At 65.1% G+C, this 55106-nt stretch carries 57 protein-coding genes (2 of these 57 running past the window's edge); 12 read left to right on the forward strand and 45 right to left on the reverse strand.

Annotated elements, in window-relative coordinates; all coding sequences use genetic code 11:
* Positions 1 to 793 carry the 3' portion of a phenylacetate--CoA ligase family protein gene (locus tag CHB88_RS00280; RefSeq protein ID WP_089397298.1) on the forward strand. 470 nt of this gene lie to the left of the window's left edge, so only the last 793 of its 1263 coding nucleotides appear in the window; the start codon falls outside the window, past its left edge; its stop codon occupies positions 791 to 793.
* A gap of 67 nt (positions 794 to 860) precedes the next feature.
* On the forward strand, positions 861 to 1259 hold the full coding sequence (locus CHB88_RS00285; RefSeq protein ID WP_089397299.1) for a VOC family protein: 399 nt from the start codon (positions 861 to 863) through the stop codon (positions 1257 to 1259).
* 84 nt (positions 1260 to 1343) lie between these two features.
* Here the strand turns inward: CHB88_RS00285 and CHB88_RS00290 are convergent, their stop codons facing one another.
* Positions 1344 to 1889: an isochorismatase family protein gene (locus tag CHB88_RS00290; protein ID WP_089397300.1), complete on the reverse strand. Its 546-nt coding sequence runs from the start codon at positions 1887 to 1889 to the stop codon at positions 1344 to 1346.
* Positions 1886 to 2554, reverse strand: a complete 669-nt coding sequence (locus tag CHB88_RS00295) for a TetR/AcrR family transcriptional regulator (protein WP_089397301.1) — start codon at positions 2552 to 2554, stop codon at positions 1886 to 1888. The genes CHB88_RS00290 and CHB88_RS00295 overlap by 4 nt, the downstream gene beginning before the upstream one ends.
* A gap of 111 nt (positions 2555 to 2665) precedes the next feature.
* Here CHB88_RS00295 and CHB88_RS00300 point away from each other — a divergent pair, with 111 nt between their 5' ends.
* Positions 2666 to 4228, forward strand: coding sequence for a 4-hydroxyphenylacetate 3-hydroxylase family protein (locus tag CHB88_RS00300; RefSeq protein WP_089397302.1), 1563 nt, complete (start codon positions 2666 to 2668; stop codon positions 4226 to 4228).
* Between the two features lie 61 nt (positions 4229 to 4289).
* Here the strand turns inward: CHB88_RS00300 and CHB88_RS00305 are convergent, their stop codons facing one another.
* A complete protein-coding gene (locus CHB88_RS00305) occupies positions 4290 to 4553 on the reverse strand; it encodes a hypothetical protein (RefSeq protein WP_089397303.1) in 264 nt (87 codons plus the stop codon).
* A 239-nt stretch (positions 4554 to 4792) separates the two neighbouring features.
* Between CHB88_RS00305 and CHB88_RS00310 the strand changes: the two genes are divergently transcribed.
* Positions 4793 to 5476, forward strand: coding sequence for a hypothetical protein (locus CHB88_RS00310; protein WP_089397304.1), 684 nt, complete (start codon positions 4793 to 4795; stop codon positions 5474 to 5476).
* A gap of 147 nt (positions 5477 to 5623) precedes the next feature.
* Here CHB88_RS00310 and CHB88_RS00315 read toward each other — a convergent pair whose 3' ends face one another.
* From CHB88_RS00315 to CHB88_RS00430, 24 genes are all read right to left on the reverse strand, one after another.
* Positions 5624 to 5926 (reverse strand): DUF1330 domain-containing protein, encoded by a 303-nt coding sequence (locus CHB88_RS00315; protein ID WP_089397305.1) that lies wholly within the window; start codon positions 5924 to 5926, stop codon positions 5624 to 5626.
* Between the two features lie 11 nt (positions 5927 to 5937).
* Positions 5938 to 6906, reverse strand: coding sequence for an NAD(P)H-dependent flavin oxidoreductase (locus CHB88_RS00320; protein ID WP_089397306.1), 969 nt, complete (start codon positions 6904 to 6906; stop codon positions 5938 to 5940).
* Positions 6907 to 7021: 115 nt separating this feature from the next.
* The gene (locus CHB88_RS00325) at positions 7022 to 7927 is read right to left on the reverse strand and encodes an MBL fold metallo-hydrolase (RefSeq protein WP_089397307.1); all 906 of its coding nucleotides are present in this window, start codon (positions 7925 to 7927) and stop codon (positions 7022 to 7024) included.
* A complete protein-coding gene (locus CHB88_RS00330; protein WP_089397308.1) occupies positions 7924 to 8367 on the reverse strand; it encodes a hypothetical protein in 444 nt (147 codons plus the stop codon). The genes CHB88_RS00325 and CHB88_RS00330 overlap by 4 nt, the downstream gene beginning before the upstream one ends.
* Positions 8368 to 8395: 28 nt before the next feature.
* Positions 8396 to 9037, reverse strand: coding sequence for a 2-hydroxychromene-2-carboxylate isomerase (locus tag CHB88_RS00335; protein ID WP_089397309.1), 642 nt, complete (start codon positions 9035 to 9037; stop codon positions 8396 to 8398).
* 44 nt (positions 9038 to 9081) lie between these two features.
* Positions 9082 to 9282: a DUF1289 domain-containing protein gene (locus CHB88_RS00340; protein ID WP_089397310.1), complete on the reverse strand. Its 201-nt coding sequence runs from the start codon at positions 9280 to 9282 to the stop codon at positions 9082 to 9084.
* A complete protein-coding gene (locus tag CHB88_RS00345) occupies positions 9279 to 9803 on the reverse strand; it encodes a YbaK/EbsC family protein (protein ID WP_245844617.1) in 525 nt (174 codons plus the stop codon). Before CHB88_RS00345 ends, CHB88_RS00340 begins: the two co-directional genes overlap by 4 nt.
* 18 nt (positions 9804 to 9821) lie before the next feature.
* Positions 9822 to 10430, reverse strand: a complete 609-nt coding sequence (locus tag CHB88_RS00350) for a uracil-DNA glycosylase family protein (protein ID WP_089397311.1) — start codon at positions 10428 to 10430, stop codon at positions 9822 to 9824.
* A gap of 14 nt (positions 10431 to 10444) precedes the next feature.
* Entirely contained in the window at positions 10445 to 11353 is a 909-nt protein-coding gene (locus tag CHB88_RS00355; RefSeq protein WP_089397312.1) for a hydroxymethylglutaryl-CoA lyase, read from the reverse strand.
* Positions 11354 to 11383: 30 nt separating this feature from the next.
* The gene (locus CHB88_RS00360) at positions 11384 to 13402 is read right to left on the reverse strand and encodes an acetyl/propionyl/methylcrotonyl-CoA carboxylase subunit alpha (RefSeq protein WP_089397313.1); all 2019 of its coding nucleotides are present in this window, start codon (positions 13400 to 13402) and stop codon (positions 11384 to 11386) included.
* 100 nt (positions 13403 to 13502) lie between these two features.
* Positions 13503 to 13862, reverse strand: a complete 360-nt coding sequence (locus CHB88_RS00365; RefSeq protein WP_089397314.1) for an endonuclease domain-containing protein — start codon at positions 13860 to 13862, stop codon at positions 13503 to 13505.
* A 304-nt stretch (positions 13863 to 14166) separates the two neighbouring features.
* Positions 14167 to 15198, reverse strand: a complete 1032-nt coding sequence (bioB, locus tag CHB88_RS00370; protein WP_089397315.1) for a biotin synthase BioB — start codon at positions 15196 to 15198, stop codon at positions 14167 to 14169.
* Positions 15199 to 15215: 17 nt separating this feature from the next.
* Positions 15216 to 15932 carry a dethiobiotin synthase gene (bioD, locus tag CHB88_RS00375; RefSeq protein ID WP_089397316.1) on the reverse strand — a complete coding sequence of 239 codons (717 nt, stop codon included), beginning with the start codon at positions 15930 to 15932 and terminating at the stop codon, positions 15216 to 15218.
* Positions 15933 to 17117, reverse strand: coding sequence for an 8-amino-7-oxononanoate synthase (bioF, locus tag CHB88_RS00380; protein WP_089397317.1), 1185 nt, complete (start codon positions 17115 to 17117; stop codon positions 15933 to 15935). It abuts the gene before it with no gap.
* A gap of 2 nt (positions 17118 to 17119) precedes the next feature.
* Positions 17120 to 18454 (reverse strand): adenosylmethionine--8-amino-7-oxononanoate transaminase, encoded by a 1335-nt coding sequence (gene bioA, locus CHB88_RS00385; protein WP_089397318.1) that lies wholly within the window; start codon positions 18452 to 18454, stop codon positions 17120 to 17122.
* Positions 18455 to 18731: 277 nt separating this feature from the next.
* Positions 18732 to 19514 carry an enoyl-CoA hydratase/isomerase family protein gene (locus CHB88_RS00390; protein WP_089397319.1) on the reverse strand — a complete coding sequence of 261 codons (783 nt, stop codon included), beginning with the start codon at positions 19512 to 19514 and terminating at the stop codon, positions 18732 to 18734.
* 19 nt (positions 19515 to 19533) lie between these two features.
* Positions 19534 to 21141 (reverse strand): carboxyl transferase domain-containing protein, encoded by a 1608-nt coding sequence (locus CHB88_RS00395; protein ID WP_089397320.1) that lies wholly within the window; start codon positions 21139 to 21141, stop codon positions 19534 to 19536.
* 2 nt (positions 21142 to 21143) lie between these two features.
* A complete protein-coding gene (locus CHB88_RS00400) occupies positions 21144 to 21545 on the reverse strand; it encodes a YchJ family protein (protein ID WP_089397321.1) in 402 nt (133 codons plus the stop codon).
* A 10-nt stretch (positions 21546 to 21555) separates the two neighbouring features.
* Positions 21556 to 22692 carry an acyl-CoA dehydrogenase family protein gene (locus tag CHB88_RS00405; protein WP_089397322.1) on the reverse strand — a complete coding sequence of 379 codons (1137 nt, stop codon included), beginning with the start codon at positions 22690 to 22692 and terminating at the stop codon, positions 21556 to 21558.
* A 22-nt stretch (positions 22693 to 22714) separates the two neighbouring features.
* Positions 22715 to 23383 carry an SDR family oxidoreductase gene (locus tag CHB88_RS00410; protein ID WP_089397323.1) on the reverse strand — a complete coding sequence of 223 codons (669 nt, stop codon included), beginning with the start codon at positions 23381 to 23383 and terminating at the stop codon, positions 22715 to 22717.
* 21 nt (positions 23384 to 23404) lie between these two features.
* On the reverse strand, positions 23405 to 24583 hold the full coding sequence (locus tag CHB88_RS00415) for an acetyl-CoA C-acetyltransferase (protein ID WP_089397324.1): 1179 nt from the start codon (positions 24581 to 24583) through the stop codon (positions 23405 to 23407).
* Positions 24584 to 24597: 14 nt separating this feature from the next.
* Complete coding sequence (gene aceK, locus CHB88_RS00420; protein WP_089397836.1) at positions 24598 to 26385, reverse strand: bifunctional isocitrate dehydrogenase kinase/phosphatase; 1788 nt, start codon at positions 26383 to 26385, stop codon at positions 24598 to 24600.
* 107 nt (positions 26386 to 26492) lie between these two features.
* Positions 26493 to 27677 (reverse strand): isovaleryl-CoA dehydrogenase, encoded by a 1185-nt coding sequence (locus CHB88_RS00425; RefSeq protein ID WP_089397325.1) that lies wholly within the window; start codon positions 27675 to 27677, stop codon positions 26493 to 26495.
* A 146-nt stretch (positions 27678 to 27823) separates the two neighbouring features.
* Positions 27824 to 28294, reverse strand: a complete 471-nt coding sequence (locus CHB88_RS00430; protein WP_089397326.1) for a MerR family transcriptional regulator — start codon at positions 28292 to 28294, stop codon at positions 27824 to 27826.
* A 152-nt stretch (positions 28295 to 28446) separates the two neighbouring features.
* Between CHB88_RS00430 and CHB88_RS00435 the strand changes: the two genes are divergently transcribed.
* Both CHB88_RS00435 and CHB88_RS00440 read left to right on the forward strand, forming a co-directional pair.
* Positions 28447 to 29511, forward strand: coding sequence for an MBL fold metallo-hydrolase (locus CHB88_RS00435; RefSeq protein ID WP_089397327.1), 1065 nt, complete (start codon positions 28447 to 28449; stop codon positions 29509 to 29511).
* 320 nt (positions 29512 to 29831) lie between these two features.
* Positions 29832 to 30239 (forward strand): hypothetical protein, encoded by a 408-nt coding sequence (locus tag CHB88_RS00440; RefSeq protein WP_089397328.1) that lies wholly within the window; start codon positions 29832 to 29834, stop codon positions 30237 to 30239.
* Positions 30240 to 30248: 9 nt separating this feature from the next.
* On the opposite strand, the gene CHB88_RS00445 is transcribed toward CHB88_RS00440, so the two are convergent.
* From CHB88_RS00445 to CHB88_RS00455, 3 genes are all read right to left on the reverse strand, one after another.
* Positions 30249 to 31046, reverse strand: coding sequence for a helical backbone metal receptor (locus tag CHB88_RS00445; protein WP_089397329.1), 798 nt, complete (start codon positions 31044 to 31046; stop codon positions 30249 to 30251).
* Positions 31043 to 31828 (reverse strand): SDR family oxidoreductase, encoded by a 786-nt coding sequence (locus CHB88_RS00450; RefSeq protein WP_089397330.1) that lies wholly within the window; start codon positions 31826 to 31828, stop codon positions 31043 to 31045. The genes CHB88_RS00445 and CHB88_RS00450 overlap by 4 nt, the downstream gene beginning before the upstream one ends.
* Positions 31829 to 32049: 221 nt before the next feature.
* Positions 32050 to 32535, reverse strand: a complete 486-nt coding sequence (locus CHB88_RS00455; RefSeq protein WP_089397331.1) for a GNAT family N-acetyltransferase — start codon at positions 32533 to 32535, stop codon at positions 32050 to 32052.
* A 325-nt stretch (positions 32536 to 32860) separates the two neighbouring features.
* Between CHB88_RS00455 and CHB88_RS00460 the strand changes: the two genes are divergently transcribed.
* The 3 genes from CHB88_RS00460 (at position 32861) to CHB88_RS00470 (ending at position 35365) form a co-directional block, all read left to right on the forward strand.
* Positions 32861 to 33607 carry a class II aldolase/adducin family protein gene (locus CHB88_RS00460; protein ID WP_089397332.1) on the forward strand — a complete coding sequence of 249 codons (747 nt, stop codon included), beginning with the start codon at positions 32861 to 32863 and terminating at the stop codon, positions 33605 to 33607.
* Positions 33608 to 34031: 424 nt separating this feature from the next.
* Complete coding sequence (locus CHB88_RS25965) at positions 34032 to 34289, forward strand: anti-sigma factor domain-containing protein (RefSeq protein WP_089397333.1); 258 nt, start codon at positions 34032 to 34034, stop codon at positions 34287 to 34289.
* Between the two features lie 71 nt (positions 34290 to 34360).
* Positions 34361 to 35365 carry a catalase family peroxidase gene (locus CHB88_RS00470; protein WP_089397334.1) on the forward strand — a complete coding sequence of 335 codons (1005 nt, stop codon included), beginning with the start codon at positions 34361 to 34363 and terminating at the stop codon, positions 35363 to 35365.
* Positions 35366 to 35775: 410 nt separating this feature from the next.
* Here the strand turns inward: CHB88_RS00470 and CHB88_RS00475 are convergent, their stop codons facing one another.
* The 5 genes from CHB88_RS00475 to CHB88_RS00495 form a co-directional block, all read right to left on the reverse strand.
* Positions 35776 to 36483, reverse strand: coding sequence for a thiol:disulfide interchange protein DsbA/DsbL (locus tag CHB88_RS00475; protein ID WP_089397335.1), 708 nt, complete (start codon positions 36481 to 36483; stop codon positions 35776 to 35778).
* Between the two features lie 85 nt (positions 36484 to 36568).
* Positions 36569 to 37282, reverse strand: a complete 714-nt coding sequence (locus CHB88_RS00480; protein WP_089397336.1) for an SPOR domain-containing protein — start codon at positions 37280 to 37282, stop codon at positions 36569 to 36571.
* A 10-nt stretch (positions 37283 to 37292) separates the two neighbouring features.
* Positions 37293 to 39026 (reverse strand): arginine--tRNA ligase, encoded by a 1734-nt coding sequence (argS, locus tag CHB88_RS00485; protein WP_089397337.1) that lies wholly within the window; start codon positions 39024 to 39026, stop codon positions 37293 to 37295.
* 125 nt (positions 39027 to 39151) lie between these two features.
* A complete protein-coding gene (locus tag CHB88_RS00490) occupies positions 39152 to 39556 on the reverse strand; it encodes a gamma-glutamylcyclotransferase family protein (protein ID WP_089397338.1) in 405 nt (134 codons plus the stop codon).
* A gap of 36 nt (positions 39557 to 39592) precedes the next feature.
* Complete coding sequence (locus CHB88_RS00495; RefSeq protein ID WP_176442272.1) at positions 39593 to 41869, reverse strand: S8 family peptidase; 2277 nt, start codon at positions 41867 to 41869, stop codon at positions 39593 to 39595.
* A gap of 585 nt (positions 41870 to 42454) precedes the next feature.
* Between CHB88_RS00495 and CHB88_RS00510 the strand changes: the two genes are divergently transcribed.
* Positions 42455 to 44506 carry a N,N-dimethylformamidase beta subunit family domain-containing protein gene (locus CHB88_RS00510; protein ID WP_176442266.1) on the forward strand — a complete coding sequence of 684 codons (2052 nt, stop codon included), beginning with the start codon at positions 42455 to 42457 and terminating at the stop codon, positions 44504 to 44506.
* Positions 44507 to 44624: 118 nt separating this feature from the next.
* On the opposite strand, the gene CHB88_RS00515 is transcribed toward CHB88_RS00510, so the two are convergent.
* From CHB88_RS00515 to CHB88_RS00525, 3 genes are all read right to left on the reverse strand, one after another.
* The gene (locus CHB88_RS00515; protein ID WP_089397343.1) at positions 44625 to 45611 is read right to left on the reverse strand and encodes a Bug family tripartite tricarboxylate transporter substrate binding protein; all 987 of its coding nucleotides are present in this window, start codon (positions 45609 to 45611) and stop codon (positions 44625 to 44627) included.
* 344 nt (positions 45612 to 45955) lie between these two features.
* Positions 45956 to 46480, reverse strand: a complete 525-nt coding sequence (locus tag CHB88_RS00520; RefSeq protein WP_089397344.1) for a c-type cytochrome — start codon at positions 46478 to 46480, stop codon at positions 45956 to 45958.
* Between the two features lie 150 nt (positions 46481 to 46630).
* A complete protein-coding gene (locus CHB88_RS00525; RefSeq protein WP_176442273.1) occupies positions 46631 to 47074 on the reverse strand; it encodes a cupin domain-containing protein in 444 nt (147 codons plus the stop codon).
* 129 nt (positions 47075 to 47203) lie between these two features.
* On the opposite strand from CHB88_RS00525, the gene CHB88_RS00530 reads away from it, so the two are divergent.
* Positions 47204 to 47758, forward strand: coding sequence for a TetR/AcrR family transcriptional regulator (locus CHB88_RS00530; RefSeq protein ID WP_176442274.1), 555 nt, complete (start codon positions 47204 to 47206; stop codon positions 47756 to 47758).
* Positions 47759 to 47800: 42 nt separating this feature from the next.
* Here CHB88_RS00530 and CHB88_RS00535 read toward each other — a convergent pair whose 3' ends face one another.
* A complete protein-coding gene (locus CHB88_RS00535) occupies positions 47801 to 48784 on the reverse strand; it encodes a MerR family transcriptional regulator (RefSeq protein WP_089397347.1) in 984 nt (327 codons plus the stop codon).
* A gap of 140 nt (positions 48785 to 48924) precedes the next feature.
* Between CHB88_RS00535 and folE2 the strand changes: the two genes are divergently transcribed.
* Positions 48925 to 49725: a GTP cyclohydrolase FolE2 gene (gene folE2 / locus CHB88_RS00540; protein ID WP_089397348.1), complete on the forward strand. Its 801-nt coding sequence runs from the start codon at positions 48925 to 48927 to the stop codon at positions 49723 to 49725.
* A 146-nt stretch (positions 49726 to 49871) separates the two neighbouring features.
* Here folE2 and CHB88_RS00545 read toward each other — a convergent pair whose 3' ends face one another.
* From CHB88_RS00545 to CHB88_RS00570, 6 genes are all read right to left on the reverse strand, one after another.
* Positions 49872 to 50603 (reverse strand): oxygen-binding di-iron domain-containing protein, encoded by a 732-nt coding sequence (locus tag CHB88_RS00545; RefSeq protein WP_089397349.1) that lies wholly within the window; start codon positions 50601 to 50603, stop codon positions 49872 to 49874.
* A gap of 3 nt (positions 50604 to 50606) precedes the next feature.
* Complete coding sequence (locus CHB88_RS00550; RefSeq protein ID WP_089397350.1) at positions 50607 to 51212, reverse strand: TetR/AcrR family transcriptional regulator; 606 nt, start codon at positions 51210 to 51212, stop codon at positions 50607 to 50609.
* Positions 51213 to 51524: 312 nt separating this feature from the next.
* Positions 51525 to 52238, reverse strand: coding sequence for a class II aldolase/adducin family protein (locus CHB88_RS00555; protein WP_089397351.1), 714 nt, complete (start codon positions 52236 to 52238; stop codon positions 51525 to 51527).
* A gap of 47 nt (positions 52239 to 52285) precedes the next feature.
* Positions 52286 to 53023: a GntR family transcriptional regulator gene (locus CHB88_RS00560; RefSeq protein ID WP_089397352.1), complete on the reverse strand. Its 738-nt coding sequence runs from the start codon at positions 53021 to 53023 to the stop codon at positions 52286 to 52288.
* A gap of 77 nt (positions 53024 to 53100) precedes the next feature.
* Positions 53101 to 54123, reverse strand: coding sequence for a Bug family tripartite tricarboxylate transporter substrate binding protein (locus tag CHB88_RS24985; RefSeq protein ID WP_176442275.1), 1023 nt, complete (start codon positions 54121 to 54123; stop codon positions 53101 to 53103).
* Between the two features lie 797 nt (positions 54124 to 54920).
* Positions 54921 to 55106: the 3' end of a response regulator gene (locus CHB88_RS00570; RefSeq protein ID WP_089397354.1), read on the reverse strand. Its footprint extends 213 nt past the window's final position; only the last 186 of its 399 coding nucleotides appear in the window; its start codon lies off the right edge, out of view; it ends in the stop codon at positions 54921 to 54923.

The raw sequence follows: 55106 nt of genomic DNA on the forward strand, positions 1-55106 counted from the left end.
CGGCATCGGCCAGACCGAGATGCAAGTGCAGGCGATGGCGGCGCTCAAACCGGATGCCTACGTCGGTACGCCGTCCTTCCTCAAGATCATCATCGAGAAGGCACAGGAAATGGGCGCCGACATCCGCAGCCTGCAACGGGCGCTGGTCGGCGCCGAAGCCCTGCCGCCGTCGCTGCGCGCCTGGCTGCAGGACAACGGCGTGCGGCGGGTGCTGCAGATGTACGGCTCGGCCGACATCGGCAACATCGCCTACGAAACCGAAAGCGACGGCGCGGTCAATCCCGGCATGGTCATGGACGAGGACCTGATCCTGGAAATCGTGCGCCCCGGCACCGGCGACCCGGTGCCGGAAGGCGAGGTGGGCGAGGTGGTGGTCACCTCCTTCAATCCTGATTACCCGCTGATCCGCTTCGGCACCGGCGACCTGTCTGCGGTCCTGCCGGGGCGCTCGCCCTGCGGCCGCACCAATGTGCGCATCCGCGGCTGGATGGGCCGGGCCGACCAGACGACCAAGGTGCGCGGCATGTTCGTGCATCCATCCCAGGTGGCGGAAGTGGTGCGGCGCCACCCGGAGATCGCGAAGGCGCGGCTGGTGGTGTCGGGCGAGATGGCCAACGATGTGATGACGCTGCATTGCGAACTGGCGTCGCCCTCCTCTGAGGCGGGAATGGAAGCGGCGCTGGTGGACACCATGCGCGACGTCACCAAGCTGCGCGGCGAGGTGCGCTTCGTCGGCAAGGGGGAGTTGCCCAACGACGGCAAGGTGATCGAGGATGCGCGCAGCTACAAGTAGCGATGCCCTAAGAACACAACAGTCCTTCGGCTCGCGTTACATCTGGCAATCAGCACGGGAGCGAAACATGAATCCAGTCATCCATTTCGAAATGCCCTACGAGGACCGCGAGCGCATGGCCGCCTTCTACCGTTCCGCCTTCGGCTGGCAGACGCAGATGCTAGGGCCGGAAATGGGCAATTACGTGCTGGCCACGACGACCGAGACCGAGACCGGCGACCGCGGACCGACGCAGCCGGGCGCCATCAATGGCGGCTTCTACGGCAAGCATCCGGACTGGCCGGCCCAGCATCCGTCGGTAGTGATCGGAGTGGATGACATCCGGGCGGCGATGGAGAAGGTTTCGGCGAGCGGCGGGCAGGTGCTGGGCGAGCCGATGGAAATTCCCGGCGTCGGACACTATGTGTCATTCATGGATCCGGAGGGAAACCGGGTCAGCATGCTGCAGCCGCTTCCTCGCGGCTAGCAGCCGGCAAGGAGCACGAGGCAGCTCCCGTCAAGCGCCTCTTTTGCGCTTTCCTGAAGCGCCCGTTCCGCACGGGCCGCTTGCCTACTTGATCAACGCCATCAGCTCCCGGAAGCGTGGATGGCGGCTGTCCTGCAGCCATTCGAACACCACCATCTCGCTGGTCAGAATTTCCGCGCCGGCTGCACGCGCCCGGTCGAGGGCAACCGCCTTGTTGGCCGGATCGCGCGAGCCGACGGCATCGGCGATCAGGCGCGCCGGGCGCCTGCGCGCCAGCAGGCCGAGCACCGTCTGCAGCACGCAGACATGGGCTTCGCAGCCGACAACGATGAACTGGTCGCGGTCGCCGGGAAGCGCCTCCAGGAAAGCCGGCTCGGCGCAGGCGTCGAAGCTGTCCTTCTCCACCACCTGGTTGCACAGCGCATGCAGGTCTGCCACGTTGGGGCCCAGCTTGGCCGGCGTCTGCGCCGTACCGATCACCGGCACGCCGAGCGCGCGCGCCGCCTGGGCCAGGATATGCGCGCGCTGGATCACCTGCTCGCCGGCATGAATGGCCGGCATCAGCCGCTGCTGCAGGTCGATGACGATCAGCGCCGACCGGGAAGCGTCGCACAACGCGGTGGGATTCATGGCGTCTCCTGCTGGATGAGTTTCTTCACGTAAGCCGCGAACAGCTTGCGGCCGTCCTGGCCGAACATGCGGATGCGGCCGGTATGGGTCAGCAGCAGCAGGCCGACGCAATGGCCGAACAGCGCGGTGGTTTCGCGCAGGGCGTCGGCCGGCCCGGCACCGAGTTCCGCCAGCCCCCGCTCCACGCTGGAGAGGGCATCGCGCAGGCGCTGGTTGAGGCGGTCGTTGAGTTCCGGTGTCAGGCCGAGCGGCCGCATTTCCTGGAAATAGTAGAAGCCGAGATCCAGCTCGCGCGGATTTTCCAGGTAGAAGTCGTAGAAGGCGAGCGCATGGCGCTCGACGCGGCGGCGCGGCGAACTGCTGTCGTTGCCGCCGTGATGCACGGCTTCGTTGAGGCGGTCGAGCGACTGCAGCAGCAGCTCGCCGTAGATGTCTTCCTTGCTCGGGTAATGGTTGTAGAGGGCGCTGGCGGCATAGCCTGCTTCGGCGGCGATGGCGCGCATGTTGGCGCCGAGCAGCCCTTCCTTTTCGAACACCCGGCGCGCCGCATCCAGGATCATCTGGCGCTTGAGCTCGTTGACGGCGCGCAGCCGGGTCCCGCGCGGATGCGCCGCCGCGGCGTCTCCTTCGACGCGGTTTTCTGCGAGTGCGACTGTTTTCTTCATGCGCCGACTTTAGCATGGCGCCGCGGGTTTGCGCGGCCTCGAATGAACGTTTGACATTTCAATGAACGGCGTTCATATTTTTGCGAACATTATCCAAACAAGGAGACCGCCATGTTCATGTCGTCCGCCGAGTACCGCGAATCCCTCCGCCGCTTCAAGCCGCGCGTCTATCTCGATGGCCGGCGGGTGGAGTCGGTGGCCGACGAACCCGGCTTCGCGCCCGGCATCAATGCCCTCGGCGTGACCTACGACTATGCGCTGAAGGAGCAATACGCGCCCCTGATGCGGGCGGTGCAGCAGACCTCCGGCAAGGAAGTCAACCGCATGCTGCACATTTGCACCGAGAACGGCGACCTGCTCAACAAGCTGGAAGCGGTTCGCCTGCTGTGCCAGGAAACCGGCTGCGCCCAGCGCTATCTCGCCACCGACGCCCTCAACGCCATCTTCCAGGTGGCGCACCGCATCGACGCCGACAAGGGCACCGGCTACCGCCAGCACATCGTCAACTATATTCACGAGGTGCAGGACCGCGACCTGTCGCTCGGCATCGCCATGACCGATGCCAAGGGCGACCGCAGCAAGCGTCCGCACGAGCAGGCCAATCCCGATGCCTACCTGCACATCGTCGAGCGCAGCGCGAAGGGCATCGTCATCTCCGGCACCAAGGCCATCGTCACCGGCGCGCCCTACATGCATGAGTTCCTCGTCATGCCCTGCCGAAACATGAGCGAGCAGGATGCCGATTTCGCCGTCTGCTGCGCCGTGCCCTGCGACGCGCCGGGCCTGACCATCATCGCCCGCCCGGCGGGACGGCCGGGCGAGAAGGCGGCGCTGTTCTCCAACAAGTTCGGCCAGTCCACCGGCGTGCTGGTGTTCGACAGGGTGTTCGTGCCGTGGGAGCGGGTGTTCTATGCCGGCGAATGGGAGCACTCCAGCTTCATGACCTATCAGTACGCCACCCATCACCGCCAGACCTGCATCGCCGCCCGCGCCGGCTTCGGCGACCTGCTGATCGGCGCCGGCGCCCTGATGTGCGAAGCCAACGGCTTCGACCCGGCGAAGGAAACCCATTTGCGCGAGCAGATGGTGGAGCTGATCAAGATCACCGAAGGCTTCTATGCCTGCGGCGTGGCGGCCTCGGTCTACGCGGCCAAGGACGAGGCTTCCGGCGTGTTCGTGCCGGACGCGGTCTTCGCCAACATCGGCAAGCTGCTGCTGGCCACCCAGATCTATGACATGCACCGCATCGCCCACTACGTGTCCGGCGGCCTGATCGTCACCCTGCCCGGCCCGGATGAGGACCACAACCCGGCCACCGAGGCGGTGCTGGCCGACGTGCTGCGCGCCAATCCGGACGTGCCCTACGAAAAGCGGATACAGACCGCCCGCTTCATCGAGGACCTGACCGCCTCCTACCAGGGCGGCTGGTATTCGGTGATCAGCCTGCACGGCGGCGGCTCCCCGGCGGCGATGAAGCAGGAGATCTACCGGAACTATCCGGTGGGGAACAAGGTGGAACTGGTGGAGCGGCTGATGGAACGCGGCGTGGTGGACGACCCGCGCCGGCCGATCACGAGCAACCGCCAGCCGGGCAAGTGCTGCTCGACCGGTTGCACGGCGCCGGGGCAGCCGATGATGGTGGAGTTGCCGGTTTCGAGGAAAAAACCGGATTGAAGGAGAGAATGGATGGGGGCGGGCCTTCGGCGGCCGAGCGCCCTGCCTTTATCCGTCGGCGTCAATCCCGCTTGATGTTCTTGTCCGGCGAGACGGTGGGCGGATTGTTCACCACCTCGTCCACCCCATGCATGCCGCGCATGTCGGTATCCACCTGCCCGTTCTTCAGGTCCTCGTAGGCCTGCTTGATGTCATCCCGCTTCGGGCCCGGCTGCGACGCCTGGCTGTCCTCCGATTCGTCGCGCTCGTGCGGCATGCGCGGCGTGGATTCGTCGCGGGCGGGGCGGCTGGTCCTGACCTCGAGTTGCTTCGATGCAGTGCTCATGGCTGTCCTTGGTATCGGGTTGGCAATACCGGTTCGAACCCGCTGAGCGGCAAAGATTCCCTCAACTGAGCAGCACGGCAACTTGCCCATGCCTTCAAGCATGGCGTTTCATCCCTTTCCGGTTGCTGCCTCGTCAGCAGTGGCGCGCTCGCAGTATTGACCATTCCGGAACCCTGCTTTGACTGGCGAATTTCCTTGCAGCCGGCAAGTTTCCGGAAATACAGTTTAGTGACCCGCGTGTGTCGATCATTTTCCTGCCGCGCTCCATCAACGCGGTGTGGCCGCGGCTCTCTCTTACGGTCACAAGCATGCTGATTCCATCATCTTTTTACGGACGCTACAAAGCGGTTTTAACCCGAAGTCGCGCAAGCCTGCGTCACCTCGCGCGCGGCGGGCAATGGAATGAAGCCATCGGCGCTGAGCACGCAGTGGATACCGCAAACTGTCCGGGCCTGATCGTCCTGCATGGCCCAAGCCGGCTGCTTGGCGACAGCTCGCATTTTCATTGCTATGTTCATCTGCAGCAGATCCTCGATGCCCTATCGGATGGAGGGCTGCCTGCCGCAGTCCAGCCGGAAATCTTCCATCGATCCCTGCAGACTGCCTGGGGCGTTCTGGGCCTTCTTTCTCAGCCCAATGTGATGTGGCTTCATCCAAAAGAGCGGCATGAACCCTTCCTGAAAGCGTGCCTCCAGTATTGGGACGTTTTGCTTCAGGAAGGAGAGCGGTATTCGAATGGCTCGACTACCGGGCAGGGTTTGTGGGCCATGCACACCAACCTCAAGTATGTTCTGGCGAACAGCGGATTCAGCATCGAGCTGCTGAACGCGCCTTTACCTGCCGGCGGACTGGCGGATTTGTTGAGAAGGGGCGGCTTCGACTTCAGCGGTGCCAGTTATGAACCGGCACCCGATCGAAGTTGAAACCTGGGCGCAATACCTTGCGCCTCTTGATTGTCGATCTGCACGGGCGGGACGGCGAATCAAGGCCTCGGTTGACGGGTCTGATGTTCATCGCTTTCATCGGCATCGGTTTTCCCCCTGGATGGCGCCAAAAATAACGTGAACCGCTCAGGCCCCCTCGACGATGAACAACCGGCCGATGGAATTGGCCTGGCGTATCTCCCGCGCCCTGGTGTACTCCACCGAGTCGTACCAGGTGCGGGCCTGTTCCAGCGAAGGAAACTCCACGATCACGGTGCGCCAGCCGTCGTTGTGGCTGTCGTCGCCGCCTTCGAGCTGCACCCGCTGCCCGCCGCGCGCGATGAATTGCCCGCCGTACTGGGCGACGGCCGGAGTCGACAGCGCCCGGTAGCCTTCATAGTCGACCGGGTTGGTGACCTGGATTTCGGCCACCACGTAAGCTTTCTTCATACCGTGCTCCTTCACGTCCGGCCGCAGATACGGGCGCGGGCCGCCTCGTATTCCTGCTTCAGGCGGTCCACCACCTCGGCGACGCTCGACACGTCGTCCATCAGGCCGACACCCTGGCCGGCGCCCCAGATGTCGCGCCAGGCCTTGGCCTTGCTGCCGCCGCCGGAAGCGAAGTTCATGGTCGACTTGTCGGCGGTCGGCAGGTTGTCCGGGTCGAGGCCGGCGGCGACGATGGACTTCTTCAGGTAGTTGCCGTGCACGCCGGTGAACAGATTGGTATAGACCACGTCGGCGGCCGAGGATTCGAGGATGGCCTGGCGATAAGCTTCGTCGACATTCGATTCCCTGGTGGCCAGCCAGCGCGAGCCGATGTAGGCAAAGTCGGCGCCCATGGCCTGCGCCGCGAGGATGGCATCGCCGGTGGCGATGGAGCCGGACAGGGCGATCGGTCCCTGGAAGAACTTGCGCACCTCGCCCACCAGCGCGAACGGCGACAGCGTGCCGGCATGGCCGCCGGCGCCGGCCGCCACCAGGATCAGGCCGTCCACTCCCGCCTCCAGCGCCTTCTGTGCATGGCGGATGGAGATCACGTCGTGCATGACGATGCCGCCATAGCTGTGGATGGCATCCAGCATTTCCCTCGGCGGCGCGCGCAGGCTGGAAATGATGATGGGAATGCGATGCTTCACGCAGACTTCGACATCATGCTCGAGGCGGTTGTTGGACTGGTGCACGATCTGGTTCACCGCGATCGGCCCGATCTTCGCTTCCGGATTCCGCTCCTTGAACTCGGCCAGCTCGGCCTGGATCTCGGTCAGCCAGGTGTCGAGCAGCTCGGCCGGCCGCGCATTCAGCGCCGGGAAGGAGCCGACGATGCCGGCCTTGCACTGCGCTTTGACCAGGGCCGGGCCGCTGGCGATGAACAGCGGCGAGCCGATGACGGGAAGACTGAGGTTTTGCAGCACGGGGGGCAGGGACATGGCGGCCTCGCGGTTGTCGTGGGTTGTCGTGGAATGGGAAAGCAGATTATAAGAGCAAAAAAGAACGGTCGTGCTGGAATGCGGCGTCTAATTTTTTGCAGGCGCTGTCATTGTTTCAGGCATCGACCAGCGCGTCGCCTTCCACCGCCGCCGCGCCTGCCTTCACCAGCTGCGCCACCACCCACTCGGAAAGCGCGCCCATTTCCTTGCCGATGAAGCGTCGGTTGGTCTCTCGCAGCAGCGGCATGCCGGCAAGCATCGCCGGCACTTCCCCCAGCGGAATGCGCTTCTTGTCCAGCAGCAGGAACTTGAGCAATACCTTGGCCGCCTTGGTGGCGTTGCGCGCCGGGTCGGCTTCGAAGTAATCGAGGACGGCGTAGGCCTTCTTCAATGCCGTCCCGATGTCGGTGAACGGCGCGCCATGGCCGGGGATGACCAGCCGCACTTCGAGGCCGGCGATCAGGTCCAGGGTGGCGCGGGCATCGGCAAAGCCGGGCTGGCCTTCGAGCTCGGGGAAGATGATGCCGAAACCGTTTTCCCACAGCGCGTCGGCGGAGATGAGAATGCCTTCCTGCTCGCAGTGCAGGATGAGCGAATGCGGGTCGTGCCCGGGCGAAGCCAGCGCCCGCCAGTCGAGATCGCCCAAACGCAGCACGTCGCCCGGCGCGTAGGTGTCGTCGAAGCCGAATCGCTCGCATTGCTGGCCGGTGGCGCGATAGGTCAGCGCCTCCTCGTCCCAGTCGAGCACCTTGCCGGCCTCGTCGGCGGGAATCGTGGTGCGGCTGGCGTAGGCGCGCTGCAGCGCGGCGTTGCCGCCGCAGTGGTCGGAATGCAGGTGGGTATTGACGATGCGGTCCAGCCGCCGGCCGCCGAGCGCATGGCGCACCAGGGCCAGCGTCTGGTTTGCATGGCTGACGTAGCCGGTGTCGACGATGGCGGTCTCGTTCCGGCCGAGGAAGACGATATTGTTCGAGGACAGCCAGCCGCGCTCGAACACGCGCATCGTCGGCGGCAGCTTCATCGCTTCATCTGAAAGGCGAGGGAAATCCTGGCGAACTCCACCAGCAGGTCCTGGCTGCCGGCGTTGAAGGTGGCGAAGGCATTGCCGGTGCGCACCACCAGGCGCGGCGGGAACAGCCAGGTGAGGTAGGGAATGCCGATCATCTTGGCGCCGCGCACGTCGCGCCACTCGACCCGCTTGTCGTAGAGCCAGCTCTGGCTGATGCCGCGCTCGTCGATGGCCGTGCGGGAGCGCAGGAACCAGTAATAGCTCACGCCCAGCATCAGCGCCGAGCCTAGCAGCAGCATCTTGATGCCGAAGCCGTACTGCATGATCGGAAAGCGCAGCGCCACGCTGACGCCGTAGCCGGCGAGGACCAAGGTGACCACGGTGGCGAGCACCTTGAAGCCCGCGCTGTAGGCGGGACCGGCGACGGATTTTTCGGGTTGATAGAACTGCATGGCGATAGGAGCGATAGGAAGGTGAATGTCAGGCGGACGGCTTGGGCTGGCGCTGCTGGCCCGGCTGCACGCGCGCCGCCTCGATGAAGGCGGGTGAATCGAAGAAGGCATCGCCGCGCAGCCAGGCCTGCAGCATGTCGGTCGCGTCCAGTCCCCAGAAGATGCGATTATCCACCACCGCGGTCGGCACGCCAAACACGCCGGCGGCGATCGCCGCGTCGCCGTTGGCGCGCAACGCCTGCTTGACTTCCGGCGCCTCCAGCCGGGCCGGCTCCACCCTCATTTCCTGCAGCAGTTCCTGCCATGCCGACTCGTCGGCGGGCAGCCGGCCGTCGCGCCAGACGAAGCGGAACAGGCGCAGCACCGCCTCGCGCGTACTGCCGAGCGCCGCGCACAGGCGCAGCAGCGGCAGCGGGTTGAAGGGATGGTGCGGCGGCATCGTGATGGGGATGCCATGCCGGTGCGCCAGCCAGGCGCAATGTTCGTAGGTCCAGGTGCGCTTGGGGCCGATCTCCGCCGGCCCGCGGAAGTCCCAGTGGTTCAACAGTCCGGCGAACAGCAGCGGCCGGCAGGCAATGTCGGCCTCGCCGTCGAGCGTGTGCAGCAGCTCCGCCTGCAGGTAGGAAAACGGGGAAATGAAATCGAAATACCAGTCGACCTGCTTCTTCATGTTGCCTCCTTGGTTGGACTTGCATGTGCCCCGCCTGGCTGAGTTCAGCGCTCGGGCCGGCGCCGCCTCTCGATCGCCCGCCACACCGCGCGCTTCTCGTCCTCGCTCGCCATGCCCCAGGCGGCAATCTCGTCGATCGTGCGCTGGCAGCCCTGGCACAGGCCGGTGCGCTCATCCATGCGGCAGATGTTGATGCAGGGCGAGGGCACCGGACCGCCGTCCTGGCGCGGATCGAAATGCTTCATGCCGCCTCGCGCAGCGCCACGTCGGCCACGGGCGCGCCGGTCATGGCCTGCAGCTCCCGCGGCGTGAGCTTGAACACCGCATGCGGATGGCCGGCGGCAGCCCACAGGCTGTCTAGCCGGAACAGATCTTCATCGAGCAGCATCACCGTCTTTTCCAGATGGCCGATGGGGCACACGCCGCCGATGGCGTAGCCGATGCGCTGCTTCACGAACTTCGCATCGGCGCGGCCGAGCGCGCCGACGATGGCAGCGACCTTGGTCTCATCCACCCGGTTGGCGCCGCTGGCCACCACCATGACCGGCGCATCGTCAGACAGGCGGCGGAAGACGATGGACTTGGCGATCTGGGCGATGTCGCAGCCGAGGCCGGCGGCGGCCTCGGCCGAGGTCTTGCCGGTGCCGGGCAGCATCACCACCGGCCGCTCATGGCCAAGGGCGGCGAGCAGGCCGGCGACGCGGCGGGCGCTGTCGGGCAGCGGTGCGCCGGCGTGGATGCCGGACGAGGTTTCTGTGTGCATCATGTCCTGGTAATTCATCGCTTATGGTGTGACGTCATTGTCTTGCAGCGCCTCGGCGACGAGGCGCTTGAGTTCCGGCAGCAGTTCCCGCTCGAACCAGGGATTGGCCGGCCACCATGCCTGGTTGCGCGGGCTGGGGTGCGGCAGCGGCAGGAACTCGGGCAGGTAATCGCGCCAGGCCGCCACCGTCTCGGTGAGTGTCGGCCGGTTCCTGCCGCGCAGCGCGAACAGCTGCGCATGGCGGCCGATGAGCAGCGTCAGCCGCACCTGCGGCAACCGTTCCCGCAGCGGCGCATGCCAGCGCGGCGCGCATTCCGGGCGCGGCGGCAGGTCCCCGCTTCTGCCCTTGCCGGGATAGCAGAAGCCGGTGGGCAGGATGGCGACCCGGTCCGGATCGTAGAAAACATCCGCATCCATGCCCAGCCAGTGGCGCAGGCGCCGGCCGGAAGCGTCATTCCAGGGAATGCCGGTGTCATGCACCTTGCGCCCCGGCGCCTGGCCGATGATCAGCAGCCGCGCGCTTTCCGCCGCCTGCACCACCGGCCGCGGGCCGTGCGGCAGGTGCGCCTCGCACAGGCGGCAGGCGCGCACTTCCTGCAGCAGCGGAATCAGCCTGCCAGTCGGCGCCATGCCCTGCCGCCCTTCTACGCCGCGCGCTTGGCGGCAATGGCGTTGCCGGCGCGGCTGACCGCCTTGCGTCCGAGATGGCTGGAGATGAACTGGCCGGCATCCACCACCCGGTCGAAGTCGATGCCGGTCTCAATGCCGAGGCCGCGCAGCATGTAAAGCACATCCTCGGTCGAGACGTTGCCGGTGGCGCCCTTGGCATACGGGCAGCCGCCGAGGCCGGCAACCGAGGAATGGAAGATCGACACGCCCACCTCCAGGCTGGCGTAGATGTTGGCCAGCGCCTGGCCGTAGGTGTCGTGGAAGTGGCCGGACAGGCGCTCCAGCGGGAACTCGGCGGCGGCGCGCTCCATCACCCGCTGTACCTGGCGCGGCGTGGCCACGCCGATGGTGTCGGCGATGTCGATCTCGTCGCAGCCGAGTGCCTTCAGCCGCCGCACCACGTCCGCCACGCTCTCCACCGGCACCTCGCCCTGATACGGGCAGCCCATGGCGCAGCTGATGCTGCCGCGCAGGCGCATGCCGTGCTGCTTGGCGGCGGCCGCCACCTCGCGGAAGCGCTCGATGGATTCGGCAATCGAGCAATTGATGTTCTTCTGCGAGAACGCTTCCGACGCCGCGCCGAAGATCATCACCTCGTCGGCCCTGGCTGCCAGCGCCGCCTCGAAGCCCTTCATGTTCGGCACCAGCGCCGAATACACCACGCCCGGCTTGCGCCGGATGCGCGCCATCACCTCGGCCGAAGTCGCCATCTGCGGCACCCATTTCGGCGAGACGAAGGAAGCGGCTTCGATGTTGGCGAAGCCGGCATCGGTGAGGCGGTCCACCAGCTCGACCTTCACGTCGGCCGGGATGGTTTCCTTTTCGTTCTGCAGCCCGTCGCGCGGGCCGACCTCGACGATCTTGACTCGGTCGGGCAGGTTCATGTCGTTTCCTTTCCTGATTTCCTGAATACCTCAGGCGGCCTTGAAGGCCAGCAGCTGCGCGCCTTCGGCCACCTGGTCGCCGACGGCGTACAGCAGTTCCTCCACCATGCCGTCGCTCGGGGCGGCGATGGTGTGTTCCATCTTCATCGCTTCCATCACCAGCAGCGGCGCGCCCTTCACCACCGCCCGGCCCTTCTCCGCCAGCACCGCCACGATCTTGCCCGGCATGGGCGCGGTCAGGCGGCCGCCCTCGGCTTCATGCTCGCCGGCATGGGCCAGCGGGTCGCGGTAAGTGAGCAGCGCATGCCGGCCATGGGTGAACACGTGCAGGCTTTCGCCTTCGCGCACCACGCTGCCGCGCAGGGTGGCGTCGCCCAGGCGCACGGTGAGCGCCGGCCCGTCCTGTTTCAGCAGGCTCAGGGAAGCGGCATCGCCGTCTTCCAGCAACAGCCAGCCGGAGGATTGGTAACCGATGGCGATCTCATGGCTGCCAGCGTCGTCGTCGAAGCGGAAGCGGCGGCGCAGCATGCCGTTCAGGCGCCAGCCAGCGGCATCGCTCCAGGGGTCGTTGGCTGCGGCCGGCCGCTCGCCGGCCAGCAGGAAGGCTGCCGCCAGCGCCAGCACCGCTTTACTCGCCGGCTGCGGCGGCGGGAACAGCGCGGCATGATGGCGCTCGATCAGGCCGGTATCGAGGTCGGCGGTGGCGAAGGGCTGGCTTTGCACCAGGCGCTGCAGGAAGGCGACGTTGCTGGACAGGCCGACCACCTCGTAGCCGGCCAGCGCCTGGCTCATGCGCGCCAGCGCTTCCTCGCGGTCGCGGCCCCAGACGATGAGCTTGGCGATCATCGGGTCGTAGAACGGCGAAATGGCGTCGCCCTCGCGCACGCCGGCGTCGATGCGCACCGCCGCAGGCAGGCCGAGCGCGGCGCCAATCGAGAACTCGACCGCCGCCGGCGTGCGCAGGTGGTGCAGCGTGCCGGTGGACGGCAGGAAGCCCTTCTCCGGATTCTCGGCATAGATGCGCGCTTCCAGCGCATGGCCGTGGATGGTGAGTTCTTCCTGCTTTTTGGGCAGCGCTTCGCCGAATGCGACCCGCAGCTGCCACTCCACCAGGTCCAGGCCGGTGATCATTTCGGTGACCGGATGCTCCACCTGCAGCCGGGTGTTCATTTCCATGAAGTAGAAGGAGCCGTCCTCGCCGTTACGACTTTCTTCTGCGATGAATTCCACCGTGCCGGCGCCGACATAGCCGACCGCCTTGGCCGCCGCCACCGCCGCCTCGCCCATGGCGCGCCGGCGCTCCTGCGTCATGCCGGGCGCCGGCGCTTCCTCCAGCACTTTCTGGTGGCGGCGCTGCACCGAGCAGTCGCGCTCGAACAGGTAGACGCAGCCGCCCTGGCCGTCGGCGAAGACCTGGATCTCGATATGGCGCGGGCGAGTCAGGTATTTTTCCACCAGCACCTTGTCGTCGCCGAAACTGCTGCTGGCCTCGCGCTTGCAGGAGGCGAGCGCGTCGATGAAGTCGGCGCTTTTTTCAACGATGCGCATGCCCTTGCCGCCGCCGCCGGCGCTGGCCTTGAGCAGGACGGGGTAGCCGATGGCATCGGCCTGCTCGCGCAGGAAGGCCGGGTCCTGGTTGTCGCCGTGGTAGCCGGGCACCAGCGGCACGCCGGCTTTTTCCATCAGCGACTTGGCGGCCGACTTGGAGCCCATGGCGCGGATGGCCCCGGCCGGCGGGCCGATGAACACCAGACCCGCTTTCGCGCAGGCTTCGGCAAATTCCTCGTTCTCGGAGAGAAACCCGTAGCCGGGATGGATGGCCTGGGCGCCGGTGGCCAGCGCCGCCGCGATGATCCGGTCGCCGCGCAGGTAGCTCTCGCGCGCCGGCGCCGCACCGATGGGCACCGCTTCGTCGCACACCGCCACATGGCGGGCATTGGCATCGGCCTCGGAGTAGACGGCGACGGTCTGGATGCCGAGCCGCTGCGCGGTGGCGGCGACGCGGCAGGCGATTTCTCCACGGTTGGCGATCAGGATCTTGGTGAACATGTCTCTCTTTTCCGTTGGCGGTTTGTTGTGGTGGACTGCTGTTCCGGGTGGTGCGGCGATGTCTTGCTGGTGTGGCTGGGTCTTTCGTTTCCTGGTTTTCTCAAACTTGTTGCTTGCCGTGCAGCGCCAGGTAGATCGCTTCCATGACGGCTTCGGTCTGATTCAGTATGTCGTGATTCCAGAAACGCAGCAGGCGGAATCCGGCTGCCTGCAGGGTTTGGGTTCGTTGCGTGTCGTAGGCTGCTGCTTCCATGTGCTGGGAGCCGTCCGCTTCTACGACCAACTTATGTTCCAGACAGACGAAGTCGAGCATGTAGTGCTGGAAGGGGTGCTGGCGCCGGAAGCGCGCCCCAAGCTGGTTGCTGCGCAAGCGCTGCCACAGCAGGCGCTCGGCGTCGGTCATGTTGCTGCGCAGGGAGCGGGCTGCGGGTTTCAATGCGGGGTTGGATTGACCTTGCATGGGGCTCCTTGAGGGGTTAGCAATACCAGCTACCGATCCCTTCCGATTGAAGGAAAGGGATTTTCATTATTGTTCACCTTACTTATTGTTTCGCTTGCAAGCGCAACGTGGCGAGCTTTCAACTGCTAACTACTTAGTCCCCTCCCCTTCAAGGGGAGGGTTAGGGTGGGGATGGGTTTCAGGGGCGCTTAGAGTACGATTCTTTAATCGCGGAAGAACCCCATCCCCCTCCCAACCTCTCCCTTGAAAGGGGAGGAGTCTCCGTTGCTGCGCAGGCGCGAAGCAGTGCTCCGCGATTTTCCTGCTAGCCCTCAGTCACACTGCACTTCGCATCCCGCACCGTATGCTTCGCATGCAGCCCCAGCTTCTCCATCAACTGCGCATCCGCATCCGCCTCCGGATTGCCCGTCGTCAGCAGCTTGTCGCCATAGAAGATGGAGTTCGCCCCCGCCAGGAAGCACAGCGCCTGCACCGCCTCGCCCAGCTCGCGCCGCCCTGCCGACAAGCGTACCCGCGCCGTCGGCATGGTGATGCGCGCCACCGCAATCGTGCGCACGAATTCCAGCGGGTCCAGCTTGTCGCTGCCATGCAGCGGCGTGCCTTCCACCTGCACCAGGTTGTTCACCGGCACCGATTCCGGGTACGGTTCCATGTTGGCCAGCTGCGCCACCAGGCCGGCGCGCTGCAGCCGGCTCTCGCCCATGCCGACGATGCCGCCGGAGCAGACCTTGATGCCGGCGCCGCGCACCCGGCCCAGCGTATCCAGGCGGTCCTGGTAGTCACGGGTGGTGATGATGTTGCCGTAGTACTCCGGCGAGGTGTCGAGGTTGTGGTTGTAGTAGTCCAGGCCGGCGTCCTTCAGGCGCTGCGCCTGCGCTTCTTCCAGCATGCCCAGCGTGGCGCAGGTTTCCAGGCCGAGCGCCTTTACCTCGCGCACCATTTCCTCGACGTGTTCCAGGTCGCGGTCCTTCGGCGCGCGCCAGGCGGCGCCCATGCAGAAGCGGGTGGCGCCGCTGTCCTTGGCCTGCTTGGCTGCCGCCAGCACGGTGTCGAGCGGCAGGATCTTCTGCGCTTCGACGCCGGTGTCGTAGCGGGCGGCCTGCGGGCAGTAGCCGCAGTCTTCCGGGCAGCCGCCGGTCTTGATCGACAGCAGCGTGGCCAGTTCCACCTCGCTCGGATCGAAATGCTGGCGGTGCACCTGCTGCGCCTGGTACAGCAGGTCGTGGAACGGCAGGTTGAACAGCGCCAGCACCTGCTCCACCGGCCAGCGCTGCGAAGCGGCATCGGCGGGCGGGGTGGATTTGTGGGCGTGGAACGTGATCGGTTGCGACGACATAAACAGCTTCCTTCAGATCAAGGTGAAACGGCATGCCCGGCGGCAGGCCAGCCGGGCAGCAGGGAGAAATCGAGATGCGGCAGGGCCGCTTCGGGCGATGCCTGCGGCAGGCGCGGCACGCAGCCGAGCAGCGGCGCGGGCAGCCGCTGCCTGAGTGCTTCCAGATTGGCCTGCATGTGGCTCATCTGCGGATCGACCACGTTGGCGGCCCAGCCGGCGAGCGTCAGGCCGCGGGCGGCAATGGCCTCGGCGGTCAGCAGCGCATGGCTGATGCAGCCCAGGCGCAGGCCGACGGTCATCACCACCGGCAGGCCGAGGCGCTGCGCCAGGTCGGCGGTGTCGAACGTATCGGTCAGCGGCACGCGGAAGCCGCCGACGCCCTCCACCACAACCGCGTCCGCCTGCTCGGCGATGCGGCGGTAACAGGACAGGAGGTGGTCCGGGTCGATCGTCACGCCTTCCAGGGCGGCGACGATATGCGGCGCCGCCGGCTGGCGCATCAGATAGGGCGTGGTCAATTCGCGCGGCAGGGTCAGGGTGGCGGCGCGGGCCAGGCTGTCCACATCCTCGTTGAACCAGCCGCCATTGCGCTCCTCGCAGCCGGCGGCGACCGGCTTCATGCCGGCAGCCTTCAGGCCGGTGCGGCCGAGCGCATGCAGCAGGGTGCTGGCGATCAGCGTCTTGCCGATCTCGGTATCGGTGCCGGTGACGAAATACGCGGGTATGTTCCGCATTCAGGCCTCCATCGCGTCGAGCCGGTTGACGGCCGCTGCCAGCCGCGCCACGTCATCGGCCGTGTGGCTGGCCGAGAGGGTGATGCGCAGGCGGGCGGTATCGGCCGGCACGGTGGGCGGGCGGATCGCCGGCACCCAGAAGCCTTCCTCGGCCAGGGCGGCGGCGGCATCCAGCGCCGGCTGGTTGGCGCCGATGACCACCGGCTGGATCGGCGTGTCGGAATCCATCAGCGTCCAGCGCTTCAACCGCAGCGATTCGCGCAGCAGGCGGGTGCTGGCCGTCAGGCGGGCGCGGCGCTGCCGGCCTTCCTCGCCGCCGATCAGCTCCAGGCTGGCCAATACCGCATGGGCGACGGCCGGCGGCGCGGCGGTGGTGTAGATATAGGGACGGGCGCGCTGCACCAGCCAGTCGGCCACGGTTTCATGCGCGGCGACGAAGGCGCCGCCGACGCCGGCCGCCTTGCCGAGCGTGCCCATGTAGACGATGTGCGGCGAACGCAGGCCGAGATGCTCCAGCGCGCCGCGGCCGTTCTCGCCGAGCACGCCGAAGCCGTGGGCGTCGTCGATCACCAGCCAGGCGCCGTGGCGCTCGCAGAGCTCCAGCAGGCGCTTGAGCGGGGCAAGGTCGCCATCCATGCTGAACACGCTGTCGGTCACCACCAGCTTGTTCTTGGCATGGCTGGCGCCGAGCAGGTCGGCCAGCGCGGCGGTGTCGCCATGCGGATAGATTTTGACCGCCGCCCGCGACAGGCGCGCGCCGTCGATCAGCGAGGCATGGTTGAGCGCTTCGGAAAAGATTTCGCCGTCGGCGCCGGCCAGGGCGGCGAGCATGGCGAGATTGGCCATGTAGCCGGTGCAGAAGGTCAGCGCGCGCGGCGATTCGATGTGCGGCGCCATGAATTCGGCCAGCCGGTCTTCCAGGATCTGGTGCGCCAGCGAATGGCCGCTGATGAGATGCGAAGCGCCGCTGCCGGCGCCGTAGCGCGAGGCGCCCTCCCGAAGCGCGTTGATCAGCGCCGGATGGTTGGCCAGGCCGAGATAGTCGTTGCTGCAGAAGGCCAGCATGGGCCGGCCGTCCACGGTGAGGTGCGGCGCGCACGGCGTTTCCACGGTGCGCCGGCGGCGGCGCAGCCCGCGTTCGTCGAGTTGCCGCATTTCCTGCTGCAGCCGGTCGAGCAGTTCCATCGTCATTGTGCAATCACCTTGTCGAACACCGCATGCAGCCGGGTGCCCAGCAGCATGCTTTCTTCCTCATCCAGGATGTAGGGCGGCATCAGGTAGACGGTGCGCCCGATCGGCCGGATGAGCAACTCCTGTTCCAGCGCGGCGGTGAAGAAGCGGCGCGAGAAGGTTGCGGCCGCGGCATCGTCCAGCACCGCGTCGAAGGCCCAGATCATACCGCGCCGGCGGAAGTGGGCCACGCTTCGGTGCTGTGCCAGCGGCTGCAGCGCCTGCGTCAGGCGCTCGGCGCGCTCGCGGTTTTTCGCCAGCACGTCGTCTTCCTCGAAGATGGCGAGGGTGGCGAGCGCGGCGCGGCAGGCGAGCGGATTGCCGGTGTAGGAATGCGAATGCAGGAAGCCGCGGGTGACGTCGGCATCGTAGAAGGCCTGGTAGATGGCATCGCGCGTCATCACCAGCGACAGCGGCAGGTAGCCGCCGCTGATGCCCTTGGACAGGCAGACGAAGTCGGGCCGGATGCCGGCCTGCTCGCAGGCGAAGAAGGTGCCGGTGCGGCCGCAGCCGACGGCGATTTCGTCGGCGATCAGGTGCACCCGGTGCCGGTCGCAGGACTCGCGCACCAGCTTCAGGTAGAGCGGATCGTGCATCGCCATGCCGGCGGCGCACTGCACCAGCGGCTCGACGATGACGGCGGCGATCCGGCCTTCGCGCTGCTGCAGCAGGCTGTCCAGCTCGGCGGCGGCGCGGCGCGCGACATCCTCGGCGCGCTCGCCTTCCTGCGCCAGGCGGGCATCGGGCGAGGCCGCCACATGCGCCTGCCGCAGCAGCGGGCCGTAGGCGTCGCGGAACAGGGTGACGTCGGTCACCGCCAGCGCGCCGATGGTCTCGCCGTGATAGCTGTTCTTCAGGCAGACGAATTCCCGCCGTTCCGACTCGCCGCTGTTGCGCCAGTAATGGAAGCTCATTTTTAGCGCGATTTCCACCGCCGAGGCGCCGTCGGAGGCGTAGAAGCAGTGGCCGAGTTCATGACCGGTCAGCGCCGCCAGCTTTTCCGAGAGTTCGATCACCGGCTCATGGGTGAAGCCGGCCAGCATCGCATGCTCCAGCCGCTCCAGCTGATCGCGCAGCGCGGCATTGATGCGCGGGTTGGCATGGCCGAACAGGTTCACCCACCAGGAACTGATCGCATCCAGGTAGCGCCGGCCGTCGGTATCCACCAGCCAGGCGCCGCGGCCATGGCTGATCGGGATCAGCGGCATGGTTTCGTGGTGCTGCATCTGGGTGCAGGGGTGCCATACGCTTTGGAGGCTGCGGGTGATCCAGGAGGGATGGGTGGTGGACATGGGTGGTGCTGGGTTGCTTGTGGTGTGGTTGGGAATTAGTTGATTACGGAGAGTTGGCGCTAGTTGCTCCCTCCCCCTCAGGGGGAGGGTTAGGGTGAGGGTGGGTTTCCAGCGTGACTAAAGAACATCGTTTAAGTGCGCCAGAAACCCATCCCCACCCTAACCCTCCCCTTGAAGAGGAGGGGACTGGGTAGTCAGGCCTTGAACCTCACCCACGGTCCCGCTTGCAAGCGGGACCGGCTTCGCAGGCGCGGAGCAGTGCTCCGCGAATTCCCTGCTACGCCCAATTAGCCTTCCGCTTCTCCAAAAACGACTTCACGCCTTCCTTCCCCTCCTCCGACGCCCGGATATCCGCAATGCGCTCCGCGGTATCGGCGATCAGCGCCTCGCTCAGCGGCATGCCGGCCATGTCGCGCACCAGGCGCTTGGCTTCCTTCAGCGCATTCGGGCTGTTGGCGGCCAGGGACTTGACGATTTGCTCAGCAGCGGCGTCGAGTTCGGCGGCGGGGACGACATGATGCACGAAACCGATGCGCTTTGCTTCGTCGGCGTCGAACCGCTCGGCGGTGAGAAAGTAGCGCCGGGCCGACTGCTCGCCCATGGCGCGGATGACGTAGGGCGAAATTGTCGCAGGGATCAGGCCGAGTTTCACTTCGGATAGGCAGAAAAACGCTTCCTGCGCCGAAATCGCCACATCGCAGGCGGCCGCCAGGCCCATGCCGCCGGCGTAGCAGTCGCCTTGCACTTTTGCCACCACCGGCTTCGGGCAGGTGTGGATGACGCGCAGCATTTCTGCCAGCTGGGCGGCGTCGGCGCGGTTCTCTTCATGGCTGTAGCCGGCCATTTTCTTCATCCAGTTGAGGTCGGCGCCGGCGCAGAAGGCCGGGCCGCGCGCCGCCAGCACGATCACCCGGATTTCCGGCGCATCGCCGAGCGCCCGGAAGGCGCCTGTCAATTCGGCAATGGTGGTTTCATTGAAGGCATTGCGTACCTCCGGCCGGTTGAGGGTGACGACGGCCACCCTGCCCTGCTGCGTAACTTCGATGGTCTGGAAATTCATCGGCTGCTCCTGTCCAGGGTTACATGCGGAACACGCCGAAGCGGGTATCCGGAATCGGCGCGTTCAGCGCCGCGCTCAGGCCCAGCGCCAGCACCATGCGGGTGTCGGCCGGGTCGATCACGCCGTCGTCCCACAGCCGCGCGCTGGCGTAGTACGGATGGCCCTGGTGCTCGTACTGCTCGCGGATCGGCGCCTTGAACGCCTCCTCTTCCTGCGCGCTCCAGCTGCCGCCGCGCGCCTCGATGCCGTCGCGCTTGACGGTGGCCAGCACGCTGGCCGCCTGTTCCCCGCCCATCACCGAGATGCGCGCGTTCGGCCACATCCACAGGAAGCGCGGCGAGTACGCGCGCCCGCACATGCCGTAGTTGCCGGCGCCGAAGCTGCCGCCGATGATCACCGTGAACTTCGGCACGCTGGCGGTGGCCACCGCCGTCACCATCTTGGCGCCGTTGCGGGCGATGCCTTCGTTCTCGTACTTGCGGCCCACCATGAAGCCGGTGATGTTCTGCAGGAACACCAGCGGGATCTTGCGCTGGCAGCACAGCTCGATGAAGTGCGCCCCCTTCAAGGCCGATTCCGAGAACAGGATGCCGTTGTTGGCGATGATGCCCACCGGCATGCCGTGCAGGTGGGCGAAGCCGCATACCAGCGTGGTGCCGTAGCGCGCCTTGAACTCGTCGAACTCGCTGCCGTCGACGATGCGGGCAATCACCTCGCGCACATCGAAGGGCTTGCGGGTGTCGGTCGGAATCACGCCGTACAGCTCGTTGGCATCGTATTGCGGCGGCACCGGCTCGCGCAGCAGCAGCTCATGCCGCTTGCTGCGGTTGAGGTTGCCGACGATGCGCCGCGCCAGCGCCAGCGCATGCAGGTCGTCCTGCGCCAGGTGGTCCACCACGCCGGAGAGCCGAGTATGCACGTCGCCGCCGCCGAGGTCTTCGGCGCTGACCACCTCGCCGGTGGCCGCCTTCACCAGCGGCGGGCCGCCGAGGAAGATGGTGCCCTGCTCCTTGACGATGATGGATTCGTCGCTCATGGCCGGCACGTAGGCGCCGCCGGCGGTGCAGGAACCCATCACCACCGCGATCTGCGGAATGCCCTTGGCCGACAGGTTGGCCTGGTTATAAAAGATGCGGCCGAAATGGTCGCGGTCGGGAAAGACGTCGTCCTGGTTCGGCAGGTTGGCGCCGCCGGAATCGACCAGGTACACGCAGGGCAGATTGTTCTGCTCGGCGATCTCCTGCGCCCGCAGGTGCTTCTTCACCGTGATCGGGTAGTAGGTGCCGCCCTTCACCGTCGCATCGTTGCACACCACCACGCATTCGATGCCGGCGATGCGGCCGATGCCGGTGATGATGCCGGCCGCCGGCGCCGCATTGTCGTACATCTCGTAAGCAGCCAGCTGCGACAGTTCCAGGAAAGGGGTGCCGGGATCGAGCAGCATCTGCACCCGCTCGCGCGGCAGCAGCTTGCCGCGGGCGGTGTGCTTCTTGCGCGCCTCTTCGCCACCGCCCAGGGCCAGCTGCTCGACCTTGGCGCGCAGGTCGTCCACCAGGGTGCGCATCGCCTGGGCATTCGCCTGGAAATCGTCGGCGCGGGGGTTGAGCTTGGATTCGATGATTGCCATGGTTATTTCGCTTTCTCGGGGAAACTGCCATCCACATACAGCCAGCGCCCGCCTTCGCGCACGAAGCGGCTGACCTCGTGCAGGCGATGCGCGCGGCCGCCCTGCTTGTAGCGGGCGACGAACTCCACCGTTGCCGCATCGCCCCCGCCTTCGTGGCGCCTTACCTCCAGTCCCAGCCATTTGGTTTCAGGATCGGCTGCCAGGTCCTGCAGCGCCGGTCGGGTGTCCGGATGCCAGGTGTCATGCAAGTACTGCGGCAGGCCCAGCACATAGGCGCTATAGCGCGATCGCATCAGCAAGTCGGCGCTAGGCGCCGCCTCGCCGGCATGGAAGCGGCCGCAGCAGGCGGCGTATTCCTTGCCGCCGCAGGGACAGGCCTGGTGATCGTCCTTCTTCGGTTTCATGCTTGCCACGTCAGGCATCCTGCAGGCCGCGCGCGATCAGGATCTTCTGGATGTCGCTGGTGCCTTCGTAGATCTGGCAAACGCGCACGTCGCGGTAAATGCGCTCCACCGGAAAGTCGCTGACATAGCCGTAGCCGCCGTGGATCTGGATCGCATCGGAGCAGACCTGCTCCGCCATCTCGCTGGCGAACAGCTTGGCCATGGCGGCCTCCTTCAGGCAGGGCCGGCCGGCATCCTTCAGGCTGGCCGCATGCCACACCATCTGCCTCGCCACCTCGATCCGGGTCGCCATGTCGGCGAGGCGGAACTGCACCGCCTGGTGCTCGAAGATGGGCTTGCCGAAACTGCTGCGCTCGCGGGCATAGCTCAACGCGGCCTCGAAGGCGGCTCGCGCCATGCCCACCGACTGGGCGGCGATGCCGATGCGGCCGCCCTCCAGGCCGGACAGCGCGATGCGGTAGCCCTGCCCTTCCTCGCCGATCAGGTTGCGCGCCGGGATGCGGCAATTCTCGAACACGATCTGGGCGGTGTCGGAGGAATGCTGGCCGAGCTTGTCTTCCAGACGGGCGACGATGTAGCCGGGCGTCGTGGTCGGCACCCAGAAGGCGCTGATGCCGCGCTTGCCGGCCGCCTTGTCGGTCACCGCCATGACGATGGCCACGTCGGCATGCTTGCCGCTGGTGATGAACTGCTTGACGCCGTTGAGCACGTAGTCGTCGCCGTCGCGCACTGCCGTCGTGCGCAGGGCCGAGGCATCGCTGCCGACATGCGGCTCGGTCAGGCAGAAGGCGCCAAGCAGCCGGCCCTGGGCCAGGGGCCGCAGCCACTGTTCCTTCTGCGGCTCGCTGGCATAGGCCATGGCGATGCTGCAGACCGGGCAGTTGTTGACCGAGATGACGGTGGAGGTGCCGCCGTCGCCGGCGGCGATCTCTTCCAGCACCAGCGCCAGCGACAGGTAATCCAGGCCGGCGCCGCCGTAGTTCTCCGGCACCGCCACGCCGAAGGTGCCGAGCTCGGCCAGCCCCTTCAGCTCCTCCTTCGGAAAGTGGTGCTCCCGGTCCCAGCGCGCGGCATTCGGCGCCAGCCGTTCGCGGGCATAGTCGCGCACCGCGTCGCGGATCATTGCATGCTGTTCCGACAAGACCATGTGATCTCTCCCTTTTTTATCTTCACCAAGGCAGCGCGCCGCCGCCGTGGCTGCGGAAGCTGCCGCTGTCGCGCGGCCCCAGGCCATCGAGGACCTTCAGCATGCCGGACACGCTCTGCTCCACGCCGATGCTGGCGTTGGGCCCGCCCATGTCGGTTCGCACCCAGCCCGGATCGAGCGCGACGAAGATGGCGCCGGGATAATCGAGCGATGCCGACTTCACCGCCATGTTCAGCGCCGCCTTGGAAGCGCGGTAGATCCAGCCATCGCTGCCATGGGCGCCTTCGATGCTGCCCATGCCGCTGCTGAGGAAGCCGAACTTCCCTTGCGCCGCCTGCACCATCGGCGCGACCAGCGGAATGGCCTGCATCACGCCGAGGACGTTGGCATGCATCACCGTGTCGAAATCCTGGCGGGTGGGCGGCGTGCCGGCGCCGCTGTCCGGACCGTAGACGCCGGCCACGTAGAGCGCGAGGTCGAGTTCCTCGCCGTCGAGCTGCCAGCCGAGGCCGGCCAGCGACTCCGGCACGGCGACGTCGAGCTTGAGCGCATGGGCGCCCTCGGCGCGCAGCGACGCCAGCGCCGCATCGTCGCGGGCGGTGGCATGGACCTTCCAGCCCCGGGACAGCAGCTGGCGGACGAACTCGCGGCCGATGCCGCGCGAAGCGCCGAGGATGAGTGCGGTAGGCATGATGGCGATCTTCCGGGAGGCTTACACCATCTCGATCGCCACCGCCGTGCCCTCGCCGCCGCCGATGCACAGCGACGCCACGCCGCGCTTGCCGCCGCGCTGCCTCAGCGCGCCGAGCAGTGTCACGATGATGCGGGCGCCGGACGCGCCGATCGGATGGCCAAGGGCGCAGGCGCCGCCGTGGACGTTGATGCGCGCATGCGGGATGTCGAGCTCGCGCATGGCGGCCATCGGCACTGCGGCGAAGGCTTCGTTGATCTCGAACAGATCGACGTCGGCGGTGCGCCAGCCGGTCTTGGCATACAGCTTCTGGATCGCGCCCACCGGCGCGGTGGTGAACCAGTTCGGCTCCTGCGCATGGGTGGCGTGGGCCAGCAGCCGGGCGATCGGCGTGCAGCCGAGCTTTTTCGCGGTGGATTCGCGCATCAGCACCAGGGCGGCGGCGCCGTCGTTGATCGAGGAGGAAGAGGCGGCGGTGATGGTGCCGTCCTTCCTGAACGCCGGCTTCAGCGCGGGAATCTTCTCCGGCTTGGCCTTGAGCGGACCTTCATCCTTGCTCACCACCAGGTCGCCGCCGCGCCCGGAAACGGTCACCGGCGCGATTTCCCAGTCGAAGCCGCCGGCGGCGGCGGCCTGCGCCCGCTTCACCGATTCGATGGCGTAGGCATCCTGCTCTTCGCGGCTGAAGCCGTACTTGGCGGCGCAATCCTCGGCGAAGGTGCCCATGGAGCGGCCCTTCTCGTACGCATCCTCCAGTCCGTCGAGCATCATGTGGTCGTACATCATGGCGTGGCCGATGCGGTAGCCGCCGCGCGCCTTCGGGATGAGGTAAGGGGCATTGGTCATCGACTCCATGCCGCCGGCGATCACCACCTCGCTGCTGCCGGCAAGGATGGCATCGTGCGCCATCATCGCCGCCTTCATCGCCGAGCCGCACATCTTCGACAGCGTGACCGCGCCCGCCGACACCGGAATGCCGGCGCGGATGGCGGCCTGGCGCGCCGGCGCCTGGCCCTGGCCGGCCATCAGGCAATTGCCGAACAGGACTTCTTCCACATGAGACGGCTCCAGGTTGGCGCGCTCCACCGCCGCGCGGATGGCGACCGCGCCCAGTTCATGCGCGGCGAGCGAGGCAAAATCGCCCTGGAAGGCGCCCATCGGTGTGCGGGCGGCGCCGACGATGACTACGGGATCGTTCATGATGTGTCTCCGGTTCAGGCCGCCTGCGCGGCGGCCGGGGGTTTCTGATGGAAGCGCAGTTCCTCCGGATAGGGGAACACATCCTGGATGTGTCCGTCGAGGATGCGCTGCTTGGCGTTCTGCCAGAACTCCGGCGTCAGGAGCTCGGCATGGTACTTCAGGAAAGCCTGGCGCACGTCCGGGTTGCCGAGCAGGAAGGCGCCGAACTGCTCGGGGAAGACATCATTCTTCGCCACCGGATACCAGGGCTCGCTCGCCATCTCGTCTTCCTCGTTGCGCGGTTCCGGAATCCGGCGGAAATTGCAGTCGGTGATGTACTCGATCTCGTCGTAGTCGTAGAACACCACCCGGCCGTTGCGGGTGACGCCGAAGTTCTTGTACAGCATGTCGCCGGGAAAGATGTTCGCCTTCACCAGGTCGCGGATGGCGTTGCCGTACTCGCGCACGCCATGCTCCAGCGCCGCCGAGTCGCCGCGCCGCTGCGCATCGGACAGCCACAGGTTCAGCGGGATCATGCGGCGCTCGATGTACAGGTGCCGGATGACGATCTCGTCGCCGTCCTCCTCGATGATGGAGGGCGCCACCTGCTTCAGCTCCGCCAGCAGCGCATCGGAAAAGCGGGCTCGGGGAAAGGCGACGTTGGAGTACTCCAGGGTATCGGCCATGCGGCCGACGCGGTCGTGATACTTCACCAGCAGGTATTTTTCCTTCACCAGCGCGCGCGTGGTTTCCTTCGGCGCCGGGATATGGTCCTTGATCGCCTTGAACACATAGGGGAAGGATGGCAGGGCGAACACCGCCATCACCAGCCCGCGGATGCCGGGCGCCGCCTCGAAGCAGTCGGAGGAATGATTCAGGTGATGCAGGAAGTCGCGGTAGAAGGCGGCCTTGCCCAGCTTCTGCAGGCCGAGGATGGTGTAGATCTCGCTGCGCGGCTTGCCCGGCAGGATGGAGGACAGGAAGGTGACGTAGGCCGACGGCACCTCCATGTCCACCATGAAGTAGGCGCGGGTGAAGGAAAACAGCGTGATGATGAGCGCCGGATCGAACAGCACCGTGTCCAGCACCAGCTCGCCCTTGCGGTTGTAGAGGATGGGCACGACGAAGGGATAGACATGGATGCCGTTGATGCCCCGGCCCACGACGTAGGCGCCCTTGTTCCGGTAGAACAGGCTGGCCAGCACGTGAATCTGGTGGTTGGGTTCCACTTGCTCGCCGAGCAAGGCGGCCAGCCGGCTTTCGACGAAGCCGATGTCGCGGTCGAGGTTGGCGAACGGCGCCTGCAGCCGGAAGTTGGTGATGATGCGCTTCAGGGCGAAGCGCAGCCCGTCCTTGGCCGGATAGTAGACGCGGTAGGTCGGCTCGCCCTCCACCGGCTCGATGTAGTCGGTGGACACCGCCGGCCGCACGAAGATGAAATCGTTGTGGAAGTAGGTGCGGTGCAGGATCTTGCAGCACACCGAATTGAAGAAGGTTTCCGCCAGTTCCGGCTGCTTGTGGTTGATCAGCAGGCCGATGTAATGCAGCTTCACCTCGCGCCAGACGTCGTCGTTCAGCTCGCCCGGTTCGTATTCATCCTCCAGCAGTTGCACGCATTCCGCCACCCGCTTGTCGTAGAAGGCGATGCGTTCGCGCGCTTTCTCCTGCGCCGTCTTCCAGTCGCGCGCAGCGAAGTAGCGGCGCGCATCCTGGCTGGCGGCGCGGAACAGGCGGTAATGCTTGTCGAAGCCGTCGAGGATGGCGCGCGCCAGGTCGAAGGCGATCTGCGAGCGCAGCAGCTTGGGAAAGGGCGTGGATGACATGGCGTGGGCGGCTCGGCTCGATTCGGCGCGGCATCCCGCCAAGGGAAGCGCGCGCGTCATGGCGTCACGTTCTCCAGTTTAAGCAGTTGCGGCGCATCCGGCAGGACTCAACGGGTTTCGGCAAACAGCTCGCGGCCGATCAGCATGCGCCGGATCTCGCTCGTTCCGGCGCCGATCTCGTACAGCTTGGCATCGCGCCACAGGCGCCCCACCGGATACTCGTTGATGTAGCCGTTGCCGCCCAGCGCCTGGATCGCTTCGCCCGCCATCCACGTCGCCTTTTCCGCCGAGTACAGGATCGCCCCGGCCGCATCCTTGCGCAGCGCCCGGATCGCTTCCGGCGTCTTCGCCCGGTCGCAGGCCTGGCCCACTGCATACACATACGCCTTGCAGGCCATCATGGTCGAATACATGTCCGCCAGCTTGCCCTGCATCAGCTGGAACTCGCCGATCGGCTGGCCGAACTGCTTCCTGTCATGCACATACGGCACCACCACATCCATGCACGCCTGCATGATGCCCAGCGGCCCGCCCGACAGCACCGCCCGCTCGAAGTCCAGCCCCGACATCAGCACGTTCACCCCCTTGCCGAGTCCGCCGAGCACGTTCTCCGCCGGCACCTCGCAATCCTGGAACACCAGCTCGCCGGTATGGGAGCCGCGCATGCCGAGCTTGTCGAGCTTCTGCGCTACCGAGAAGCCTTTATAGCCCTTCTCAACCAGGAAGGCGGTCATGCCGCGCGGGCCGGCTTCGATGTCGTTCTTGGCGTAGACTACCAGCACGTCGGCGTCGGGGCCGTTGGTGATCCACATCTTGGTGCCGTTGAGCACCCAGCGGTCGCCCTTGAAGTCGGCGCGCAGCTTCATGCTGACCACGTCGGAGCCGGCATTGGGCTCCGACATCGCCAGCGCACCGACGTACTCGCCGGAAATCAGCTTCGGCAGGTATTTCTGCTTCTGTTCCTCGGTGCCATTGCGCTTGATCTGGTTGACGCACAGGTTGGAATGGGCGCCGTAGGACAGGCCGACCGAGGCCGAAGCGCGCGAGATTTCCTCCATGGCCACGATATGAGCGAGGTAGCCCATGTCGGTGCCGCCGTACGCCTCGCCGACGGTGATGCCGAGCAGGCCGAGTTCGCCCATCTTTTTCCACAGGTCCATGGGGAACTGGTCGGTACGGTCGATCTCGGCGGCGCGCGGCGCGATTTCCGCCCGGGCGAACTGCTGGATGGTCTCGCGCAGGGCGGCGATGTCGTCGCCATGGTCAAAGGTCAGGCCGGGCAGGTGGAGCATGTCTTCCTCGCGTCAGAATCGTTGGATGGTGCGGACTGCGGGCTGTTGCGAATCGGCTCCGGAAGCCGGACGCCGTGCCGGAAAATGATAGCGTCAATTGACGTTAACGTAAACGTAACTTCGCCGCCGCTTGACGCGCTTCGAAATCAGGCGGCGTCCTTGATCGGCTTGCTTTCCCTGGCGGGCTTTTCCGGCTTGCGCTTCGCCGCCGTCTTGCGCGCCGGCTTCGCTTCGCCGCCGTTGGCCGCCAGCAGGCGGCGGCACTCGGCCTCATGCGCCCCGATTTCGGCCAGCGTCACTTCCAGGTCCTCGCGCTGGCGTTCCAGCGTTTCCCTGTGCTGGGCCAGCACCTGCATGAAGCGCTTCAACTGGGCGCTCGTGTCCTTGGGCGATTCGTACATGTCGACCAGGCTCTTGATCTCCATCAGGCTCAGGCCGAGGCGCTTGCCGCGCAGGGTGAGCTTGAGCCGGGTGCGCTCGCGCGCGCCGTAGACGCGGACCCGGCCGCCGGCGCCTTCGCGCTTCGGGCTGAGCAGGCCCTGGTCTTCATAAAAGCGGATGGCGCGCGGCGTGATGTCGAATTCCCGAGCCAGTTCGGTGATGGTGTAGGTCGGCATGGTCGGCGGCGATGAGCAAGGATTGCGTTTAGAATGGAGGCTTCCGCAGTTAACGTAAACGTCAACCTTGGCCTATTGTAGCGCGTGCGCCGCGAATGTGAACCCTCCGGCGCGGCCTTGGCATCCCTTCCCTTCCCGCTTTTTCCGACACGATGAATCCGCTCGAATCCCAGCTCGATTACGCCTTCGGCGACACGATTCCCGCGCCCGGCGCCGTCCACCAGGTGGCGCCCGGCATCCATTGGCTGCGCATGGGCCTGCCCTTCGCCCTCGACCATATCAACCTGTGGCTGATCCGCGATGCGATCGATGACGGCAATGGCCTGCGTCAGGGCTGGACGGTGGTCGACTGCGGCATCGCCAACGACGCCACCCGCGCCGCGTGGGAGCAGGTATTCGCCTCGGCCCTGGACGGCCTGCCCATCCTGCGGGTGATCGTCACCCACTGCCACCCCGACCATGTCGGCCTGGCCGACTGGTTGTGCCAGCGCTGGCAGGCGCCGCTGTGGATGACCGCCGGCGAATTCGGCTTCGCCCGCATGATGTCGGCCGCCCTGCCCGGCGTCGACGGCACCGCCATGCTGCCGCACTTCCAGCGCCACGGCCTGACCGATCCCGCCATGCTGGAGCAGCTGAGCGGCCGGCGCAGCTATTACCCGACGCTGGTGCCGTCGGTGCCGCAGGCTTACCGCCGCCTGCAGGACGGCGACCGGCTGCGCATCGGCGCGCACGACTGGCAGGTCATCACCGGCTTCGGCCATTCGCCGGAGCACATGGCGCTGTACTGCGAAGCGCAGCAGCTGCTTATCTCCGGCGACATGGTGCTGCCGCGCATTTCCACCAATGTCTCGGTGTTCGCGGTGGAGCCGGAAGCCAATCCAGTCCAGCTTTATCTCGACTCGCTGCAAAAGTATGCGCCGCTGCCGGCCGCTACCCTGGTGTTGCCGGCGCACGGCAAGCCCTTCCGCGGCCTGCATACCCGCATCGGGCAGCTGCAGGCGCATCACCGCGAGCGGCTGGCGGAAGTCCTGGCCGTCTGCGCCGAACCGCAGAGCGCCGCCGACATCGTGCCTGTCATGTTCCGCCGGCCGCTCGACGCGCATCAGCTCACCTTCGCCCTTGGCGAGGCGCTGGCCCACCTGCATAAGCTCTGGTTCGACGGCGCGCTGCGGCGGGAACTGAATGCGGATGGCATCGTGCGCTTCAAGGCGGCCTAGTACCGCTGACAGTCGGTGCGACAGCCGGTTTCAGCCGCTGCCCGAGCCTGTCCGTACAGGAAGGTTCCTCGCTCACATGGCCAAAATAGGGCGCGGATTGACATTGCTCAAACCGGATTCCGAGTAAGTGTTTATTTCCCTCAATTTGACTAAGAATACCTAATAGAAGGAATTCAAGGAGTATCCATCCCGCGAACGCGATCCCGCGCCGGCAAACTCCCTTCCATCCGTTCGTTTCCCGGCCATTGACGCTTGGTTCACAAAAGGTTTTATCGGGGAACGACTGACTATCACAATAGGAAATGGAATAGTGCCGGGCAATGAATCCATCCACAGAACGAGAAAGCTTTAGCGAGCGCCTGCAGCAAGCACTGCGGAATGCTGGCTATTCTGCAGAAAGCCCGACCCAGCTGGCGCGCGAATTCAACCTCCGCTTCGACGGGCGTCCCATCACCGTGCATGCGGCGCGCAAATGGCTGGTGGGCGAAGCGATCCCTACGCAGGAGAAGCTGCGCATCCTGGCCCACTGGCTGACGGTGCCGGCAGACTGGCTGCGCTTCGGCGGCACCGAATTCGAACCGAGCGAAATTCCGGCCAGCACGCGCTCGCCGCTGGTCTCGGCCGACCTCAAGCTGCTGTCCGAGTTCCAGCGCCTGGATGAACATCATCAGAACCTGGCGCGGGAATTCCTGCGCATGCTGATCCGCATCAGCCCGAAAAAACAGTAGCGCCCTTCCCTATCGCGCTTCCAGCGCCAGGTTCTGCAGATAAGCCAGTCCCTGAATGGCGCGGCTGCCGTACCACGAGAGCATCTCCCCATCCACCAGCAGGACCGGACTGCCCACCTGCCGCTCCAGCGCATCGACATGTTCCTCGGTGAAGCGGTAGGGTTCGGTGGACAGCAGCACCATATCGATCTCGCGCGCCAGCGCATCCGACCATTCGAAGCGCGGATAGCGCTCCGGCGACGGCGCCTGCCAGCAGGTCCAGCCGATCAGCGCCAGCATGCGCGCGATATAGGTGTCGGCCGATACCGTCATCCACGGATCCTTCCAGATGCAGTACAGCACCCTTTGTGCCGGGCGCGGCGGCAGCGCCTGCAAGGCCGCGAGCGAACGCTCGAAGGCGGCGCATAGCGCTTCGGCGCGGCTGGCAGCGCCGAAGATGCCGCCCAGCAGCCGATACAAACCGGGATTGTCCTGCGGCGCCAGCGGGTGGGTGACGATGATGTGCGGGATGAAGCGCGCCAGTTCCTCCACCGTCGGCTTTTCGTTTTCATCGATGTTCACCACCAGATGGGTTGGGGCCAGGCGCCGGATCTTGTCGATGTTCACGGCCTTGGTGCCGCCAACCTTCGGAATGGCGGCGACCACGTCCGCCGGGTGGATGCAGAAGCCGGTGCGGCCGACCAGCCACGGCGCCAGGCCGAGGTCGCACAGCAGCTCGGTGATCGAGGGCACCAGGCTGACGATGCGCGGCTGCTCCCCCGGGGCTACGGCGACGTGGACCGTGCCTATCGCATCGATCAGCGTCATGGTCGCTTCTGCCTCGGCTTGTGCGGCGCCCTGGCGAACAGCAGGTCGTACAGCGCATTCGGCAGCAGGCGCAGCAGCTTGGCCACCACGCCCATCTGCCACGGGATGACGCGGTAGCCGACGCCGGCATCGATGGCGGCCACGGCGCGGGCGGCGAACTTCTCCGGCGCCATCAGGAAGGGCATGGGATAGGGATTGCCGCGGGTCATGGGCGTATCGATGTAGCCGGGCGCGATGGTCACCACCTTCACGCCGCTGGCGCGGCACTCCAGCCGCAGCGATTCGCAGTAGGCGATCACCGCCGCCTTGGAGGCGCTGTAGGCGCCGGCGCCGGGCAAGCCGCGAATGCCGGCGACGCTGCCGATGCCGACCAGCCGGCAGTCCCGGTTGCCGGCCGCCGCCTGCCGCTGCATCGCCGCGATGAAGGGCGTGAAGGTGGCCACGGTTGCGGCGACATTGGTGGCGAACACCCGCTCGAATACCGGCAGGTCTTCCGCATGCGCCGTCAGGGTGCCGACCGAGATGCCGGCATTGGCGATCACCACCTCCACCCCGCCTTCGCGGCGCAGGAAGTCGGCGGCCGCCTCGGCCAGGGCCGCATGGTCGGTGACGTCGAGCGCATAGCGGTGGTGGCGCTGCGCATTCGGCAGGCCGGCGATCAGCGCGTCCAATGCTTCGCCGCGACGCGCCGCCAGGCCGAGGATGGCTCCCTGCCGGGCATATTCGCGCGCCAGCGCCGCGCCGAGCCCGCTGGAGGCGCCGGTGATGAAGACGCGCTTCATGATGGATAGTTTGCAAACATGGCTGCCAAGTATAGGCGATGGGCTAGCACAACATGCTGGATACGAAGTCCCTGATCTGTATTGTTTGGGACTTGATTAGACAGGCTGTGTCAAATTGCGAACTTCCGAGTTCGACCCGAAGCGGAAGTTGGCTTCGCTCAAAGTAACCCTCAGCAGTTCTCTTCAATGGTTGGGCTCATTTTGAAATGAGCGCGGCTGAGTCATGTACCCATATCTCGTTTCAGATGCTTGGTCATTGGTATGCCCGCCATACCAAAGGCAATGACTGACGGACCAATCACTTCAAATCCATTCCTTAGATAGAACGGTCGCGCCGTAAGTGTACTGGTCAGATGGAGTGTCTGAATGCCGCGTTTCACAGCCAGTCGCTCAAGTGAGCGAAGCATTGCCCGACCGGTGCCAGTGAAGCGAACTTCGGGAAGCACATAACAAAGCATAACCTCGCCCGACGTCGAACACGCCGCGAAACCCGCTACCTGGCCGCTTGCGACCGCGACTATACAAAACAGATATCCGTTCGACAGCCACCCTCGAACAGTCTCCGGAGTCTTATTTCGGACCCATGCAGCGATAATTCCAGAATCATCCTGATGGTCTTCACTACAGCACTCCGTGATCGAGCGGTTAAGCACTTGGCTGGCGGCAAAAGCGTCATCTTCAACCGCAGGGCGGATTTCGATCTGCATGTTTATCCTCACTATTTTCTGGAGATTGTACTCCCCGCGAAAGGCTGCTTTTGGCCGATAGTAGCCCTGCCCCGTCGACGACTATCGACCCGAAGCGGTCACCCAACCGGGTCATCTGGACTACGCTAGCCGCTCACGATCTGTTCCGACTCTTTGAAACAGCGTTCTTCCATACGGTGATACAGTGGAACCTGCTACCCAAGAAGCTTTCAGGCTGAGAATTCGTACGTCGGCCCGAACAGCCCCAATCGGTTTCGCCCCCTGATTGGCCGGGCCGATGACGTACATGCCTTAATTTGACGTTGCATGAGCAAGGACTGTTCGAATGAATCACGAAAACGATAAGGTTTGGCGCGTCCGGGTCCAGTTGGCAGCCGCGAACCGTCTGGCTGTGTACGACGACCTGGAAGAAGGCATCGACAACCACTTCACAGCGCGCGTTCCGGGCAAGGAAGATCGGTATCTGGTACTCCCGTTCGGCCGGCACTGGTCCGAAGCAAAGGCGAGCGACTTGATCGTGTTCAACGAAGCCGGCGATGTCCTCGAAGGAGATGGAACGCTGGAACTCAGCGCGCTGAGCATTCACGCTCCTCTTCACCGAATCACCGGTGCGAATGTGGTCCTGCACACTCATCAGACTTGGGCGCTGGCGCTGAACATGATGGAAGACAACCGCCTACTTCCCGGGAGTCAGACCGCCGCTTTCCTCACGCCGCACATCGCTTATGACGACGGCTACGCAGGCCTAGCTGCCTCGCTGAGCGAAGGCGAACGACTTGCTGCCATTCTGGGCACCAAGCAAATCCTTTTCATGAAAAATCACGGCGTTCTCGTGATCGGAGAAACCATCGCGCAGGCTTACCGCCGGCTGTACAAGCTAGAGCGCGTCTGCCGCGCGCAAATTCTGGCAATGTCTACCGGCCGGCCGCTAGCGCTACTTGACGAGGCCACCGTGGAGAAGGTGAGCCGACCAAATCCGCGCAACAGTCATTCGCAGGAAGAGCGCGAAATGCTCTATTTCGCGGCCATGATGCGGGTGTTGGATCGCGAGATGCCCGGCTATGCGGATTGACGCCATAAGTCAGGCAATTGGCCGTGGTTAGCCGATTTGTCTTGCTGCAGACGCTCACTCCGGCGACCGAGCGTTAAGCCATGCACAAGGTCGACTCGTCCACAATTGGAACGCTGATCGTTGATCTAATCGAAAGAGGATTGCTGCACATGAGAGGTGTGGCCATGGCTTGGATATCGTTGCCGGCTTCGGCACTCAACCATCGGTGCCATTTCTGGCCAACAACGATGAATGCTCTCCACCACAAGGATCTACCTGCATCCACTGGCGACGCACGGCATTGGCAATCTCTGGAGGAACCCCGCACGGATTGGACAAGAGTAGCTTGCGCTATCGAGCAACGGCGACCATCCGCTTTTGGCCGTGAGTTGCCCTACCCACCGGCTCAGAACGACTCCAAGCTGCCTGTTATCATTCGCAACGTGTGGTCGGCTCAGTACATGCCGCCGCCGATCGCAGCCTGGAACGGTGGACGGAATCGGTGCGAGGTGCACCGCGGTTGCTTGGCCTAATCAATGCGAATGGCCCGGTCACTATCCGCCAGCCGCTGCAGGTCACGCTACAGACCATGCCAGTGTTTACCGTGAGCTTGGAGCCCAAAGGCGGCACACCGACTCCACGGGCGCCGAGTGGACGGGTATATAAGGGCGCTTGGGTGCGAGTTCAGTACTACACCAAATAGTTGAATCCGTTTGAAGCACAGCAACGTATAAGTAAGTGCAATCCGCAAACAACTTACTAAAAGGAGTAGCCGTGAGAAAGCTTGCTGCCACATTTACCCTCTGCACTGCCTTCGTCTCATCGGCCTACGCCGCTGAGACCGTGACTTCACCCGATCCGACGAAGCTAGTCGATGCCTTTGAGGCAGCCAATGGCAAATTCGACGGCTATCGTCGCTCAGGCGCCAAGGGTATCTGCGCAATGGGCGAGTTTGTAGGCAACGCCGAAGGCCGCGCCTTGTCTGTTGCCTCGGCGTTCAGCGGGCAGAAGATACCGGTAATCGTGCGCTTTTCCGTCGGCGGCGCGAATCCGAAAGCGGCCGACAACACTAAGAGCCAGCGCAACATGGCGCTTCAATTCAATCTGCCCGGCGGTGAGTCTTGGCAAATGGGTAACATATCTGCTCCGATCTTCGGCGCTTCGTCACCGGCGCAATTGCTCGGCCGCCTTGAGTCATTGACTCCGGACCCGATTACGAAGGCTCCGAATCCAGAGAAAGTAAAAGCGTTCGCCGAAGCCAACCCTGAGGTGCTTTTGCAGAGCAAATATTTCGCAAGCCAACCGGTACCTGCCAGCTTTGCCACCGTGAATTACTGGGGCGTGCACGGGTTCGCCTTTGTCAACGCAAAGGGCGACAAGCAATTCGGAAAATGGATTTTCGAACCAATTGGTGGCGTACAGGGACTGAGCGACGAGGAAGCCAAAGCTAAAGGATCAAGCTTTTTGTTCGAAGATCTGCGCCAACGTGTCAAGGACGGTAAGGTCGCATTTAACTTCAACCTTGAAATGGCCCAACCAAGCGATCAGTTGAACAATGCAACAGTGCCGTTGCCGGAAGGCCGACGAAAAGTCACCTTGGGCACGCTGAAGGTAATATCAGTTTCCGATGACTCTGGCGGCCCTTGCCTTAATATCACGTTTGTGCCGACGGTCCTGCCGAAGGGAGTGGAGGCGTCGGACGATCCAATGCTCGCCGCCCGCGCAGCGCCATATGCGGTGGGGCTTGGTCGCCGCTTGACGGAAGGGTCGAAGCAGTAAGACCTGTCCCGTTCAGAACGGTTGCCCGATGTGCTCACGACGTCATCCTCATGGACCGAAGACTAGTCAGCACTTCGCAACACAGAGACGGCAAAACTAGGCATATCGTTCTGGTTTCGCGGGTGCCGGATTTGCCGCCTCTAGGTCTGCTTATGGCCGAACCCGGAAGTTCGACTAGTTTTAAGACCCGACAAAACTGACAGGCGTTTATGGCGGTGCGGAGGAAAACGATCTCGTCGCCATAAAAACCAGGCAGTCGCCGTATTTCTTGGCGTGGTTTGATTCTTCGATTAGACAAAGTCTCGAACCTGCGCAATTCGCTGCCTCAACCATTTCAATCTTCAAACAGCGCGAAAGAAAAAGCCCGCGCCATCCAGGCCGCGGGCTTTTCGTTCAATCCAGCGAGACGATTACTTCTTCTTCGCCGGCTCGGCAGCGGCTGAACCGCCTTTTTCCTTCGCCGCCTGGGCCACCAGCGCATCCATCACCTGCAGCGTGGCCGCATGCAGCTGCGGCTCCGGCGCGTTGCGCATGCTGGTGCCGACGATGGAGGGCGAGGTGATGTAGCGGCCGTCGATGGCGATCAGCGGCACGCCGTCGACCTGGTAAGCGGCCTGCAGCTGAGTCGCGCGGCGGGCCTTGCTCTGGATGCCGAAGGAGTTGTAGGTCTCGGCGAACTTCTGCTTGTCGATGCCGGGCTGCTGGCCGATCCAGTTTATGATCGAGGCTTCCGTGTCGAGCGGATGGCGGTCGGCATGGATGGTGCGGAAGACCTTGGCATGCAGTTCATCGAGCTTGCCCATCGCTTCCAGCGTGTAGTACAGGCGCTGCTGCGGCACGAAGGATTCGCGGAATGCCACCGGCACGCGCTTGAAGACGATCTTGTCGGCGTGCTTCTTCACCCAGTCGTTGAGCGAGGGATCGAGCGCATTGCAGTGCGGGCAGGAGTACCAGAAGAATTCGGTGACTTCCACCTTGCCGGCGGGCGCGTCGGTCTGCTGCGCCTTGTCCAGGACGCGGTAGTCGACGCCGCTCTGCGGATTGGAGGGAGAAGCGCCGGCGCCCAGGGCCAGCAGGCTCAGGCTGGCGGCGGCGACAAGTTTGTGCAGAAGACGCATGGGTTTCCTTTCTTGAAATTGGCGTGCCATTGCGCAAACGGGGTTGCGCTCCTGGCACGCTCGCTATTATGAAACCGTTCCCGGCTTATTGCTTGGCGATCCTCACCACGGCGACATCGACGCCGTTGTCGGACAGCTTGGAGCGCACCTTGCTCATCGACTCCATCTGGGCGAAGGGGCCGACGCGCACGCGGTACAGCGTGCCGTTCTCCGCCTGGCGCTCGGTGATGCGGGCTTCGACGCCCATCAGCGCCAGCTTGGCGCGGGTGTTCTCGGCGTCGGTCTGATCGCGGAAGGCGCCGGCCTGCAGGTAGTAGGTCCACTTGTTGTCTTCGGCGTCGAGGCGGGCGATCGCATCCTTGGTCTCCGCCTTGCCGTCCGCGCGTTTGCCCTTGTCGGCACCGGGCTCGCCCGGCTGTGCCTGGCTGTCGGCGCGCTTTTCCGGCTTGGCCGGCGGCGGCAGCGGTTCCGGCGCGGGCATGGCTACCGGCGGCTGGGCCGGCGCGGCTTCCGGCTTCTGGCCGTCGCGTTCGGCCATGGCGCGGGCCGCATCCCTGGCGGCATTGCGATTGCCGTACAGCGCCTTGTTCGGATCGGCGGCGGGCGCGGCCGGGGCATCCGGACGGTCGGGACGGGCGACCTTGTTGGTGAAGGGCATCGGCGTTTTGGTGATCATCATCGCCACGGCGAGGGCGATGCCCAGGCCGATCACCAGGCCGATGATGATGCCGAGGATGGTGCCGCCGCGCTGGCGCCCGGCGCCGACGCGTCCACCCTGCCTGTTAAATGCGGTGTTCATGCTGTTTCGCTCACATCCTTGCCGGCGCCGAAACGCCGATGAGTGCCAGGCCATTGCGCAACACCTGGCGTGTTGCGCACATCAGCGCCAGACGCGCCATCTTCACTGACGCATCGTCGACCAGCACCCGCTCGGCATTGTAGTAACCGTGCAGCTCGCCGGCCAGGTCGCGCAGATAGAAAGCTACCTGATGCGGGCCGAGCTCGTCGAGGGCTTTCTGCAGCATTTCCGGGTATTCGGCCAGTTTCGCCAGCAGCGCCGCCTCGCGCGGCGTGGTCAGTGGCGACAAATCCACACCGGCGACGCTGGCGGGGTCACCGCCCCATTGCGCCAGCACCGAACAGATGCGGGCATGGGCGTACTGCACGTAGTACACCGGGTTCTCGTCGGATTGCGCCAGCGCCAGATCGACGTCGAACACGAACTCGGTATCGGCCTTGCGCGAGATGAGGAAGAAGCGTACCGCGTCGCGGCCGCGGGTCAGGTCGCGGCTGCCGTCCTCGTTCACCGCGTCGCCCGACGACCATTCGATCAGGTCGCGCACGGTGACGTAGGAGCCGGCGCGCTTGGAGATCTTCACCTCCTCGCCGTTCTTCATCACGGTGACCATCTTGTGCAGCACGTAGTCGGGGAAGCCCTGCGGGATGCCGAGGCCGACCGCCTGCAGGCCGGCGCGCACGCGGGCGATGGTGCCGTGGTGGTCGCTGCCCTGCACGTTGATGGCCTTGGCATAGCCGCGCTGCCACTTGGTGATGTGATAGGCCACGTCCGGCACGAAGTAGGTATAGGTGCCGTCCGACTTCTTCATCACCCGGTCCTTGTCGTCGCCGTACTCGGTGGTGCGCAGCCAGAGCGCGCCATCCTGCTCGTAGGTCTTGCCGGCGGCGACCAGCGCCTCGACGGCGGCGGTCACCTTGCCCTCGGTGTAGAGGGAAGATTCGAGGTAATAGTTGTCGAACTTCACGCCAAAGGCCTGCAGGTCGAGGTCCTGCTCATGGCGCAGGTAGGTAACGGCGAAGCGGCGAATGGAGTCGATGTCCTCGACGTCGCCGCTGGCGGCGACCGGCGCGCCGTCGCTGGCGGAGACGGTCTTCTTCGCCAGGAAGTCGGCGGCGATGTCGGCGATGTAGTCGCCGTTGTAGGCCGCTTCCGGCCAGCCGGCCTCGCCCGGCTTCAGGCCGCGGGCGCGCGCCTGGACCGAGATCGCCAGGTTGCCGATCTGGACGCCGGCATCGTTGTAGTAGAACTCGCGGGTGACGTCGTAGCCCTGCGCCTCCAGGAGCGACGACAGCGCGTCGCCGAGGGCGCCCTGGCGGCCGTGGCCGACGTGCAGCGGGCCGGTCGGGTTGGCGGAGACGAACTCCACCATCACCTTCTTGCCGGTGCCGCCGTTGCCGCGGCCGAAGGCGTCGCCGTCCTGCAGCACCGCATGCACCACCGCCTGGCGGGCGGCGGCGCTGACGCGCAGGTTGATGAAGCCGGGGCCGGCGATGTCGATGGATTCGATCAGGCCGGCGCGCTCCGGGTTGGCCATGACGGCGGCGACGATGGCCTGCGCCACTTCGCGCGGATTCTTCTTCAGCGGCTTGGCGATCTGCATCGCGATGTTGCAGGCGATGTCGCCGTGTGAGGGATCGCGCGGTCGCTCCAGCCCGACGGCGGGCTGCAGGCCGGAGCCTTCGATGATGGGGGCGAGCGCGGCCTGGAACAGGCCGGTGATCTTCTGTTTTTGTGAAGCGAGCATGGGAGGGATGGTGCGGACGCGGGCCCGCGAGCGTTTTCCGGGAAAACCGCGATTATACCGGCACCGACCGTGCGCAAGCCGCTTCCGCCCTGCCCTCGGCCCGTCCCGGCCGGCTTGTCAGGATGTCATTCCGACAGCCGTTCGCGGCAGTAGGTGGCGAGGAAGCGCTCCATGCGGAAGGCTTCCGGCAGCCAGGGATCGCCGGTCAGATCGGCGCCATTGAGAAACAGATACGTCGCGGCGCTGTAGGTCTTGCCGTCGGCGGTGGTCACCGTCACCTGGTCGCGCCGGTAGGCATTACCTTCGAAAGCGTCGAGCGCTGCCACATCGTCCGCCGACACATCGAAGTAGAGCAGGCCGGCCACGCTGGCGCCGGCCTGCGGCACCACGCCGGGGTAGGTTTCGTCGCGCACGGCGTAGCGCGCATGGTCGGCCAGCACGGCCGCCGCGCTGGCGTAGCGGCCGCGCACCACCCGGCGCCAGACCGGGTCGAACATCAGGGAACCGTAGGTGAAGATTGCGAGGGACATGCGTGCAATTGAAATTGGCTCAGTGTAAAGCCAATTTCAAAACTGCCGGCTGTAGCGCGCCGCCACCAGCTGCTCCGCCGGCGCGCCGGCGATGTTGTCCGGATCGCGGCGCAGGATATAGCTGAAGCCTGCCGAGGCATCGCGCCCGACCGGCATCTGGTAATACATCTCGGTGCGCAGTTCGCGGCCGGTCGGCACCATCGACAGCTGCAGGTTGTCGCGCACCGCCTTCCCGCTGTCGGTCAGGCCGGACCAGACATTGAGCGTCATGCTGCCGGCATAGGTGCGCATCGGCTGGGACACGGCGACGCTGAAGCGGTCGCCGCGGCGCAGATTGTCGGCGGCCACCAGCGCCAGCGAGAAGGCATTGGTGCGGGTGCCGCTGAGGGCGGTGATCAGGCTGGCATTGTTGTAGCCGCCCGGCGTGTAACCGTAGGATGCCTGTCCGGCCAGCGCCAGCTTCGGCGCCAGCAGGTAGGCGCCGGCCACCTGCATCGCGGTGGTGACGCCGGTGGCGCCGAAATTTAGCGCCCCGAAGGACTGCGCGCCGAGCCAGGCATTCGCCTCCCGAGTCTGGGAGAAGGAGACCGACATCGCCGCATTGCCGAAGGCGCGCGAGACTTCCACCAGGTTGGCATTGGCCTTGGGCAGGCTGTTCCAGGCATTGGTGGGCAGCGTGGGCAGGTAGGGTCCTTCCTGCGAGCCCAGGGTGCCGTTGAGGCGCGAGCTGAGCACGCCGAACTTCACCTTGACGCCGCCGAAGTCGTGGGCAATGGCGCCATGCGAGGCGCCGGCCACCAGCGAGAAATACGGATGGGCCAGGGCCGGCACGCTGCCCAGGCCGAGGTCAGCCGCCATGGGCAGACCGCCGATGCCGAAATATTGGGCGGCGAAGCCGCCGGCGCCGAGCGCCACCTCATTGCCGCCGGCCCATTGCGATACCAGCGCGTAGCCCGACAGGCGGCGCGCATGGGGCGCATCGTCGAAACGCAGCGGATTGCCGATGGCCGGCAGGCGGTTGTCGAAGGCGGCCAGCAGGCGGGTGCGGCCCAGCACCTGCTCGGTCACCTCCAGCCGGCTGTCCATGCTGCCGAACACCTGGCTGACCGACAGCGGCACCGGCTGGACAACGTTGGCGCCGAGATCGACGTTGAAGCTGCGGCTGTAGCTGTCGAGGCCGATGACGCGCAGACTGCCGGACGCGGCCAGGCTCCATAGCTTGCTGGTGGCGGCCGACGGCCGCAGTGCGCTGCCGAGCACGTTGACGGTGCGGCCGTTGAAGGTGGTGGTGGTGACGGCGCCTACCGGCTGCAGCGCGCGCGCCAGGTTCAGCAGGCCGCGGCCGTAGACGGCATCGATGCCGGGGTCGCCGAGGTCGGTGGCGGTGATGAACAGGATGTCGGCGATCTGGTCGGCGCGCAGCGTCGGCCAGAGCTGCTTGAGCAGCGCGGCGGCGGCGCTGACCACCGGGGTGGCCATCGAGGTGCCGCTCATGTAAGCGTACTGGTTGTTCAGATAGCTCGAGTAGATGGCTACGCCGGGCGCCACCAGGTACCAGGCAGCCGTATCGCCGGCCCGGTTGGAAAAGGAGGCGATGCGGTTGCTGGCGTCGACCGCGCCGACGGCGATGATCTGGTTGTTGGCCCAGCCTTCCTTGGCGAAGCGCGCCGGCCAGTCGGGATTGGCGGCGCCGTCGTTGCCGGCGGCGGCCACGATCAGCATGCCGGCCTGCACCGCCTGCTGCATGGCGGACGAGTTGTAGACGCCGGTGGCGCCGAGGCTGAAGTTGGCGATGGCGGCCTTGCCGATCGCGTAGCGCAAGCCGGTATCGAGGTAGTTGGTGGAGCCGTTGCCGTTGTCCGACAGGACCTTGATCGGCAGCAGGCGAGCGTCGTAAGCGACGCCGAAGATGCCGGAGCCGTCGCGGCCCGCCGCCAGGATGCCGGCGACATGGGTGCCATGGCCGGCGCGGTCGATGACATCGGTGCCGCCGTTGATGGCGTTGTAGCCGGCCATCAGCTTGCCGGCCTCGGAGAATTCGCGGTTGCCGGCGCTGATGCCGGTATCCATGACCGCCACGGTCACGCCGCGCCCGGTGATGCCGCGGCTGTAGGCGGCATCGGCATTGATCTGGCTGGTCGTGCCGAGAGAATTGGTGCGCTCGGCATCGGTGGCACCGGAAGCGGGGAAATAAGTCTGCGCAGGAACGATACTCACCTCCGGCAAGCGCAGGTTTTCATCGGCATGGGCGGCGAACGCCGCGGCCAGCGCAATCGCCATGGCGCCGCGCCGGAACAACTTGGGGGAAGACATCGTTTGCCTTTTCTCCGCTGACTCTGGATGGGAAAAAGGGCCCGCTACGCCGGATGATGGCGGCCCGCGGTTCGGCATCGACCCATGGCGCGGGTCGTCGCTACAGAACTTGAGGCGCTGCGTTCCCGCCTTTGACGGGTTTGCCCTTGCATACGGTGCTATTGTGCAATGTTGTTTCCGCTGCGCAAAACATTTGCTTACACGTCGTCACGCTCGTGGTTGGGGTGCGACATAAAAATGATGGAGTGCCAACAGTGCTTAATAAATAGGCACTCAAACCGTGATCGAAGTGAAAACGATGTTGGCAGCGCGATCACGGATGACATGAGATCGGGGGTCGCCGGCGTTACGGTCATGCGCCAGCCTCCGGGCTTCACTGCCTTTCTTCCCCAGCGCCGAAGGTGAGATGGCGCAATAGGCATCTTGATTCTCTTCAATCGTCCGGCTGACACCGATGGTTACATTAATTGACAAATTAATAATCATCGGGGTGGAGAAATGAAGCGAGTGCACGGAAAAGGGGTGTCGGGACTGGCGTGGGTGCTCATCAGCGGCCTGACGGCATGCGGCGGCGGAGACGGGAACATGGCTGGTTCAAGCGGCGCTATGGGCGACACTGCCTCAGGCGGCGCTGCCAATGGCGTGCAGCGGGCGGAAACCTATGTGGAAACCTGGGTGAAGTGTGCCGACGAAGAAGGCATCTGCAATTTCGCAGGCACGACCCAGGTTCGCTACGGCTTGAACGGCACCTATGCCACCCGTACTGTCAGCGCCAGCATCGGCTGCAACAACACCGTTTTTGGCGACCCGCTACCGGGTGCCGACAAGATCTGTGAGTACCAGGTGCTCACTCCGACGCCGACGCCGACGCCGACGCCGACACCGACACCGACACCGACACCGACACCGACACCAACGCCGACGCCGACGCCAACGCCGACGCCGACGCCAACGCCAACGCCAACGCCGACAGTCACCTGGACCCAGTGCGCGGTGGAAGATGGCACCTGTGCCTTCACCGGCACGCGCGACGTGCGCTACGGTTTGAGCGGCCGCTATGCCACCCGCACCGCCACTGGCAGCATCGGCTGCAACAACGCGGTGTTCGGCGATCCCTATCCCGGCGCCGACAAGATATGCGAGTACGCGAGCACGACACCAACGCCAACACCAACACCAACACCGACTCCAACGCCAACGCCAACGCCGACGCCAACGCCGACGCCGACGCCAACACCCGGCCAAAACGTCATCCAGCGCGAAAACGCAAAAACCGCCGCCCAGGGCGTGAGCACCGGCTGGATCATCGCCGATGCAAACTATGCGAGCGCCAACCAGATCGAGGGCTATGCCTCGGCCACCAGCGTCAACCGCGGCGAGTCGATCAGCCTGTATGTGAACACGATCGATCCCAGCTACACCATCACCGTCTACCGCATGGGCTGGTACGGCGGCGCCGGCGGCCGGCAAGTGGCGGGGCCGATCACTCGCACCGGCCGGCGGCAGGCGAGCTGCGCGCTGGACAGCAGCGTGCGCCTGGTGGAGTGCGACTGGACCGATCCCTATGTGCTGGCCATACCGAACAACACGGCCGACCCGACCGACTGGGCCAGCGGCATCTATCTCGCCAAGCTCACTGGCTCCAGCGGCAAGCAGAGCTACATCATCTTCACCGTGCGCGACGATTCGCGCGGTTCGGCGCTGTTGTTCCAGCAGAGCGTGACCACCTACGCCGCCTACAATAACTGGGGCGGCTACGACTTTTACGACAGCGACAGCGTGGGCGGCAGGCCGGCCTACAAGCTTTCCTTCAACCGGCCCTACAGCAACCCGCAACGCCCGAGCAACGGCAAGGGTGCCGGTGACTTCTTTTCCTGGGAAGCCAAGGCGCTACGCTTCGTCGAGCGCGATGGCTACGACGTCACGTATGCCACCAATATCGATACCCATGTCAATCCGTCCGCGCTGCTGGGGCATCGCGGCTTCCTCTCCGTCGGGCATGACGAGTACTGGACCCGCGGCATGCGCGATGCGGTGGAAGGCGCGCGCAATGCCGGCGTCAGCCTCGCCTTCCTCGGCGCCAATGCCGCCTACTGGCAGGTGCGGCTGGAACCAAGCCGGACCGGCCAGGCCAACCGGACGGTGGTGGCCTACAAATACGATGCGCCAGCCCTCGACCCGCTTTTCAACAGCAGTCCGTCGGAGGCCACCTACCTGTTCCGCAACGCGCCGATCAACCGGCCGGAGGCGGCGCTGCTCGGCGTCATGTACGACTACAACTCGGTCGATCTCGACATGGTCATCTCGGATTGCACCAGCCTGGCGTGGATCTGCAGCAAAACCAGCCTGCAGGCTGGCTCGGTGCTGAGGGGCATGCTCGGCTACGAAGTGGACCGGGTGGCTGCGTCCTCGCCAGCGGGCATCACCATCATCGGCGCCTCGCCGTACAACGTCGGCGGCGAGCGGCGCTATTCGAACATGACCTACTACACCCATGGCAGCGGCGCCGGCGTGTTCGCCACGGGCTCGATGCAGTGGAACTGGGGGCTGGACGACTTCGGCGAATATCCGGACCGGGTGAATCCGGCCGTGCAGCAGATCACCCGCAACGTGCTGGACCGGTTCGCGGGGCGCTGATGAAGGCCGGCGCTTGAGGCGCCGGAGGGATGGCGGGAATGATGGTCGAGGCGTCGCCGGTCTTCGGCGCAGGGGACGGAGAAAAGGGAGCGGCATGGCCGCCGCTCCCGGAGCAGGATCAGTTCGGCTTGATGCCGGCGTTCTTGACCAGGTTGCCCAACGACGTCACTTCCGACTTGATGAACGTGTTGAACTGGGCGGAGTCCATCGGCTGCGGCTCGGCGCCGAGGGTGGAGAAGCGGGTCTTGATGTCCGGCATCCTCAGGATCTTCTGCACTTCGCTGTTGAGGCGCTGCACGACCTCGGGCGGCGTCTTCGCCGGCGCCAGCATGCCGACCCAGAAGTTGAAGTCGGAATTGGGCACGCCGGCTTCGACCGTGGTTGGCACGTCCGGCAGCTGGTCGGAACGCTTGGCGGAACCGAGCGCCAGCGGCACCAGGCGCTTGTCCTTGATCATCGGCAGGGCCGAGACCATCGGCGCGAAGAAGAAATCGACGCGGCCGGAGGCGGTGTCGGACATGGCTTCCGGCGTTCCTTTGTAGGGAACGTGGGTGCCGTCGAACTTCGCACCGGCGCGGAATTTTTCCGCATTCATGTGGGTGGCGCTGCCGTTGCCGGCGGAGGCGTAGTTGATCGAGCCGGGCTTGGCCTTGGCCGCATTCACCAGTTCGGCCACGCTCTTGTAGGTATTGGGCGCGACCACCAGCACATTGGGCAGCGTCGCCAGCAGGCTGATGCCGACGAAGTCGTTGACGGTGTCGTAATTGAGATTGCCGTAGATGGCGGCGTTGGCGGCATGGCCGGCGGAGTGCACCAGCAGGGTGTAGCCGTCTGCCGGCGACTTCGCCACCTGCGACGCGCCCACCGTGCCGCCCGCGCCGGGCTTGTTCTCGACGATGACCGGCTGGCCGAGCGACTGCGACAGCTTCTCGCCGACCGAGCGCGCGATGATGTCGGTGCCGCTGCCGGCGGTGAAGGGAACGATGATCCGGATGGGCTTGCTGGGCCAGGTGTCCTGGGCATGGACCAGGGCAGGCAAAGTGGCGCCGGCGATCATGGCCAGGCCGGCGAGCACGGCATGGCGCCGGGTAAGCGATTGCTTCATGGGGTCTCCTCCAATCGTTGCATGTGTTATTTGGATGTGTCGCGGCGCGGAGTTGTGTTTGATGTGGCCGCACTACGGAACCATCATACCATCGGCCGTTTGAAAGCAGGTACGCCGATCCATATAACGGAACGCAGCGACAAGGCGGTCATGCCGCAGCCTCTGCTGGTGCGGGCGATGGGAAGCGGCCGGGTTCGACGCAGCTTGGAAATGGTTGAGAGACATGCGCCGGCAACGTGGCCCCCGCCACGGCGTTTCATTCACCGCTCGGCAGTGGCCGGTGCTGCCCTGAACGATGCGCTGCCCGCGCCGGGAACCATGCGTTCGGGCAGCGGGCGGGAAGCTTACTTCGGCGGCATCGGGAACTGCACGTAGGGTCCTTGCGGCGTCTGGTCCGGCGGCACATAGGCCGGCGCCGGAGCGCCGGCCGGGCCGAGGCTGCGCACGTAGCGGTAGATGGCGCGCAGGTCATCCTCGGTCATGTCGCGCAAGGCGAACCAGGGCATGGGCGGGCGCAATTCCTTGCCGTGGCCGATCTTGATCCACTGGTTCTCGTCGATGCCGTTCATGTAGAGCCGAAGGTTGGCGGCATAGGTGGTGCCCCAGGGCCCGCGCCAGCCGACATGCTCGCCGGTCAACCACTTCTCCTCGGGCACCTTGCCGCCGCTCTGCGGATAGCCGGGCGTGTGGCAATCGTTGCAGCCGGCGGTGCGCACCAGGTAACGGCCGCGGTCGATGTACTTGCCATCGGCCGACTTGCGGGCTGCGGGGGTCTTGTCGCCGGCGCCGTCGGCGGAATGAGCCGCGACCGGAAGCGTCGCGGCGGCAATGGCAAACAACAGGGCGCGTGAACATGCAAAGCCTTGCATCGTGTCTCTCCTGTCTATTTTTGTTGGGTGTTGCGGCCAGGCTGACGTCATGGCACCGGGCCGACGCGGCGACGCGGTCGCGGACCGCGTCCTGACATGATAGGTCGCCGCCGTGAATGTCAGGACGCGCTCGTGTTGATCCGCATCAGGTCATGGACGCATGAAGTTGATCTGGTGCTTGGCGCCGATGGCCGGCACCTTGGCGAATTCCTGCGGCCCCTTCACTTCGCGGTCCACTTCGCGGAAGAAGGATTCGGCGTGGGCCGGCGCATCGAAGATCAGCACGCGGGCCGGATCGTCGGAAGCGCCCTGAAAACCGTGGAGCGTACCGCCCGGGGTGTAGAGAAACTCGCCGGCCCCGACCATCTGTTCCTTGCCGCCCACCAGGAATTTCACCTGGCCGTTGACGACGTAATAAGCCTCGTCCCAGGGATGGTCGTGCGGCGGCGGGCCGGCGTGCTTGGGCAGCACCACTTCCATCAGCGACCAGGCGCGGTCGGTCTTGTCCGCCTCGCACAGGAACGTCACCTGGGCGCCCAGCACATGCAGGGTCTCGCCCTGGCCTTGCTTCATCATGACGACTTGCTTGCTCATTTTCATCTCCTTGTCGTGACACAGTAGATTAACGGCGGCTTATGTCATACAATATGACACCACGTCACGGTGTATGTCAATGAAAAATTCAGACCAATGAAAAATTCAAACACGCTCGCGGATCGCCGCATGGAAATGACCCGTACGCTGATCCTGGATGCCGCGATCCAGATGATCGAGCACGCATCGGTCGGGGAACTGACGGTGCGCGCCGCCGCCAAGCAGGCCAACATCTCGGAACGCACGGTGTTCCGCTACTTTCCGACACGGGAGGAATTTCTCGATGCCATCGCCGAGGAAATGCACCTGCGGCTGGAACTGCCGCCGCTGCCGGCGACGCTGACGGAATTGCGGGACGCGCCACGCAAGCTGTATGGCGCCTTCGAAGCCAAGCAGAGCCTGACGCGGGCGGCGCTGCACTCCGAGATCTATGAGCGCATGCGGGCGGCGGTGCAGCGCGGACGCGGCAACGCCATCGCCAGGATCATCGATGACATGGCGCCGGCCCGCAGCGAACTGGAACGGAAGGTCGCCACCGCCAATATCCGCTACTACCTCACCGCGACCACCTGGCATTACTTCCGCTTTTACTTTGACTTCAGCCTGGAGGAAAGCATTGCCTGCGCCGAAACCGCCATCCGGCAGACGCTGGAAACGATGGAGAAGCCGGCGGCCGGAGATTGAAGCGGACGGACGTTCTCCGGCTGCGCCGGCGTATGGGGAGCGCTATTGCTGCTCGCGCTGGTCCGCCAGGCTGCGCTGGCGCCAGGCCGTGACCTCGGCGGCGATGTCGTCCAGGCGGCGGATGACGTGCAGGCGGGCGATGCCCTTGAGCAGACGGCTGGACAGGCAGGCGCTGCTGCCGCCGGTCCAGATCTCGATGTTCGGCAGCAGCCGGCTGTCCAGCGAGATCAAGCCATTGAGCGCATGGGCAGTATTGATGCTGGAGGAAAAGGACAGCGCCACGATGTCGGCGCGGTGCGCCTGAGCGGCGGCGGCGATGTCCTGCAGGGGCATCTGCACGCCGAGCGAAATGCACATGCAGCCGCTGAGGGTGAGCAGGGCTTCGGCCATCAGCAGGCCGAGGGCATGGGATTCCTGAGGGAAGGTAGTCAACAGCACCCGCGGGCGGATGACGCCGGATTCGTGGATATCGGTGGCGCGAGTCATGGAGCTGATGGCCTGGCGCAGCAGGTCGCTCATCTGTTCGGTGAACAGATGCTCCTCGAAGATCTCCAGTTGACCGGATGCCCAGGCTTCGCCGACGGCGCGCGACAGCGGCGACGCCACCTCGATGACGAACTGGCGCAGGCCGATGCGCATCAGGGTCATGGACATTTCCTGGCGCAGCATCTCGGTCTGGTGCCGCCGTATCAGGTCGATGAAATGCGTCAGCACCACATCGCTTTCCGGGGTGGCGGGCGCGTCGTACTGGCGCGCCGTCAGTTCGTCCTGCATCTCGACCAGTTCCGTCATCGGACGCGGCACCACCTTGCCAGGGCGGTGGCCGTTATCGATCAGCCGGCGCAACAGCCGCAGCTTCTCCACCTGGTGCGCGGGATAGATGCGCTCGCCATGGGCATCGCGCAGCGGCGCCGGAAACCCGTAGCGGCGCTCCCATATGCGCAGGGTGTCCTTGGACAGGCCGGTATCTCGCTCGACGACGGCGATGCTGAAGGATTCAAAGGCGGCGTTGGATGGGTTGGACATCGTTGTTCAGGTTTTGTCTATGCCAAGAACTTGACAATAATGATGCGCAAACCTATTCTACGCTGCGCATACCGGTTTGCCTAGGACAAAACAGGACTGGATGCGTCCAGCCTTTCTCACCAACTCACCCAGGGATCTTCATGAACGCACCCGTCGACCACTTCCTGCCGGATGTGCAATCCGCGCTCGATCGCCGCAACATCGCGATCCAGCGGGTCGGCGTGAAGTCGATCACTCATCCGGTCATGGTAAAGACGGCGACCGGCGCCCAGCCCTCGGTGGCCACCATCGACATGACGGTGCGGCTGCCGGCGCATGTCAAGGGCACGCACATGTCGCGCTTCCTCGAGGTGCTGCAGGCGCATGAAGAGGCGCTGTCGCCGGCGTCGCTGAGCCGCATGCTGGATGCCATGCTGCTGCGCCTTGACGCGGACAGCGGCCTGATCGAGATGAGCATGCCCTACTTCCTGCGCAAGACGGCGCCGGTATCCGGCGTGGAAAGCCTGCTCGATTACAAGCTGATGCTGCGCGCCGAGCAGACCGAAGGCCGGCGCCGGCTGACGCTGCAGGTGCTGGTGCCGGTCACCAGCCTCTGCCCCTGCTCGAAAGAGATTTCCCAGTACGGCGCCCACAACCAGCGCTCCCACATCACGATTGCCGCGACCCTGGCGCCGGGCGCCGAAATGGCGGCCGAGGAACTGATCGCCCTGGCCGAACGCAGCGCCTCCTGCGAATTGTGGGGCTTGCTCAAGCGGCCGGACGAGAAGTATGTCACCGAGCGCGCTTACGAGAATCCGAAGTTTGTCGAAGACCTGGTGCGCGACATTGCGACGGTGCTCAATGCCGACCGCCGCATCGCCCGCTACGAGGTGGCCTCGGAGAACTTCGAGTCCATCCACAACCACTCGGCCTACGCCTGGATCGAAGGTCCGGCTGACTGACATCCGCTTTCCCGCTGCGGGACCCGGGCGCGCAAGCGCCGGCAATCCTCTGGTCTCCCAAGACGCCTGTCTCCCATTTTCCGAGGACGTCCCGCAGCCCTTTTCTTCCCGGCCGGCGCGACAGGGCCGCCTTCTCGCCTCACCGTTCAGTTCGGGCTGACCCGGTCCGCCAGCTGCATCAGCAGCGCAGCGCCGTTGCCACGCCAGGCGCTGCCGTGCATGCAGGCCAGCGTGGTCGGCTGCAGCGCCGACAGCCGGCTCAGGTGCAGCCGCGTATCCGGGCTGTGGGCGAAATAATCCATCTGCTGCCGGAACGTTTCGCTCGGCTCGAGGATGTCGCTTTCCACCAGCGGCGCATGGCTGCTGCCGGGCTGGGTGAACAGGTCGCCGCAGAGCAGGGTCCGGGTGGTTTCCTCGAAAGCCATCGCGCATTCCCAGCCGTGCGGCAAATGCGGCGTGGCCAGCAGGCGCAGCTTGTGCCGGCCGAGGTCCAGCACCTCGCCCTCGGCGAGGGCACGTGCCGGCCGCAGCGCGATGTCGTTGATCGACACCATCGCCGCCACCGGACTGCACAGCGGGACGGCGCACGGGGCGGCGTCCAGAAATTCATTGAGCGCGCCGCACTCATCCGCCTCGACGTGGGAGAAGCCGATATACGCCAGGGAAGACACCGGCAGCACCCGCTCGATGGCTTCGCTCACCTGCGGGAACAGCTTGCGCGGGCCGGTGTGGTACAGCAGCGGCCGGTCGTCGGCGATCAGATACTGATTGAAGGAAAAGCCGCCCGGGACGACCTCGGGGCCGACCGGCGTGAAGATGCGGTAGATGCCATCGGCGATCTCGTCGATGCTGGTGGAGGCTGGCAGATGCATGTCCATGGCTTACTCGCTTTCGATGAAGGGGGAGAGAATGCGCCGCAGCGCGGTGGCGGCGGCGCAGTTGACGTCATCAGCGGCGCCGAGCGACTCGCTCAGGCGCTGCCAGGTGCAGTAATCCAGCAGCACCTGCACCAGTGCCATTTCTGTTTCGGGGAGGACGCAGGAAAGCGCCTTTTCCAGAACGCCGCGCGCCAGGGCCGCCAGTTCCGCCTGCCCTTCCTGCAGCGCCTGCGCCAGTTCCGGCAAGGCAAGCGCATCGGCGCCGGTCCAGCGCATCCAGGGATGAAAATAGGCATGGCGCGCATAGACCGCTTCCACCAGCCTGGCCAGGCACTCTGCCCGCGTCGGGGCGGCGAGAATGGCGCCGGGATCGATCGCCGGCGCATCACGGCTGGCCATGCCCATGCAATGCGGCAGCAGCGCGCTCTTGGTGGGGAAATATTTGTAGACGGTAGGCACGGAAACACCGGCGCGTTCAGCGATGTCCGCATGGCTGGTGGCGGTTGCACCTTTCTCGGCATGCAATGCCACCGTGGCGGTGACGATGCGGCGCAGTGTTTCGGCTTCCACTTCCTTGCGCAGCGCATTGTTGTAGGGCCGGGGAGCCATGATCGTCAGGGATTCGGTTAAACAGGTTTAAATTCAATTAAAACCAATTTAATCGAATCGCTTCAATGCGCAAGGCTGCTCGCGCGGCGACGGCAAAACGTTTGATTTGCCTCAAAAGGAGGCGCGGATCACGAAGAGGGGCAAGCCCGGCTGCCAAGGGCTGGCGTCGAGGGCATTGCCACCCTGACGCCAAGGGCGACGGCAAGGCAGCGGGCGCGGGGCGGCTTGACCGCCTGAAGTCACCACCGGCCGAGCGGCCATGGTGCCTGCGCCGCCGTCCACGCCGAGGGTGAACGGCGGTAAAACCACTACTCAGATCGGCCCGACCCGCATCTTCCAGAAGTTCCAGGACCGCAGGATCTGGCCATCATTGGTATCGGAAGCCAGCTTCGCCTCCTCGTCGTTGAGATACTCCACCTCGCCCAGGTTCTTCGCCTGCGCCTGCAGCTTGGCATTGGTTTCGGCGTAGATGGCGCGAAACACCGCCTGCTCCAGTGACGTGCCGACCGTCGTCGAGCCGTGGCCGCGCATCAGCACCACCGCGCTGTTGCCGAGCGACTCCGCCAGCGATTTGCCGAGCTGGGAACTGCTGATCAGCATGTCGGTATTGCCGGCGGCCAGGCGGATGTCGAAATGCGAGCAGCCGCAGCCAAGGAAACCGGCCATGTGATAGATCGGGCGCAGCGCGGTGCGGGTGGCGGCGAACGGGATGACGCTGGGCGAATGGCTGTGCACCACCGACATCACATCCGGCCGGGCGCGATAGATCTCGGCGTGGATGAAGCGTTCGAGGTAGGAACGCTCGCTGGTCTCGCACACCGTGTTGCCATCATAGTCATAGGACAGGATGTCGTCGCGCACCACCATGCCGGGGGCGCGGTTGCAGGACAGCAGGAACACGCCGGGCTGGCTGTCGTGGCGCACGCTGACATGGCCGAGGCCATCGACCACGCCCTGGTCATAGAGGATGCGGTTGGCGAGGACCAGGCGGTCGATGAGTTCGGGATTGGCGCCTGTGTTGTGCATGGTGTCTCCTTGTATCGATAGGGATGAATGTCGTTGCTGTGGCTGCGTCATCGCAGGTTGATTTCGAGCCGGACCATGTCGCCGCGGTAAAGGCCTTCGCCGGCGTAGATCAGGTGGCCGCCGTGATCCAGCACCAGGCGCTGGACCCGCGCCACGGGCGCGTTCAGCGGCAGGTCGAGATGGCTGGCGATCTCCATGTCGGCGGTGTCGATGGTCAGTACCTGCCGCGCTTGAGCGATCTGCGGCCCGAGCAGCTCGTGCAGGATGGTGAGGATGGACTCCTGGTACATCCGCTTTTTCGGCACCTGCCGGTACAGCCGGCTGCAGAGGAAGGAACGGCCGATCATGGCGGGATGGCCGTTGCGCCGGTGCAGCCTTCGCATCATCTCGTACTGCTTCACCGGTACGCCCTCGCCGGCGGCAAAGTCCGGCAGCACGCTCGTGCGGCCATGCTCCAGCACTTCGATTTGCACGTCCTGCCCCTGATGGGCGGCGATCAGCGCCGCCCAGTCCGTTTCGAGCTGATGCACCGGCTTGCGCAACGGCGAACTGCGCACGAAGCTGCCGCGGCCGCGCACCCGCTCCAGCAGCCCTTCCCGCTCCAGCTCGCCCATGGCTTCGCGCATGGTGCCGCGCGCCACCGCAAACTCGGCGACGAGGTCGTCGAGGTTGGGGATGCGTTCGCCCACCGGCCACTGGCCGGAAGCGATCCGATTGCGAAACAGGGTGGCCAGCTGCAAATACAGCGGCACGCGGCTGCGGTTGATGGTGGCGGTTTCCTGCATGGATGGCTTCCGAATCTGAACGGGCGGCGATGCTGCCGTCGTGGCCGGGAGTGCGTCACCGGCCCTTCCGTCCTGCCTTATTCCGGTTCGATCCCGAGCTTCTTCGCCAGCCGGCCAAACTCGACCACGTCATGCTTCAGGGTGTCGCTCATGTCTTCCGGCGACATCTTGCCGATCACATAGCCATTCTCCACCAGCTTGTCGGCGACTTCCGGCATGGCCAGCACCCGCTTCACTTCGGCGGAAAACTTCTTGACGATGTCGTCCGGCGTGCGCGCCGGAAAAGCGAAGCCGAAGAAGGTCGGCGGAATGGTGTCGGCCTTGCCGCCTGCCTCGACGATCGTGGCGACCTGCGGCAACTGCGGCGAGCGGTCGCTGTTGCCGTAGACCAGCGGCTTGAGCTTGCCCGCCTTGATCGGCCCGCTGGCGGTGCCGACCGTGGCCAGGCTGAGATCCACCTCGCCCGACATGGTGGCAGTGGCGGCCGGCCCGCCCCCCTTGTACGGAATATGCGTGATGGCGGTGCCGAAGCGCTCGTTGAGCGATTCCATGCCCATCTGCGTCATGCTGCCGATGCCGAAGCTGGCGTAGTTCAGCTTGCCGGGATTCTTCTTTGCATAGTTCACCAGCTCGGTCATGGTGCTGGCGGGCACCTTGGGATTGGCCACCAGCACATACGGCGCCCACACCACCACCCCGGCAAACTTGAAGTCCTTGATCGGATCGTAGGTCAGCTTCTTGTACAGGCTGGGATTAATGGCCAGCGCGCCGCGATCGGTGAACAGCGCCGTGTAGCCATCCGGCGCGGACTTGGCCGCGATCTCCGCGCCCAGCACGCCGTTGGCGCCGGGCCGGTTGTCGACGATCACCGGCTGCTTCAGCAATTCGGACAGCTTCTGTCCGACCAGACGCAACACCGAATCGGAAGAACCGCCCGGCGGGAACGGCAGGATCACCTTGATCGGCCGGGAGGGATAAGGATCGGCGGCATGGGCTGCATGCGACATCGCCAGCGACATCGTGGCGGCGGTCAAACCGAGACCGAGCAAACGGATGCAGGCACGGCGGCGCGGAAGCGAAGGGGCTAGGTTTTGTCTCATCGTCTCTTCCTTGTTCGTTATGGATGCGGACATGGCGGCGGCAGTCATGCCGGACCAAGGCCATGGCTCTATGTTTTGGCTCCTGAATGAAGCTCTCATATAGCGAATGGCAGTGCATTTTACGCAAGCCACATGCATAAGTACATAGTTCTGTACTTTTAAACCTTGCCTGTTGGAAGCGATGAATTTTCGAGCGGAAAGCAAAAAGCCGCAGGCCTGATCGGCGTGCGGCTTTTTGTTCCACCTTGGGCAGGCGGGATGGAATTGGTGGAGGCGGCGGGAGCCTCCAGCCTCCACCACAAAAAAGCTAAGCCATTGATTACTAAATAGCTTTTCTAAAAATCTGACCAGCCCAACTGCGTGACTTGGGGTGATTACTTGTGGAGACATAATATCAGGCACCTCCGGTAGATAGCCATCAGTCTGATTTACCTGCAGGACGCCGGTTCGATTCCCTTCCAGCCTCGCCTGCTGGTGGAATCGATCATGGAGAGTGGCTTGCCTCAATTCGAGCACAGCGCTTGGACGTACAACATTCCGATACCAAGTCGCCAGCATCTAAGCCGTTAGCCTAATATGTTGACAATCTAGCCCTGCAGTCAGCATGAAAAGCCCGCTAAAGTGGGCTTTTCATTGTGGCTCAACTCTTTCTTGATCTTGGCAATCGTCACTTGCTGCCGCTTCCGGCCACAAGCGGACGTTCGATGCTGTCCTGACTGGAGATGCCAAGGTGCGACGTGCGGATGTTAGGGTAGAAATCGAGATGAGCGCATGCGCTTTTTAACCAAATTCTTTGGTTATAAGTGAGCTAGATAGGCCTCGACGTCGGCAATTCGGTACGGTTTTGGAAGGAAGTCGAAATATTGGGTAGCGCCCTGAGCGGCGACTAGGTCGGCGCGTCCCGACACCAGCAGCACGCGAAGGCCGGGGTACATTTGTCGTGCCCGATGCGCCAATTCTATGCCGCTCATGCCAGGCATTGT

Origin of the sequence: Noviherbaspirillum humi (assembly GCF_900188095.1) — a bacterium.
GTDB lineage: Bacteria > Pseudomonadota > Gammaproteobacteria > Burkholderiales > Burkholderiaceae_D > Noviherbaspirillum > Noviherbaspirillum humi.

Bases quoted from the DNA above. Each gene is read 5' to 3' on its own strand.
- CHB88_RS00285 (WP_089397299.1), top strand. From the start codon at position 861: ATGAATCCAGTCATCCATTTCGAAATGCCCTACGAGGACCGCGAGCGC.
- CHB88_RS00290 (WP_089397300.1), bottom strand. From the start codon at position 1,889: ATGAATCCCACCGCGTTGTGCGACGCTTCCCGGTCGGCGCTGATCGTC.
- CHB88_RS00295 (WP_089397301.1), bottom strand. From the start codon at position 2,554: ATGAAGAAAACAGTCGCACTCGCAGAAAACCGCGTCGAAGGAGACGCC.
- CHB88_RS00300 (WP_089397302.1), top strand. From the start codon at position 2,666: ATGTTCATGTCGTCCGCCGAGTACCGCGAATCCCTCCGCCGCTTCAAG.
- CHB88_RS00305 (WP_089397303.1), bottom strand. From the start codon at position 4,553: ATGAGCACTGCATCGAAGCAACTCGAGGTCAGGACCAGCCGCCCCGCC.
- CHB88_RS00315 (WP_089397305.1), bottom strand. From the start codon at position 5,926: ATGAAGAAAGCTTACGTGGTGGCCGAAATCCAGGTCACCAACCCGGTC.
- CHB88_RS00320 (WP_089397306.1), bottom strand. From the start codon at position 6,906: ATGTCCCTGCCCCCCGTGCTGCAAAACCTCAGTCTTCCCGTCATCGGC.
- CHB88_RS00325 (WP_089397307.1), bottom strand. From the start codon at position 7,927: ATGAAGCTGCCGCCGACGATGCGCGTGTTCGAGCGCGGCTGGCTGTCC.
- CHB88_RS00330 (WP_089397308.1), bottom strand. From the start codon at position 8,367: ATGCAGTTCTATCAACCCGAAAAATCCGTCGCCGGTCCCGCCTACAGC.
- CHB88_RS00335 (WP_089397309.1), bottom strand. From the start codon at position 9,037: ATGAAGAAGCAGGTCGACTGGTATTTCGATTTCATTTCCCCGTTTTCC.
- CHB88_RS00340 (WP_089397310.1), bottom strand. From the start codon at position 9,282: ATGAAGCATTTCGATCCGCGCCAGGACGGCGGTCCGGTGCCCTCGCCC.
- CHB88_RS00345 (WP_245844617.1), bottom strand. From the start codon at position 9,803: ATGATGCACACAGAAACCTCGTCCGGCATCCACGCCGGCGCACCGCTG.
- CHB88_RS00350 (WP_089397311.1), bottom strand. From the start codon at position 10,430: ATGGCGCCGACTGGCAGGCTGATTCCGCTGCTGCAGGAAGTGCGCGCC.
- CHB88_RS00355 (WP_089397312.1), bottom strand. From the start codon at position 11,353: ATGAACCTGCCCGACCGAGTCAAGATCGTCGAGGTCGGCCCGCGCGAC.
- CHB88_RS00360 (WP_089397313.1), bottom strand. From the start codon at position 13,402: ATGTTCACCAAGATCCTGATCGCCAACCGTGGAGAAATCGCCTGCCGC.
- CHB88_RS00365 (WP_089397314.1), bottom strand. From the start codon at position 13,862: ATGCAAGGTCAATCCAACCCCGCATTGAAACCCGCAGCCCGCTCCCTG.
- bioB (WP_089397315.1), bottom strand. From the start codon at position 15,198: ATGTCGTCGCAACCGATCACGTTCCACGCCCACAAATCCACCCCGCCC.
- bioD (WP_089397316.1), bottom strand. From the start codon at position 15,932: ATGCGGAACATACCCGCGTATTTCGTCACCGGCACCGATACCGAGATC.
- bioF (WP_089397317.1), bottom strand. From the start codon at position 17,117: ATGGAACTGCTCGACCGGCTGCAGCAGGAAATGCGGCAACTCGACGAA.
- bioA (WP_089397318.1), bottom strand. From the start codon at position 18,454: ATGTCCACCACCCATCCCTCCTGGATCACCCGCAGCCTCCAAAGCGTA.
- CHB88_RS00390 (WP_089397319.1), bottom strand. From the start codon at position 19,514: ATGAATTTCCAGACCATCGAAGTTACGCAGCAGGGCAGGGTGGCCGTC.
- CHB88_RS00395 (WP_089397320.1), bottom strand. From the start codon at position 21,141: ATGGCAATCATCGAATCCAAGCTCAACCCCCGCGCCGACGATTTCCAG.
- CHB88_RS00400 (WP_089397321.1), bottom strand. From the start codon at position 21,545: ATGAAACCGAAGAAGGACGATCACCAGGCCTGTCCCTGCGGCGGCAAG.
- CHB88_RS00405 (WP_089397322.1), bottom strand. From the start codon at position 22,692: ATGGTCTTGTCGGAACAGCATGCAATGATCCGCGACGCGGTGCGCGAC.
- CHB88_RS00410 (WP_089397323.1), bottom strand. From the start codon at position 23,383: ATGCCTACCGCACTCATCCTCGGCGCTTCGCGCGGCATCGGCCGCGAG.
- CHB88_RS00415 (WP_089397324.1), bottom strand. From the start codon at position 24,583: ATGAACGATCCCGTAGTCATCGTCGGCGCCGCCCGCACACCGATGGGC.
- aceK (WP_089397836.1), bottom strand. From the start codon at position 26,385: ATGTCATCCACGCCCTTTCCCAAGCTGCTGCGCTCGCAGATCGCCTTC.
- CHB88_RS00425 (WP_089397325.1), bottom strand. From the start codon at position 27,677: ATGCTCCACCTGCCCGGCCTGACCTTTGACCATGGCGACGACATCGCC.
- CHB88_RS00430 (WP_089397326.1), bottom strand. From the start codon at position 28,294: ATGCCGACCTACACCATCACCGAACTGGCTCGGGAATTCGACATCACG.
- CHB88_RS00435 (WP_089397327.1), top strand. From the start codon at position 28,447: ATGAATCCGCTCGAATCCCAGCTCGATTACGCCTTCGGCGACACGATT.
- CHB88_RS00440 (WP_089397328.1), top strand. From the start codon at position 29,832: ATGAATCCATCCACAGAACGAGAAAGCTTTAGCGAGCGCCTGCAGCAA.
- CHB88_RS00445 (WP_089397329.1), bottom strand. From the start codon at position 31,046: ATGACGCTGATCGATGCGATAGGCACGGTCCACGTCGCCGTAGCCCCG.
- CHB88_RS00450 (WP_089397330.1), bottom strand. From the start codon at position 31,828: ATGAAGCGCGTCTTCATCACCGGCGCCTCCAGCGGGCTCGGCGCGGCG.
- CHB88_RS00455 (WP_089397331.1), bottom strand. From the start codon at position 32,535: ATGCAGATCGAAATCCGCCCTGCGGTTGAAGATGACGCTTTTGCCGCC.
- CHB88_RS00460 (WP_089397332.1), top strand. From the start codon at position 32,861: ATGAATCACGAAAACGATAAGGTTTGGCGCGTCCGGGTCCAGTTGGCA.
- CHB88_RS00475 (WP_089397335.1), bottom strand. From the start codon at position 36,483: ATGCGTCTTCTGCACAAACTTGTCGCCGCCGCCAGCCTGAGCCTGCTG.
- CHB88_RS00480 (WP_089397336.1), bottom strand. From the start codon at position 37,282: ATGAACACCGCATTTAACAGGCAGGGTGGACGCGTCGGCGCCGGGCGC.
- argS (WP_089397337.1), bottom strand. From the start codon at position 39,026: ATGCTCGCTTCACAAAAACAGAAGATCACCGGCCTGTTCCAGGCCGCG.
- CHB88_RS00490 (WP_089397338.1), bottom strand. From the start codon at position 39,556: ATGTCCCTCGCAATCTTCACCTACGGTTCCCTGATGTTCGACCCGGTC.
- CHB88_RS00495 (WP_176442272.1), bottom strand. From the start codon at position 41,869: ATGTCTTCCCCCAAGTTGTTCCGGCGCGGCGCCATGGCGATTGCGCTG.
- CHB88_RS00510 (WP_176442266.1), top strand. From the start codon at position 42,455: ATGGCTGGTTCAAGCGGCGCTATGGGCGACACTGCCTCAGGCGGCGCT.
- CHB88_RS00515 (WP_089397343.1), bottom strand. From the start codon at position 45,611: ATGAAGCAATCGCTTACCCGGCGCCATGCCGTGCTCGCCGGCCTGGCC.
- CHB88_RS00520 (WP_089397344.1), bottom strand. From the start codon at position 46,480: ATGCAAGGCTTTGCATGTTCACGCGCCCTGTTGTTTGCCATTGCCGCC.
- CHB88_RS00525 (WP_176442273.1), bottom strand. From the start codon at position 47,074: ATGAGCAAGCAAGTCGTCATGATGAAGCAAGGCCAGGGCGAGACCCTG.
- CHB88_RS00530 (WP_176442274.1), top strand. From the start codon at position 47,204: ATGGAAATGACCCGTACGCTGATCCTGGATGCCGCGATCCAGATGATC.
- CHB88_RS00535 (WP_089397347.1), bottom strand. From the start codon at position 48,784: ATGTCCAACCCATCCAACGCCGCCTTTGAATCCTTCAGCATCGCCGTC.
- folE2 (WP_089397348.1), top strand. From the start codon at position 48,925: ATGAACGCACCCGTCGACCACTTCCTGCCGGATGTGCAATCCGCGCTC.
- CHB88_RS00545 (WP_089397349.1), bottom strand. From the start codon at position 50,603: ATGGACATGCATCTGCCAGCCTCCACCAGCATCGACGAGATCGCCGAT.
- CHB88_RS00550 (WP_089397350.1), bottom strand. From the start codon at position 51,212: ATGGCTCCCCGGCCCTACAACAATGCGCTGCGCAAGGAAGTGGAAGCC.
- CHB88_RS00555 (WP_089397351.1), bottom strand. From the start codon at position 52,238: ATGCACAACACAGGCGCCAATCCCGAACTCATCGACCGCCTGGTCCTC.
- CHB88_RS00560 (WP_089397352.1), bottom strand. From the start codon at position 53,023: ATGCAGGAAACCGCCACCATCAACCGCAGCCGCGTGCCGCTGTATTTG.
- CHB88_RS24985 (WP_176442275.1), bottom strand. From the start codon at position 54,123: ATGAGACAAAACCTAGCCCCTTCGCTTCCGCGCCGCCGTGCCTGCATC.